This is a genomic window from Promicromonospora sp. NPDC050249 (assembly GCF_040656015.1).
Classification (GTDB): domain Bacteria; phylum Actinomycetota; class Actinomycetes; order Actinomycetales; family Cellulomonadaceae; genus Promicromonospora.
Map to the genome: position 1 here is coordinate 55,024 of NZ_JBFAKY010000020.1, position 56,700 is coordinate 111,723.

At 72.6% G+C, this 56,700-nt stretch carries 50 protein-coding genes (2 of these 50 cut by a window edge); 34 read left to right on the forward strand and 16 right to left on the reverse strand.

Annotated elements, in window-relative coordinates:
* A protein-coding gene (locus AB0I32_RS17220) for a QsdR family transcriptional regulator (protein WP_357508108.1) crosses the window boundary here: on the reverse strand, window positions 1-162 show its 5' end (the start). The gene continues 462 nt to the left of window position 1, outside the view; only the first 162 of its 624 coding nucleotides appear in the window; the start codon lies at window positions 160-162; its stop codon lies off the left edge, out of view.
* A gap of 151 nt (window positions 163-313) precedes the next feature.
* Here AB0I32_RS17220 and AB0I32_RS17225 point away from each other — a divergent pair, with 151 nt between their 5' ends.
* From AB0I32_RS17225 to AB0I32_RS17280, 12 genes are all read left to right on the forward strand, one after another.
* Window positions 314-1,108, forward strand: a complete 795-nt coding sequence (locus AB0I32_RS17225) for an SDR family oxidoreductase (RefSeq protein WP_357508110.1) — start codon at window positions 314-316, stop codon at window positions 1,106-1,108.
* Window positions 1,109-1,149: 41 nt separating this feature from the next.
* Entirely contained in the window at window positions 1,150-1,749 is a 600-nt protein-coding gene (locus AB0I32_RS17230) for a TetR/AcrR family transcriptional regulator (RefSeq protein ID WP_357508112.1), read from the forward strand.
* Window positions 1,750-1,752: 3 nt separating this feature from the next.
* Window positions 1,753-2,772: an NADPH:quinone oxidoreductase family protein gene (locus tag AB0I32_RS17235; protein ID WP_357508114.1), complete on the forward strand. Its 1,020-nt coding sequence runs from the start codon at window positions 1,753-1,755 to the stop codon at window positions 2,770-2,772.
* On the forward strand, window positions 2,769-3,527 hold the full coding sequence (locus AB0I32_RS17240) for a glucose 1-dehydrogenase (protein WP_357508116.1): 759 nt from the start codon (window positions 2,769-2,771) through the stop codon (window positions 3,525-3,527). The genes AB0I32_RS17235 and AB0I32_RS17240 overlap by 4 nt, the downstream gene beginning before the upstream one ends.
* A 105-nt stretch (window positions 3,528-3,632) precedes the next feature.
* Window positions 3,633-4,457: an ABC transporter ATP-binding protein gene (locus tag AB0I32_RS17245; RefSeq protein WP_357508118.1), complete on the forward strand. Its 825-nt coding sequence runs from the start codon at window positions 3,633-3,635 to the stop codon at window positions 4,455-4,457.
* On the forward strand, window positions 4,454-5,170 hold the full coding sequence (locus AB0I32_RS17250) for an ABC transporter ATP-binding protein (protein ID WP_357508120.1): 717 nt from the start codon (window positions 4,454-4,456) through the stop codon (window positions 5,168-5,170). The genes AB0I32_RS17245 and AB0I32_RS17250 overlap by 4 nt, the downstream gene beginning before the upstream one ends.
* A 9-nt stretch (window positions 5,171-5,179) precedes the next feature.
* Window positions 5,180-6,079 carry a branched-chain amino acid ABC transporter permease gene (locus AB0I32_RS17255; protein ID WP_357508122.1) on the forward strand — a complete coding sequence of 300 codons (900 nt, stop codon included), beginning with the start codon at window positions 5,180-5,182 and terminating at the stop codon, window positions 6,077-6,079.
* Window positions 6,076-7,143 carry a branched-chain amino acid ABC transporter permease gene (locus AB0I32_RS17260; RefSeq protein WP_357508124.1) on the forward strand — a complete coding sequence of 356 codons (1,068 nt, stop codon included), beginning with the start codon at window positions 6,076-6,078 and terminating at the stop codon, window positions 7,141-7,143. The genes AB0I32_RS17255 and AB0I32_RS17260 overlap by 4 nt, the downstream gene beginning before the upstream one ends.
* A 5-nt stretch (window positions 7,144-7,148) precedes the next feature.
* Window positions 7,149-8,423 (forward strand): ABC transporter substrate-binding protein, encoded by a 1,275-nt coding sequence (locus tag AB0I32_RS17265; RefSeq protein WP_357508126.1) that lies wholly within the window; start codon window positions 7,149-7,151, stop codon window positions 8,421-8,423.
* A gap of 64 nt (window positions 8,424-8,487) precedes the next feature.
* The gene (locus AB0I32_RS17270) at window positions 8,488-9,585 is read left to right on the forward strand and encodes a phosphotransferase family protein (protein WP_357508128.1); all 1,098 of its coding nucleotides are present in this window, start codon (window positions 8,488-8,490) and stop codon (window positions 9,583-9,585) included.
* A complete protein-coding gene (locus AB0I32_RS17275; RefSeq protein ID WP_357508130.1) occupies window positions 9,585-10,859 on the forward strand; it encodes an acyl-CoA dehydrogenase family protein in 1,275 nt (424 codons plus the stop codon). Before AB0I32_RS17270 ends, AB0I32_RS17275 begins: the two co-directional genes overlap by 1 nt.
* A complete protein-coding gene (locus AB0I32_RS17280; RefSeq protein ID WP_357508132.1) occupies window positions 10,856-12,520 on the forward strand; it encodes an AMP-binding protein in 1,665 nt (554 codons plus the stop codon). Before AB0I32_RS17275 ends, AB0I32_RS17280 begins: the two co-directional genes overlap by 4 nt.
* 177 nt (window positions 12,521-12,697) lie before the next feature.
* Here AB0I32_RS17280 and AB0I32_RS17285 read toward each other — a convergent pair whose 3' ends face one another.
* A complete protein-coding gene (locus AB0I32_RS17285; RefSeq protein WP_357508134.1) occupies window positions 12,698-13,117 on the reverse strand; it encodes a thioesterase family protein in 420 nt (139 codons plus the stop codon).
* 121 nt (window positions 13,118-13,238) lie between these two features.
* On the opposite strand from AB0I32_RS17285, the gene AB0I32_RS17290 reads away from it, so the two are divergent.
* The 8 genes from AB0I32_RS17290 (at window position 13,239) to AB0I32_RS17325 (ending at window position 25,037) form a co-directional block, all read left to right on the forward strand.
* Window positions 13,239-14,438: an acyl-CoA dehydrogenase family protein gene (locus AB0I32_RS17290; protein WP_357508136.1), complete on the forward strand. Its 1,200-nt coding sequence runs from the start codon at window positions 13,239-13,241 to the stop codon at window positions 14,436-14,438.
* Between the two features lie 69 nt (window positions 14,439-14,507).
* Complete coding sequence (locus AB0I32_RS17295; RefSeq protein ID WP_357508138.1) at window positions 14,508-15,731, forward strand: acetyl-CoA C-acetyltransferase; 1,224 nt, start codon at window positions 14,508-14,510, stop codon at window positions 15,729-15,731.
* Window positions 15,731-16,858, forward strand: coding sequence for a zinc-binding dehydrogenase (locus tag AB0I32_RS17300; RefSeq protein WP_357508140.1), 1,128 nt, complete (start codon window positions 15,731-15,733; stop codon window positions 16,856-16,858). The genes AB0I32_RS17295 and AB0I32_RS17300 overlap by 1 nt, the downstream gene beginning before the upstream one ends.
* Window positions 16,859-16,947: 89 nt before the next feature.
* Window positions 16,948-17,697 carry a 3-oxoacyl-ACP reductase FabG gene (gene fabG / locus AB0I32_RS17305; RefSeq protein WP_357508142.1) on the forward strand — a complete coding sequence of 250 codons (750 nt, stop codon included), beginning with the start codon at window positions 16,948-16,950 and terminating at the stop codon, window positions 17,695-17,697.
* Complete coding sequence (locus AB0I32_RS17310) at window positions 17,694-18,170, forward strand: MaoC family dehydratase (RefSeq protein ID WP_357508144.1); 477 nt, start codon at window positions 17,694-17,696, stop codon at window positions 18,168-18,170. Before fabG ends, AB0I32_RS17310 begins: the two co-directional genes overlap by 4 nt.
* A 456-nt stretch (window positions 18,171-18,626) precedes the next feature.
* Window positions 18,627-19,763, forward strand: a complete 1,137-nt coding sequence (locus AB0I32_RS17315; protein WP_357508146.1) for a hypothetical protein — start codon at window positions 18,627-18,629, stop codon at window positions 19,761-19,763.
* A complete protein-coding gene (locus AB0I32_RS17320; RefSeq protein WP_357508148.1) occupies window positions 19,760-21,412 on the forward strand; it encodes a DNA polymerase Y family protein in 1,653 nt (550 codons plus the stop codon). Before AB0I32_RS17315 ends, AB0I32_RS17320 begins: the two co-directional genes overlap by 4 nt.
* Window positions 21,405-25,037, forward strand: coding sequence for an error-prone DNA polymerase (locus tag AB0I32_RS17325; RefSeq protein WP_357508150.1), 3,633 nt, complete (start codon window positions 21,405-21,407; stop codon window positions 25,035-25,037). The genes AB0I32_RS17320 and AB0I32_RS17325 overlap by 8 nt, the downstream gene beginning before the upstream one ends.
* A gap of 62 nt (window positions 25,038-25,099) precedes the next feature.
* Here AB0I32_RS17325 and AB0I32_RS17330 read toward each other — a convergent pair whose 3' ends face one another.
* Entirely contained in the window at window positions 25,100-26,992 is a 1,893-nt protein-coding gene (locus AB0I32_RS17330) for an RICIN domain-containing protein (RefSeq protein ID WP_357508152.1), read from the reverse strand.
* Between the two features lie 142 nt (window positions 26,993-27,134).
* Here AB0I32_RS17330 and AB0I32_RS17335 point away from each other — a divergent pair, with 142 nt between their 5' ends.
* Window positions 27,135-27,758 carry a TetR/AcrR family transcriptional regulator gene (locus tag AB0I32_RS17335; RefSeq protein WP_357508154.1) on the forward strand — a complete coding sequence of 208 codons (624 nt, stop codon included), beginning with the start codon at window positions 27,135-27,137 and terminating at the stop codon, window positions 27,756-27,758.
* 723 nt (window positions 27,759-28,481) lie between these two features.
* Here the strand turns inward: AB0I32_RS17335 and AB0I32_RS17340 are convergent.
* Entirely contained in the window at window positions 28,482-28,937 is a 456-nt protein-coding gene (locus AB0I32_RS17340; protein ID WP_357508156.1) for a hypothetical protein, read from the reverse strand.
* 248 nt (window positions 28,938-29,185) lie between these two features.
* On the opposite strand from AB0I32_RS17340, the gene AB0I32_RS17345 reads away from it, so the two are divergent.
* The 5 genes from AB0I32_RS17345 (at window position 29,186) to AB0I32_RS17365 (ending at window position 37,038) form a co-directional block, all read left to right on the forward strand.
* A complete protein-coding gene (locus AB0I32_RS17345) occupies window positions 29,186-29,689 on the forward strand; it encodes a hypothetical protein (RefSeq protein ID WP_357508158.1) in 504 nt (167 codons plus the stop codon).
* A gap of 700 nt (window positions 29,690-30,389) precedes the next feature.
* Window positions 30,390-32,936 carry a malto-oligosyltrehalose synthase gene (gene treY, locus AB0I32_RS17350; protein WP_357508160.1) on the forward strand — a complete coding sequence of 849 codons (2,547 nt, stop codon included), beginning with the start codon at window positions 30,390-30,392 and terminating at the stop codon, window positions 32,934-32,936.
* Complete coding sequence (gene treZ, locus AB0I32_RS17355) at window positions 32,933-34,753, forward strand: malto-oligosyltrehalose trehalohydrolase (protein WP_357508162.1); 1,821 nt, start codon at window positions 32,933-32,935, stop codon at window positions 34,751-34,753. Before treY ends, treZ begins: the two co-directional genes overlap by 4 nt.
* A gap of 12 nt (window positions 34,754-34,765) precedes the next feature.
* The gene (locus AB0I32_RS17360; protein ID WP_357508163.1) at window positions 34,766-35,149 is read left to right on the forward strand and encodes a hypothetical protein; all 384 of its coding nucleotides are present in this window, start codon (window positions 34,766-34,768) and stop codon (window positions 35,147-35,149) included.
* 119 nt (window positions 35,150-35,268) lie between these two features.
* Entirely contained in the window at window positions 35,269-37,038 is a 1,770-nt protein-coding gene (locus AB0I32_RS17365) for a thiamine pyrophosphate-requiring protein (protein ID WP_357508165.1), read from the forward strand.
* Window positions 37,039-37,091: 53 nt separating this feature from the next.
* Here the strand turns inward: AB0I32_RS17365 and AB0I32_RS17370 are convergent, their stop codons facing one another.
* On the reverse strand, window positions 37,092-38,537 hold the full coding sequence (locus tag AB0I32_RS17370; RefSeq protein ID WP_357508167.1) for an NAD(P)/FAD-dependent oxidoreductase: 1,446 nt from the start codon (window positions 38,535-38,537) through the stop codon (window positions 37,092-37,094).
* Between the two features lies 1 nt (window position 38,538).
* Window positions 38,539-39,096: a hypothetical protein gene (locus AB0I32_RS17375; protein WP_357508169.1), complete on the reverse strand. Its 558-nt coding sequence runs from the start codon at window positions 39,094-39,096 to the stop codon at window positions 38,539-38,541.
* Between the two features lie 151 nt (window positions 39,097-39,247).
* On the opposite strand from AB0I32_RS17375, the gene AB0I32_RS17380 reads away from it, so the two are divergent.
* Together AB0I32_RS17380 and AB0I32_RS17385 are read left to right on the forward strand one after the other, a co-directional pair.
* On the forward strand, window positions 39,248-39,835 hold the full coding sequence (locus AB0I32_RS17380) for a TetR/AcrR family transcriptional regulator (protein WP_357508171.1): 588 nt from the start codon (window positions 39,248-39,250) through the stop codon (window positions 39,833-39,835).
* A gap of 50 nt (window positions 39,836-39,885) precedes the next feature.
* Window positions 39,886-41,289 carry a threonine/serine exporter family protein gene (locus tag AB0I32_RS17385; protein WP_357508173.1) on the forward strand — a complete coding sequence of 468 codons (1,404 nt, stop codon included), beginning with the start codon at window positions 39,886-39,888 and terminating at the stop codon, window positions 41,287-41,289.
* Between the two features lie 43 nt (window positions 41,290-41,332).
* Here AB0I32_RS17385 and AB0I32_RS17390 read toward each other — a convergent pair whose 3' ends face one another.
* Both AB0I32_RS17390 and AB0I32_RS17395 read right to left on the reverse strand, forming a co-directional pair.
* Window positions 41,333-43,684, reverse strand: a complete 2,352-nt coding sequence (locus AB0I32_RS17390) for a protein kinase (RefSeq protein WP_357508175.1) — start codon at window positions 43,682-43,684, stop codon at window positions 41,333-41,335.
* Between the two features lie 163 nt (window positions 43,685-43,847).
* Window positions 43,848-44,378, reverse strand: a complete 531-nt coding sequence (locus tag AB0I32_RS17395) for a hypothetical protein (RefSeq protein WP_357508177.1) — start codon at window positions 44,376-44,378, stop codon at window positions 43,848-43,850.
* 206 nt (window positions 44,379-44,584) lie between these two features.
* Between AB0I32_RS17395 and AB0I32_RS17400 the strand changes: the two genes are divergently transcribed.
* Window positions 44,585-45,670: a C2 family cysteine protease gene (locus tag AB0I32_RS17400; protein WP_357508179.1), complete on the forward strand. Its 1,086-nt coding sequence runs from the start codon at window positions 44,585-44,587 to the stop codon at window positions 45,668-45,670.
* Between the two features lie 10 nt (window positions 45,671-45,680).
* Entirely contained in the window at window positions 45,681-45,947 is a 267-nt protein-coding gene (locus AB0I32_RS17405) for a hypothetical protein (RefSeq protein WP_357508181.1), read from the forward strand.
* A gap of 46 nt (window positions 45,948-45,993) precedes the next feature.
* Here the strand turns inward: AB0I32_RS17405 and AB0I32_RS17410 are convergent, their stop codons facing one another.
* A complete protein-coding gene (locus AB0I32_RS17410) occupies window positions 45,994-46,353 on the reverse strand; it encodes a MerR family transcriptional regulator (protein WP_357508183.1) in 360 nt (119 codons plus the stop codon).
* A gap of 52 nt (window positions 46,354-46,405) precedes the next feature.
* Here AB0I32_RS17410 and AB0I32_RS17415 point away from each other — a divergent pair, with 52 nt between their 5' ends.
* Complete coding sequence (locus AB0I32_RS17415) at window positions 46,406-47,407, forward strand: aldo/keto reductase (protein ID WP_357508185.1); 1,002 nt, start codon at window positions 46,406-46,408, stop codon at window positions 47,405-47,407.
* Window positions 47,408-47,417: 10 nt separating this feature from the next.
* Here AB0I32_RS17415 and AB0I32_RS17420 read toward each other — a convergent pair whose 3' ends face one another.
* On the reverse strand, window positions 47,418-47,885 hold the full coding sequence (locus tag AB0I32_RS17420; RefSeq protein ID WP_357508187.1) for an HtaA domain-containing protein: 468 nt from the start codon (window positions 47,883-47,885) through the stop codon (window positions 47,418-47,420).
* A gap of 262 nt (window positions 47,886-48,147) precedes the next feature.
* On the opposite strand from AB0I32_RS17420, the gene AB0I32_RS17425 reads away from it, so the two are divergent.
* Window positions 48,148-49,212, forward strand: coding sequence for a glycerophosphodiester phosphodiesterase family protein (locus AB0I32_RS17425; protein ID WP_357508189.1), 1,065 nt, complete (start codon window positions 48,148-48,150; stop codon window positions 49,210-49,212).
* Window positions 49,213-49,298: 86 nt separating this feature from the next.
* Here the strand turns inward: AB0I32_RS17425 and AB0I32_RS17430 are convergent, their stop codons facing one another.
* On the reverse strand, window positions 49,299-49,817 hold the full coding sequence (locus AB0I32_RS17430; RefSeq protein ID WP_357508191.1) for a metalloregulator ArsR/SmtB family transcription factor: 519 nt from the start codon (window positions 49,815-49,817) through the stop codon (window positions 49,299-49,301).
* Window positions 49,818-50,474: an SRPBCC family protein gene (locus AB0I32_RS17435; RefSeq protein ID WP_357508193.1), complete on the reverse strand. Its 657-nt coding sequence runs from the start codon at window positions 50,472-50,474 to the stop codon at window positions 49,818-49,820. It lies immediately after the preceding gene.
* A gap of 156 nt (window positions 50,475-50,630) precedes the next feature.
* Here AB0I32_RS17435 and AB0I32_RS17440 point away from each other — a divergent pair, with 156 nt between their 5' ends.
* Complete coding sequence (locus AB0I32_RS17440) at window positions 50,631-51,290, forward strand: GNAT family N-acetyltransferase (RefSeq protein ID WP_357508195.1); 660 nt, start codon at window positions 50,631-50,633, stop codon at window positions 51,288-51,290.
* 56 nt (window positions 51,291-51,346) lie between these two features.
* Here AB0I32_RS17440 and AB0I32_RS17445 read toward each other — a convergent pair whose 3' ends face one another.
* Complete coding sequence (locus AB0I32_RS17445) at window positions 51,347-51,742, reverse strand: hypothetical protein (protein WP_357508197.1); 396 nt, start codon at window positions 51,740-51,742, stop codon at window positions 51,347-51,349.
* A gap of 81 nt (window positions 51,743-51,823) precedes the next feature.
* Complete coding sequence (locus AB0I32_RS17450) at window positions 51,824-52,981, reverse strand: aminotransferase class I/II-fold pyridoxal phosphate-dependent enzyme (protein WP_357508199.1); 1,158 nt, start codon at window positions 52,979-52,981, stop codon at window positions 51,824-51,826.
* Window positions 52,982-53,040: 59 nt separating this feature from the next.
* Between AB0I32_RS17450 and AB0I32_RS17455 the strand changes: the two genes are divergently transcribed.
* A complete protein-coding gene (locus AB0I32_RS17455) occupies window positions 53,041-53,511 on the forward strand; it encodes an Lrp/AsnC family transcriptional regulator (RefSeq protein WP_357508201.1) in 471 nt (156 codons plus the stop codon).
* Window positions 53,512-53,530: 19 nt separating this feature from the next.
* Here AB0I32_RS17455 and AB0I32_RS17460 read toward each other — a convergent pair whose 3' ends face one another.
* Window positions 53,531-54,601, reverse strand: a complete 1,071-nt coding sequence (locus AB0I32_RS17460; RefSeq protein ID WP_357508203.1) for an RIO1 family regulatory kinase/ATPase — start codon at window positions 54,599-54,601, stop codon at window positions 53,531-53,533.
* Between the two features lie 291 nt (window positions 54,602-54,892).
* A protein-coding gene (locus AB0I32_RS17465) for a serine/threonine-protein kinase (RefSeq protein ID WP_357508205.1) crosses the window boundary here: on the reverse strand, window positions 54,893-56,700 show its 3' portion. It continues 448 nt past the right edge of the window; only the last 1,808 of its 2,256 coding nucleotides appear in the window; its start codon lies beyond the right edge, outside the window; it ends in the stop codon at window positions 54,893-54,895.

Below are 56,700 nucleotides of genomic sequence, written 5' to 3' on the forward strand. Positions count from 1 at the left end.
GAGCTGCGCGGCCAGCGGACCCATGTCGATGCGGTAGCCCTCGATGAAGGTGTCGCGCGCGAGGTCCAGCACCCGCTGCGCCTCGGGGCGCGTGGCCAGCCGAGCGGAGAGGGTGCTCGGCGCGGCTTCCAGTCCGACCGTCGCGATCGACGTCGTTGTCATGGCGGCTATCCAACCGCTACCGAGGTCCCATTGCAACAATATGCAGAATGATGCATACGGGACATTGGTGGAAAACACGCACTCTATCCCGCCGGAGCGAGGGCATGCTACGGTGCAGTTCGCAAACCGACCAGACGGTACGGAGGAATGTGTGGCTGACAACGTCGTCGCCGGTGGGGCCGGGAACGGCCCGGGGCAGAGGTTCGAGGGCAGGGTCGCCCTGGTCACGGGTGCGAGCCGGGGGATAGGCCTCGCCATCGCCCACCGCATCGTGGCCGAGGGCGGCCGGGTCGTGATCACCGGCCGCCGCGCCGAGACCCTCCAGGAGGCGGTCGCCGAGCTCGGTCCGGACCGCGCCCTGGGCGTCGCGGGCAAGGCGGACGACGCCGGGCACCGGGCGGACGCCATCGGGCAGACGATCGAACGCTTCGGGCGCCTCGACCATCTCGTGAACAACGCCGGGATCAACCCCGCCTACGGCCCGCTCGCGGAGCTCGACACGGGCGTGGCCCGCAAGATCCTCGAGGTGAACGTGATCGCGGCCCTGGAGTGGACACGGGAGACGGTCGCCGCTGTACCTGCCGGCAGCCCGCTCCGCTCGATAGTGAACATGGCGTCGGTAGCAGGCACGGCGTCGGGCCCGAACATCGCCTTCTACGGCGTCTCCAAGGCGGCCCTCATCAACCTGACGGTCCAGCTTGCCGACGAGCTCGCCCCGACCACCCGCGTCAACACGCTCGCGCCCGCCGTGGTCAAGACGCGGCTCGCCCGTGCCCTGTACGAGGGCCGCGAGGAGGAGGCGGCAGCCGCCTACCCGCTGCGCCGGCTCGGCATCCCGGACGACGTCGCCGGCCCGGCCGCCTTCCTCCTGTCCGACGATGCCGCCTGGATCACCGGCCAGACGCTCCTGGTCGACGGCGGCGCGAGCGTGCGGACCGCCCTGTGAGCCGGCCGGTGAATGTGGTGGCTACGGTGAAGGATGAGCCCATGCGCACCATGAACGTCCAGGACCAGGTCCTGCGGGCAGCCCTCGACCTCTTCTCCACGCGGGGCTACGCGACCACCAGCGTCCAGGAGATCGTCGCGGCGGCCGGCGTCACCAAGGGGGCGATGTACCACTACTTCGCCTCCAAGGACGACCTGCTGTTCGCGATCTACGACCGGCTGCTGTCGCTGCAGAAGGCGCACCTCGACGAGATCGTCGCGGCGGGCGCCGAGCGCGGCGACGGTGTCGAGGACGTGCTGCGGGCGGTCTGCGTGGACGTGATCTCGACGTCCATCGAGTTCCTGCCCGAGGGCACCGTCTTCACGCGCAGCCAGCACATGCTCATGCCGGACCGCCAGGCGGAGGTCAAGCGGCGCCGTCGCGAGTACCACGAGGAGTTCGAGGCGCTGCTCCTGCGCGGCATCCAGGAGGGGGTGTTCCGCGACGACGTGCCCACGGCCATGCTCATCGCGCACTTCTTCTCCGACGTGCACTACCTCTCCCAGTGGTACTCGCCCGCGGGGCCGCTGACGGCGGGCCAGGTGGCGGAGCAGCTCACCGAGCTGTTCCTGCGCGGCATCAGAGCGACAGGAAAGGACTGACACGTGAGCGTACCCACGGCGATGAAGGCGTGGCGGGTGGTCTCCCACGGGGAGCCCGAGCAGGTCATGGAGCTGCACGACGTCCCGGTCCCCGAGCCCGGGCCGGGCGAGGTGCTGCTGCGCGTGCGGGCCGTCGCGGTGAACTTCCCCGACGTCCTGCTGGCGCGCGGCGAGTACCAGGAGCGGCCGGAGCTGCCGTTCGTGCCGGGGATCGAGCTGTGTGGCGACGTCGTCGCGCTCGGTGAGGGTGTGACCGAGGGCGAGCGCGTGCGGGTCGGCGACCGCGTCGTCGGCTCGAAGATCGGGGTGCTCGCGCAGTACGCGGCGGTGCCCGTCCAGGCGGTCCACCCGGCGCCGTCGGCCCTGGACGACGCGCAGGCCGCCGCGCTGACCATCGCCTACCAGACCGCGTGGTTCGGGCTGCACCAGCGGGGCGGGCTGCAGGCCGGCCAGACGCTGCTCGTGCACGCCGCCGCGGGCGGCGTCGGCACCGCCGCGTGCCAGCTCGGCAAGGCGGCCGGCGCGCGCGTGGTCGGCGTGGTGGGCAGCGAGGCCAAGGTCGCGGCGGCCCGCGCCGCGGGCGCGGACCAGGTGTTCCTGCGCGACGACGACTGGGTCGCCGAGCTGCGCAAGCCCGGCGTCGACGTGGTGTTCGACCCCGTGGGCGGCGACTCGTTCGAGCGCTCGACCCGCTGCATCGCGTTCGAGGGCCGGATCGTCGTGGTCGGGTTCGCGAGCGGGCAGACGCCGAAGGTCCGGGCCGACCTCGCGCTCGTGAAGAACTACGGCGTGCTCGGCCTGCACTGGGCGCTGTACCAGCAGCGCCAACCCGACCTCGTGGACGCCGCGCACGCCGAGCTGGACAAGCTCGCCGCCTCTGGCGTGGTGCGCCCGGTGCTCAGCGACGTCGTCGGGTTCGACCAGGCGCCCGCAGCGGTGGCGCGGCTGGCCGGCGGCGCGACGACGGGCCGGCTCGTGGTCCGGGTCGCGGACGACGCGCTGATCGGTGAGGTGGCCGCATGACCGGGCCGAGCGTCGCAGCGCTGCACGACCTGACCGGGCGGGTGGCGCTCGTGACGGGCGGCGCTCGCGGTATCGGCGAGGCGTACGTGCGCATCCTGCACGACGCCGGGGCGAGCGTCGTGGTGACCGACGTCCTCGACGCCGAGGGCCAGGCCCTGGCCGATGGTCTGGGGGAGCGGGCGCGGTTCGAGCACCTGGACGTGACCGACGAGGACGCGTGGGACCGGGTGGTCGGCCAGGTGGTCGACGAGCTCGGCGGCGTGGACGTGCTGGTCAACAATGCGGGCATCGCGAACGCCGCGCCGATCGAGCACTTCACGCTCGCCAAGTGGAACGCCGTGATGGCGGTCAACGCGACCGGCGTGTTCCTGGGCTGCCGGGCAGTGGTACCCACGATGAAGGCGGCCGGGAGCGGCTCGATCATCAACATCTCCTCGGTCGAGGGGCTGCGCGGGAGCTGGAGCCTGCACGGGTACACCGCCTCCAAGTTCGCGGTGCGCGGGCTGACCAAGTCGCTCGCCGTCGAGCTCGGCAAGGACGGGATACGCGTGAACTCGGTGCATCCCGGCCTGATCCTCACCGAGATGAGCGTGAAGATCGACCCCGACGCCCTGGTGATCCCGCTCGGCCGCCCGGGCGTGCCCGACGACCTCGCCGGGACGATCCTGTTCCTCGCCAGCGACGCGTCGGCGTGGATCTCGGGCCAGGAGATCGTGGTGGACGGCGGTATGACGAGCGGGATCCCGCACCGATGACGGGCGGATGAGCGGCGGCTAGGCAGGGGCCGTGGGCCCGGTTGATCCGCACCGGTGACAAACCGGCCGGTCGGTTTATCTGCATGACGAGACGAGGAGGTGCCGATGACAACGACGTCGAGCAGCACAGGGCCGGACGACGCAGTGCCCGACGACGCGGAAGACAGCCCACCCCGGCTGGAGGTCGCGGGGCTCACCGTGACGTTCGGCGGCCTCACCGCGCTGGACGACGTGTCCTTCACCGTCGCCGACGGCGAGACCGTCGCCCTGATCGGCCCCAACGGCGCCGGCAAGACCACCGTGTTCAACGCGGTGTGCGGCCTGGTGCGCACCCGGCGGGGCAGGATCCGCGTGGGTGGTGCGCCCGCGCCGTCGTCGGCGACCGGGCTGCTGGGGGCCGGGGTCTCCCGGACCCTGCAGGGCCTTGGGCTGTTCGGCCACCTCACCGTGCTGGAGAACGTGCTCGTGCCGCTCACGAGCGTCCGGCCGGACAGCGGCACGAGCGCGGACGCCGTCCAGGAGGTGCTCGGCGCCCTCGGCCTGAGCGGCTTGGCCGCCGCCCCCGCCGGCACGCTGCCCTACCCCGAGCGCAAACGTGTGGCCCTGGCCCGCGCGATGGTCACCCGGCCGCGGCTCCTGCTGCTGGACGAGCCGGCGGGCGGGCTCGGGGCCGCCGACATCGACCAGCTCGCGCGGACCGTGCGCACCGTGTCGGACGGCGGGTGCGCCGTGCTGCTCGTGGAGCATCACGTCGACTTCGTGATGGACGTGGCCGACCGCGTGGTGGTGCTCGACTTCGGGCACGTCATCGCGTGCGGGACGCCGGGCGAGGTGCGGCGGGATCCGGCCGTCGAGGAGGCGTACCTGGGGGTGCCGGTGGGCAGCGCGCGGGTCGAGCCCGTCGAGACCGGACGGGAGCAGAGCGCGTGAGCACCCTGACGATCGAGAAGCTCACCGTCGGCTACGGCGACGGCGCCCCCGTGCTGGACGGCCTGGAGCTGGAGGTGCCCGACGGCGGCGTCGTCGCGCTGCTCGGGGCCAACGGCGCCGGCAAGACGACGCTGCTGCGTTCCCTGCTGGGCCTCGTGCCCGCGCGCAGCGGACGCGTGCTGCTCGACGGCGTCGACCTGACGCGCCTGAGCACCGAGGACCGGGTGCGGCGCGGCCTGGCCCTGGTCCCCGAGGGGCGCAGCGTGGTGGTCGAGCTGACCGTCGCGGAGAACCTCCGGCTCGGCGCCCTCTGGAAGCATCGAGGCCCGGCGCGCGACGTCGCCGTCGGGCAGATGTATGAGCTGTTCGAGCCGCTGGCCCGACGCCGCGACGCCGCCGGCCACACCCTGTCCGGCGGCGAGCGGCAGATGCTCGCGCTCGCGCGGGCCCTTGTCGGCGAGCCGGACGTGCTCCTGCTCGACGAACCGTCGCTCGGGCTGGCACCGCTCGTGGTCGCCCAGCTGCTCGGCGTGCTCCGCGACCAGGCGGAGGCCACCGGTCTCACCGTGCTCCTGGCCGAGCAGAACGTCACGGGCGCGCTGTCGGTCGCCGACCGCGGCGTCGTCCTGTCCCTCGGGGAGGTCGTCGCCGACCGCCCGGCCGCCGAGCTGGCCGCCGACCCCGCCCTCCGCCACGCCTACCTGGGTTTCTGAGGTGGCGACATGACCGAGATGGATCCCGCCGTGGAAAGACTCGTGTTCCTGATGTCGACCGGGCTGGCGCGCGGCGCCGTCCTCGCGCTCTTCGCGCTGTCGCTCGTGATCGTCTACCGGGCCGCCCGGGCGGTGAACTTCGCCCAGGCCGCGATGGCGATCGTTCCCGTGTACGTGGCGTTCGCCGTGACGTCGGCGAGCGGCTCCTACTGGCTGGGCCTTGCCGCCGCGCTGGTCGTCGGCGCGCTGCTCGGCGCCGTCGTCGAACGCTGGCTCCTGCGCCTGGTGCCGCAGGACAACCCGCTGCCCGGCATCATCGTGGCCATCGGCCTGGTCATGGTGCTCCAGGCCGGGCTCGCCATCGCCTTCGGACCCGACCACCGGCCCGTGCACGCGCCCTTCTCGCAGCGGCCCTTCGACGTCGGCGGGGTCAGCGTGCTCAGCCCCTACGACCTGTTCGTGCTGATCGTGGCCGCCGTCGTCATGGGCGGGTTCGCGATCCTGTTCAACCGCACCTCCATCGGCCTCCAGCTGCGCGCCGCGGCCTTCGCCCCCGAGACCTCCCGGCTGCTCGGCGTCCGCGTGCCCCGCATGGTGACCCTCGGCTGGATGCTCTCCATCGCCACCGCGGCGCTCGCGGCCCTCCTGCTGGTGCCCACCGGGCTCGGCCTCGACCCGCACGCGGCCGACGTGCTGTTCGTCAACGCCTTCGCCGCCGCCGTCATCGGCGGCCTGGACTCGCCGGTCGGGGCGCTGGTCGCGGGCCTGGTCGTCGGCGTGCTCGCGAGCCTCGTGACCGGGTACGCGTCGGCCGCGACGGCGCCGCTGGCGGTGCTCGCCCTGCTCACGGTCGTGCTGCTCGTGCGACCGCACGGACTCTTCGCCGCGAGGGAGGCACGGACCGCATGAAGCTCCTGCTGCGAGCCGGCCTGCTCACCCTGCTGGCCCTTGGCGCTACCTTCCTGCTCGACCCCTACCGCAACTACCAGCTCGCGACCTCCGCCGGGGTGTTCGCCGCCGTCGCCGGTCTGACCCTGCTGGTCGGCCTCACCGGACAGCTCTCCCTCGGGCACGCGGTGCTGATGGCCGCCGGCGGGTACGGGTACGCCCTGACCGCGACCTGGGTGGCGGGCGCGCTGGCCGGGGCCGGGGGAGAGGCGGCCGACGGCGTCGTCGGCTGGCTGCTGCCCCTGCTCGCCGGGGTGGCCGGGGCGCTCGTCGCCTCGGGTGCGCTCGGCCTGCTGCTCGGGCTCGCGGCGGCCCGGCTGCGCGGCCCCTACCTCGCGGGCCTGACGCTCGCCCTGGTGATCGCGCTGCCGTCGGCGGCGAGCACCATCCCCGGGCTGGCGGGGGCGCAGGGCATCAGCGCCCCGTTCGTCCCCGTGCCCGACGCGCTCGCCGCCCTCGTCGCGGTCGAGCAGTGGCACGCCTGGCTCGCCATCCTGGTGACCGCCTGCGTCGTCACGCCCCTGGTCGCCCTGCGCGCGGGGCGCGCCGGCCTGCGCATGCGCGCGGTGCACGACGACGAGACGGCGGCCCGGCTCGCCGGCGTCGACCCCGGCCGGGTCAAGGCCGGGGCGTTCGTGATCAGCTCGCTCGCCGCGGGCCTGGGCGGCGTGGTGCTCGCGATCGTCACGCAGCAGGTCAGCCCGGGGGCGTACGGCCTCGGGTTCTCGCTGCTGCTCGTGGTCGCCGCCGTGGTCGGCGGGCTCGGCTCGCTCGGGGGCGCCGCCATCGGGGCGGTGCTCGTGACGCTGCTGCCCTGGGTGGTCGACCAGGCCACCGCACCGCTGCCCGCCGACCTCGGGCACCGACTGCAGGGAAACCTCGAGATCGTCCTGTTCGGCGTGGTGGTCGTCGTCGTCACCGTGCTCTGGCCGGGCGGGCTCTCGCGACTTCTCCGGACCAGAAGGCCTTCCAGGAACACGCAGCTTTCCCAGAACACGCAGCTCTTCCAGAACACAGAGAGGTGATCGGAATGCGCACCACACGATCCACTGCACGGTCCACCGCCATCGCAGCCACCATGGGACTGGCCGCCGCCACCGCCCTGTCGGCCTGCTCCACCCCCGCGGCCGCCGAGGTTCCGGGTGTCACCGACGACAAGGTGGTCATCGGCACGCACCAGCCGCTCACGGGACCGGCAGCGGCCGGCTTCGCGTCGATCTCGGCGGCCACCGCCGCGTACTTCGAGTACGTCAACGCCAACGGCGGCATCCACGGCCGCGAGATCGAGTACCTCGTCAAGGACGACGGCTACAACCCGGCCAACACCCAGACGGTCGTGCGCGAGCTGGTCCAGGAGGACCAGGTCTTCGCGATCGTCAACGGCCTGGGCACCCCCACGCACTCCAGCGTGCTCGACTACCTGGACCAGAACGGCGTGCCCGACCTGTTCGTCGCCTCCGGCTCCCTGACCTGGAACCAGCCGGACGAGTACCCGAACACGTTCGGCTTCAACGCCGACTACGTGACCGAGGGCGCGGCGCTCGCGCAGCACGCGCTCGACACCGACCCGGACGCCGTCGTCTGCGTGCTGGGGCAGGACGACGACTTCGGCGCGGGGATCCTCCAGGGCGTCGAGCTGGCGCTGGGCGACGGCGAGGTCGCGACCAACCAGACCTACTCCACGGCCGACCAGGACGTCACGGCGCAGCTCGGCGCCATGAAGGAGGCCGGCTGCACGCACAACGTGCTCGGCACCATCAACGGCTTCACGGCGCTCGCCGTCGGCACGGCCGCGCAGATGGAGTGGTTCCCGAAGTGGCACGTCTCCTCCTCGGGCGCCGACTACCCGACGCTCGCCGAGTACCTCGGCGAGGAGGGCACACCGGCGCTGGAGGGCCTGGTCTCGGTGAACTACCTGCCCAACAGCCCGTCGTCCGAGTGGTACGAGCTCTTCTCGCAGATCAACGAGGAGTACAACGACGGCGCGCCCTACACGGGCAACACCACCTACGGCATGAGTGTGGGTTACCAGTTCGCCGAGGCGCTGGCCGCGGCCGGCGAGAACCCGACGAGGGAGTCGATAGTGGCGGCGGTGGAGTCCGGTGATCTGGGGGGCAACGGCATCGCGCCGCTGACCTACTCCGCGGACGACCACTTCGGTCACCGCACCGTCCGGATCGCCGTGGTGGCCGACGGCGCGCAGGACTTCACCGACAGCGCCTACGAGGTGTCCGACGCGGGCGCCACCGCCGTCGAGCCGGAGCAGACGCCGCTCGAGAACGAGGGCATCCCGGCCACTGAATGACCCCCCCGGCAGGGGGCACCGGAGACATCGCGCACGACGACCTCGGGCGCACGAGAGGGGAACCATGACGCACGAACTACCCGGCCTGGACGTCGCGGGCCTGGCCGCCTGGCTGGCCCGCGAGCACCCGGAGCTGGCGGATCCCGCCGGCCCGGGCCTGACCGCGAGCCTCATCACCGGCGGGCGCAGCAACCTCACCTACCGGGTGGACGGAGCCGCGCTGCCGCTCGTGGTGCGGCGCCCGCCGCTGGGGCACGTGCTGTCCAGCGCGCACGACATGCGGCGCGAGCACCGGGTCATCACCGCCCTGGCGGGGACGATCCCGGTGCCGCGCACCGTCGCGGTGGTGGACGACACGGAGCGGGCCGAGGTCACGGGCACGGTGTTCTTCGTCATGGAGCACGTGGCGGGCATGGTGCTGGCCCGCCCGGAGCACAACGCGGCCTGGACCCGCGAGGGGCTCGGCCGGCTCGGTGTCGAGCTGGCCGAGGTCCTCGCGGACCTCCATGCCACCGATCCGGCGGCGGTGGGGCTCGCCGACTTCGGCCGGCCCGCCGGGTACCTCGGGCGTCAGATGAAAACCTGGCGGCGCCAGTACGACGCCTCGCGGTCGCGGCCCCAGCCGCTCCTGGACACGCTCCAGGAGCGGCTGGAGACGGCGGTGCCCGACGACGTCGGACGCACCGCCATCGTGCACGGCGACTACCGGCTCGACAACGCGCTGGTGGCCGGCCCGCCCGACGCACCGCGGATCGCGGCGGTGCTCGACTGGGAGATGGCGACCCTCGGGGACCCGCTCGTGGACCTCGGCATGCTCGGCATGTACTGGCGCATCCGGGAGCTGACCACCTCCGCCGGGATCGACGTCGTGCCGGGGGCGATCGTGCCCGGAGCCGGCTACCCGGACTTCGGCGAGGTTATCGACGCCTATGCCGCCCGCGCCCGGATCGCCGTGCCGGACCTCTCCTGGTACCGCGCGTTCGCCTGCTACAAGCTCGCGGTCATCCTCGAGGGCATCCACTACCGGTTCACCGGCGGGCAGACCGTCGGCGACGGGTTCGACCGGATCGGGGAGCTGGTGGAACCGCTGGCCGCCGAGGGGCTGGACCGGCTCGCCGACACCCCGCCCAGGACCGCCACCACGACAGCAGGAGGAGCCTGATGGACTTCGCCCCCGACACCACCACCCGCGAGATCACCCGGCGGGTCAGGGAATTCGTCACGGACGAGGTGCTGCCCGCCGAGCCCGTGCTCGCCGGCCAGCTCGCCGCCACCCCCGGCGACTGGTCCTTCCGGCCGGTGGTGCGCCACCTGCAGGCCACCGCGCGCGAACGAGGGCTGTGGAACCTGTTCCTGCCCCCGGGCGGGCCGGCCGGCGCACGCGGTGGCGGCCTGACCAACCTGCAGTACGCGCCCGTCGCCGAGCTCACCGGGTACAGCCCCAAGCTCGCGCCCGTCGCCATGAACTGCGCCGCTCCCGACACCGGCAACATGGAGCTGCTCGCGCACTTCGCCACCCCCGAGCAGCGCGAACGGTGGCTCGACCCGCTGCTGGACGGCGCGCAGCGCTCCGCCTTCTGCATGACCGAGCCCGCCGTCGCGTCGTCGGACGCCACGAACATCGCGACGAGCATCGTGCGCGACGGCGACGAGTACGTGATCACCGGCCGCAAGTGGTTCGCCACCGGCGCCATGAACCCCGACTGCGGCCTGCTGATCGTGATGGGCAAGACGGATCCCGACGCGCCCCGGCACCGCCAGCAGTCCATGGTGCTCGTGCCCCGCGACACCCCCGGCGTCACCGTCGTGCGCGGCCTGACCGTGCTGGGCTACGACGACCGCGACCACGGCGGCCACGCCGAGATCGTCTTCGACGACGTCCGTGTCCCGGCTACGAACCTGCTCGGCGGCGAGGGCGAAGGGTTCGCGATGGCGCAGGCCCGCCTCGGCCCCGGCCGCATCCACCACTGCATGCGCGCGCTCGGCATCGCCGAACGCGCGCTGGACCTGGTGCGTGAGCGGGCCACCGGGCGGGTCGCGTTCGGCGCGCCGCTGGCCGACCAGGGCGTCGTGCGCGAATGGCTCGCCCTCTCGCGCATCGAGATCGAGTCCCTGCGCCTGCTCGTGCTCAAGACCGCCTGGCTCATGGACACCGTGGGCAACAAGGCCGCCATGACCGAGATCCAGGCCATCAAGATCGCCGTACCCCGCGCCGTCGGGCAGATCCTGGACCGCGCCGTCCAGGTCTTCGGCGCCGCAGGGGTCTCCGGCGACCACCCCCTGGCCGAGCTGTTCGCGGGCGTCCGCACCCTGCGCCTGGCCGACGGCCCCGACGAGGTGCATCTCGCCTCCCTCGGCCGGGCCGAGCTCCGCCGTCGCGCACCGTTCCTGACCCAGCCAGCTCCCCACCCCTCCCCGGAAGGAGACCCGACATGACGCACACCCCAGGCGTCCTGCCCGAACCCGTCGCAAGCCGCGCCGTCGACAGAGCCGTCGACGGCCCCGGCTACGGCACCCTCTCGATAGCGAGCATCCTCGCCGAGACCGCCGGCCGGTTCCCCGAACGCACCGCGCTGTACTTCATGGGTCAGGCCACCACCTACGGCGACCTCTGGGGCCAGACCCGCGCGTACGCGGGGGCGCTCGCGGCCCGCGGGATCGGTCCGGGCTCGCGCGTGGCGATGATCGTGCCGAACGTCCCCGACTTCGCGCGCGTCTACTACGCGACGCTCGCGCTCGGGGCCGTCGTGATCCCCGTGCACCTGCTGTTCCGCAGCGACGAGATCGAGTTCGTCCTGAAGGACGCGGGGGCCGACGTCGTCGTGGTCGCCGCGCCGATGCTGGCGGAGGCCGCACCCGCCGCCGCGCGGGCCGGAGTGCCGCTGGTGACCGTCCTGATACCGGAGGTGACTGCCCGGCAGCTCGCCGAGCAGGGCACCGTGGTGGCGCGCCTCGAGGACGAGGCGGCGGTCGCGACCCCGATCGAGCGGCACGTGGGCACGAACCCGCTGGCCGCGGCCACGATCCTGTACACGAGCGGCACCACGGGCACCCCGAAGGGCGCTGTGGGGTCGCACCTGGCGATGGTCGAGCAGGTGCACTGCTCCCTGATCGACTCGTTCGACCTGCGGCCCGACGACGTCGTCTACGGCGGCCTGCCGTTCTTCCACTCGTTCGGCCAGATGGCGGTGCTGAACATGGCCTTCCGGCGGGCGGCGTCCATCATCCTGCTGCCCAAGTTCGACCCCGACGAGGCCCTCGAGCTGCTCGTGGCCCACGGCGCCACGGTGTTCACGGCGGTGCCGACCAACTTCGCGGGCATGGTCGAGGCGGCCCGGCGCTCGGCGGCACGGCCCCCACTGCGGTACGCCGTGTCCGGCGGTGCTGCCCTGCCGGTGGCGCTGCTCGAGGCGTTCGAGGAGGCGTACGGCGCGCAGGTGCACGAGGGGTACGGGCTGACGGAGACGTCGCCGTCGTGCACCTTCAACGTGACGTCCGAGCCGATCCGGCCTGGGACGGTGGGCCGCTCGATGTGGGGCGTCGACGTCGCGGTGGCAGTCGCAGAGGTGGAGGACCGGGTGGAGCTGCTGCCGGCGCCGCCCGCCGGTTCGGGGGAGACGAGCGAACTGGGCGAGATCGTGGTGCGCGGGCACAACCTGATGAAGGGGTACCTGGGCCGGCCGGACGCCTCGGCGGCGGCCGTCGTGGACGGCTGGTTCCGCACCGGTGACCTCGGGACCGTCGACGCGGACGGCATCGTGACGATCGTGGACCGCAAGAAGGACATGATCATCCGCAACGGCTACAACGTGTATCCCACGGAGGTCGAGGCGGTGCTGGCGCGCTACCCGGGCGTCGCCATGGCGGCGGTGTTCGGTGTGCCCGACGAGGTGCGCGGGCAGGAGGTGCACGCCGCCGTCGTGCCGTCCTACGGGGCCGACGTCGACCCGGACGCCGTGGTGGCGTACATGAAGGAGCACGTGGCGGCGTACAAGTACCCGCGGGTGGTGCACGTGTCCGCAGACCTGCCGCTGGGCCCGAGCGGCAAGGTGCTCAAGCGCGAGCTGACGGCCCGGCACTCGGCCCCCGCGGTGTGATGGTGCGGCCGTGCGGTGGTGCTGCCGGGGCCGGAGTCGAGCCCGGGGGAGAACCTACGCACTGGAGGTGTGTTGCTGAGCGTAGACATTGTCTACGCACAGCAACACACTCCGGAGCACAACACTTTCCCCCGCGCCTCGCCCCCGCCTCCGCTGGTCGAGCCTGTCGAGACCCGGTCACCCCTCAGGCAGCCCCAGGTGCTGCTCGACCGCCGCACGCACCCGGTCCGGGACCGGCACCGGGCGACGGGCCGTCTGGTCGACGAACACGTGCGTGAAGCTGCCCGTCGCGTACGGCTCGCCGCGGTCGGGCGCGCCCGCGCGGAGGATCGCCAGGTCCCACGTGAGCGACGTCCGCCCGAGGCGCCCGACGGCGACGTCGACCTCGATCTCGTCCGGGAACGACACCGGTGCCAGGAACTCGCACGACGAGGCCCGGGCGAGCCCGATCACGTCGCCCGCGGGGTCCATGCCGGCGTGCCGGATGAGCCACGTGTTCACCGCCGTGTCCATGGCCACGTAGTAGACGGCGTTGTTCATGTGCCCGTACTGGTCGTTGTCGTTCCAGCGCAGGGGGAAGGGGTGTCGATAGCCCATATCGGCAGGGTAGCCCGGTTCGCGAGGATGGGTGCAACATATTCGAGATTGATGCATACTGGACACCGACCGGTCGGTCTGTACGGATCGACCAACCAGATCAACGACGATCGGAGGACCGATGACGCTCGTACCCGAGTCGCCCCGCACCGACATCCTGGAGGCCGACTTCTACTCGTTCCAGGACCTGCTCACCCCGGCCGAGCAGAAGAAGGCGCTGGCGGTCCGCGAGTTCATGGAGCGCGAGGTGCGCCCCATCGCCGACGACTACTGGGAGCGCGCCGAGTGCCCCGTGCACCTGTTCAAGCCCTACGCGCAGCTCGGCACCATCGGCTCGGGCTGGGCCGAGACGCAGGGCGAGGAGACCTCAGCGGTGTTCCGCGGCTGGGTCGGCATGGAGACGGCGCGCGTGGACTCGTCGTTCTGCACCTTCATCGGCGTGTCCGGTGGCCTGGCGATGACGTCGATCGGCGTCGGCGGCTCCGCGGAGCAGCGTGAGAAGTGGCTCCCGCCCATGGCGAGCGGCGACGTCATCGGCGCGTTCGGGCTGACCGAGCCGCTGGCCGGTTCCGACACCGCCAAGGGTCTGCGCACCACCGCCACCCGCACGGGCGACACCTGGGTCCTGAACGGCGCCAAGCGCTGGATCGGCAACGCCACGTTCGCCGACGTCGTCGTGGTCTGGGCCAAGGACACCGCCGACGACCAGGTCAAGGGTTTCCTGGTGCGCAAGGGCACGCCCGGCTTCACGGCGACCAAGATCGAGCGCAAGCAGTCGCTGCGGATCGTGCAGAACGCGGACATCGTGCTCGACGGCGTCGAGGTGCACGAGGCCGACCGCCTGGCGCACATCAACAGCTTTCGCGACCTGGCCAAGGTGCTGCGGATCACCCGCGACGGCGTCTCCTGGCAGGCGCTCGGCACCATGGTCGGCGCCTACGAGGCCGCCGTGGCGTACACCAAGCAGCGCGAGCAGTTCGGCAACCCGATCGCCAGCTACCAGCTGATCCAGGACAAGCTCGCCACCGCGTACGCGAACGTGACCGCCGGCTTCGCCCTGTGCGTGCGCGTGGCCCAGCTCCAGGACAACGGCACCCAGACCGACGCCCACGCCGCGATGGCCAAGGCGTTCGTCACCACCCGCATGCGGGAGACCGTCGCGCTGTGCCGCGAGGCGTGCGGCGGCAACGGCATCACGCTCGACCACGGCGTGGCCCGGTTCTTCGCCGACGCCGAGGCCGTGTACACGTTCGAGGGCACCAAGGACATGAACCAGCTCATCGTGGGCCGGGCGATCACCGGCCACGCGGCGTTCGTCTGAGCCGGGCTGTTCTATCGTCGCAGCAAGGCGCCGTCGCAGTACCGTCGCAGCACAGCTCAAGGAGGAGTTATGAACGAGGCCTACATCGTCGCGACCGCCCGCTCGCCCATCGGGCGCGCGCACAAGGGGTCGCTGAAGGACGTCCGCCCCGACGACCTCGCCGCCAGGATGGTCGCCGCCGCCGTCGAACAGGTGCCGGGCCTGGACCCGGCCCGGATCGACGACCTGCTGCTCGGCTGCGGGCTGCCCGGCGGCAAGCAGGGTATGAACATGGCCCGGATCGTCGCGGTGCTGTGCGGCTGGGACACGGTGCCGGGCGCGACCGTCACGCGCTACTGCAGCTCCAGCCTGCAGACCACCCGCATGGCGTTCCACGCCATCAAGGCGGGCGAGGGTGACGTCTTCGTGTCCGCGGGCGTGGAGTCGGTGAGCTCGTTCGCGACCGGGTCGAGCGACTACATCCCGGGCGTGGACCTGCACAACCCCGTGTTCGCCGACGCGCTGGCCCGTACCGAGAAGCGCGCCGGGGCCGGGACAGGGCCGTGGACCGACCCGCGCCTGGAGGGCGTGCTGCCCGACGCCTACATCAGCATGGGCCAGACCGCGGAGAACGTCGCCGCCCTGCGCGGCGTCACGCGCGCGGACCAGGACGAGTTCGCCGCCCGCAGCCAGCAGCGCGCGCAGGCGGCGATCGCGGCGGGCTTCTGGGAGCGCGACATCACGCCGGTCACCCTCGCCGACGGCACGGTGGTCTCCGCCGACGACGGCCCGCGCGCCGGCACCACCGTGGAGACGCTCACCACGCTGGAGCCCGTGTTCCGCCCCGACGGCACCGTCACCGCGGGCAACGCCTGCCCCCTGAACGACGGCGCCGCGGCGCTCGTGATCGTCTCGGACCGGATCGTCGACGAGCTGGGCCTGCGGCCGCTGGCCCGCATCGTGTCCACGGGGGTCAGCGGGCTGTCGCCCGAGATCATGGGCCTCGGCCCCGTCGACGCCAGCCGGCAGGCGCTGGCCCGTGCGGGGCTCACCGTCGACGACATGGACCGCGTCGAGATCAACGAGGCGTTCGCCGCCCAGGTGATCCCCTCGGCGCGCGAGCTCGGCGTCTCCGACGAGCGGCTGAACGTCAACGGCGGCGCGATCGCCGTCGGGCACCCGTTCGGGATGACCGGGGCGCGCATCACGTCCACCCTGATCAACGCGCTCGCGGACGCCGGAGGCCGGTACGGTCTGGAGACGATGTGCGTGGGCGGCGGCCAGGGCATGGCGATGGTGCTGGAGAAGCTTTGATGCGGATCACCGGTGCGGTGCTGGAGCGCTGCGGCGCCCCCGCGCCCTATGCGGAGTCCCGGCCGGTGACGGTCGGGCCGCTGGAGCTCGATCCGCCGCAGGACGGTGAGGTGCTGGTGCGGATCGAGGTGGCCGGGCTGTGCCACTCCGACCTGTCGGTCGTGGACGGCAACCGCGTGCGGCCGGTGCCGATGCTGCTCGGCCACGAGGCGGCAGGCATCGTCGAGGCCACCGGCCCGGGTGCACGGCTCGCGGTCGGGCAGCGGGTGGTGATGACGTTCCTGCCGCGCTGCGGTACGTGCGCCGAGTGCGCCACCGACGGTCGCCTGCCCTGTTCGGTGGGGTCGGCGGCCAACGGCGCCGGCACGCTCGTGGGCGGCGGACGGCGGCTGACCCGTCCCGTTCCGGCCGGCGGGGTCCAGGCCGGGGGAGTCCAGGAGGTGCACCACCACCTCGGGGTGAGCGCGTTCGCGAGCCACGCCGTGGTGTCGGAGACCTCGGTGGTCCCCGTGGACGACGACGTCCCGCCCGACGTCGCGGCCCTGCTCGGCTGCGCGGTCCTGACCGGCGGGGGCGCCGTCGTGAACGCCGGGCGGCCCGCGCCGGGCGACCGCGTGGCCGTCGTGGGCCTGGGCGGCGTCGGCATGGCGGCGCTCCTGGTGGCCGTCGCGCTGGGGCACGAGGTGATCGGCGTCGACGCCGTGCCCGCCAAGCTGGACCTGGCGCGCGAGCTGGGTGCGGCGACCGCCGTCGGGCCGCAGGAGGCCGCCGAGCAAGGGCTGCGTGCGCCGGTCGTGATCGAGGCCGCGGGTTCGGCCCGGGCCTTCGAGACCGCATACGCGCTCACCGCTCCGGGCGGCACCACGGTCACCGTCGGGCTGCCGCACCCCGACGCCCGGGCGAGCATCTCGCCGCTCAGCCTCACCGCCGAGGCCCGCACCGTCGTGGGCTCCTACCTCGGCTCGGCGGTGCCGAGCCGCGACATCCCGCGCTACGTCGAGCTGTGGCGGGCCGGCCGGCTGCCCCTGGACCGGCTCGTCTCCGACCGCATCACCCTGGACGACCTACCCGCCGCACTCGACCGCCTCGCCTCCGGTGTGGCGCTGCGGCAGCTCGTGACCTTCTGACCTGACCTGCTCACCTGACCTGCTCACCTGACCTGCTCACTCGTAATGAGAAGGTCGTAACGATCATCCGTACCGAGAGGAAACCCTTCATGACTCGTACCGCCATCGTCACCGGAGCAGCCCGCGGCATCGGCGCCGCCACTGCCCGCCGGCTCGCCAAGGACGGCTACGCCGTCGCCGTCCTGGACCTGCTGGAGGACCAGGCCAAGGCCACGGCGGAGGCCATCGTGGCCGACGGCGGACGCGCGCTCGCCGTGGGCGTCGACGTCGCCGACGAGCAGTCGGTGGCCGACGCCGTCGCACGCGTCACCGCCGAGCTCGGCGCGCCCACCGTGCTGGTGAACAACGCCGGCATCCTGCGCGACAACCTGCTGTTCAAGATGTCCGTGAGCGACTGGGACTCCGTGCTCGGGGTGCACCTGCGGGGCGCGTTCCTCATGACCCGGGCCGTGCAGGCGCACATGGTGGAGGCCAAGTTCGGCCGCATCGTGAACCTCTCCTCGACCTCGGCGCTCGGCAACCGCGGCCAGGCCAACTACTCGGCCGCCAAGGCGGGCATGCAGGGCTTCACCAAGACCCTGGCGATCGAGCTCGGCAAGTTCGGCGTCACCGCGAACGCCGTGGCCCCCGGCGTGATCGAGACCGACATGATCCGGGAGACCGCCGAACGCATCGGCGTGCCGCTGGCCGACTATCTGGGCGTGGCGGCCAAGGACGTGCCGGTGGGCCGTGTGGGTCAGCCCGAGGACATCGCCAACGCCGTGTCGTTCTTCTGCGCGGAGCAGTCCGGGTTCGTGTCGGGGCAGGTGCTGTACGTGGCGGGCGGGCCGAAGGCGTGAGCATCGAAGGGGGCGACATCATCACCGTCGACTCGCCGGCGGCTCTCGCGGACGCCGTGGGGCGGACGGCCTCCGGTGACTGGTTCGAGATCACCCAGGAGCGGATCAGCGCGTTCGCCGACGCCACAGAGGACCACCAGTGGATCCACCTCGACGCCGAGCGGGCGGCCGCCGGGCCGTTCGGTTCCACCGTCGCGCACGGGTACCTCACCCTGTCGCTGCTGTCGCACCTGGCGGCGCCGCTCATCTCGGTCGACGGCGCCGCGATGGTGATGAACTACGGCCTGGACCGGCTGCGGTTCCTCGCCCCGGTGCCGGCCGGCTCGCGCGTGCGGGCCCACACCGAGATCCTCTCCGCCGATCCGGGGCCCACCGGCGTACGCCTCGCCGCGAAGGTCACCGTGGAGATCGAGGGGTCCGAGAAGCCGGCGCTGGTGGCGCACACGCTGTCGCTCTACGTGCCGGAGGGCTGAGCGCCGCTGCCGGACTGAAGCTGCCGGGGCGGTGCTGGTGTGCCAGGGCGGGCCTGCGAGTTCGGTCGGTTGTCGTGAGCTCGGGTCCTGACTTCGGTCCCTTGCCGTGCTGGACCTCTGACTTCGGTCCCTTGCCTTGAGATCGGTCAATCGAACGACCGATCTCAAGGCAAGGGACCGAAGTCGGTTCTGCGCTGGTGCAAGGGACCGATGTCAGGGGCCGGTGACGGGACCCGAAGCGCCGGTCCGGTGCAGGTCGATCCCGACACCCAGATGGTGCTCTCGCAGGTCGGCGACCTGCGACGGTGGAGGGCCCTGGAGGTCCCGCAGTGTTGCGAGGTCGATGGTTTGACAGGCGCGCCCCGCGAGAGGTGTACTGGTGTTCTATCGAACAGGCGTTCGATGGGGTGCTCGACCGATCCGGTCACCACCGGCAGACACCATCGCTGGAGGGTCATGACCGTTGTCACCGCGTCCTCGGAGGCGATCGCCCTCGACGCCGACGATACCGACGACACCGCCGCTACCCGGCACGCCCGGGCGCTCGCAGCCCTGCGGTCCGCCGAGGTGCGCACCGGCGTACGGAAGCAGGCCACGGCCGCACGGACCATCCAGGCGATCCGCCCCGAGCCCCTCGCCGACGGCCCCTCCGGCCGACCGGCAGACCGCACCCCGGGCCGGCTCGCTGACCATCCCGCTGACCGCCGTGCTGACCATCCCGCTGACCGTCCCGTGGACCGCCGCGCTGACCGCCCTGATGACCGTCTCGCTGGTGAGGGCGCTCGCGTCCTGCCGGTGGACCCGCGCCTCGCGTCCCTCCTGCCCGACGGCGGCCTGCGCACCGGCACCACGGTCGTGGTCCAGGGTTCGACGTCGCTCCTGCTCACGCTGCTCGCCGAGGCGTCACGCGACGGTGCCTGGACGGTGCTGGTCGGCTACCCGGCCGCCGGGATGGCCGCAGCGGCCGACGCCGGGTGCGACCTGGCGCGCACCCTCGTGGTGCCGCTGCCGGCCGGGTCGGGCGTCGACGCGCCCGCGGTGCTCGCCGCGCTGATCGACGGCATGGACATCGTGGTGATCGGGCCGGAGGTCGCGCTGCTGGAGCAGGACTACCGTCGGCTGACCACCCGGGCCCGCGACCGCGGAACGGTCCTGGTGGCTGCCCTCCCCACTCCCGCGTCGAGCGCCGGTTCGTTGAGTGCGGGATATCCGCCCCTCCACCGGCCGTCAACGGGGCGAAAGTCCAGCACTCAACGAGCGGCGGGGGGTGCCGGCTGGGCCGGGGCGCACGTGGTGCTCGAGGCGACCGAGGGGGACTGGGCGGGGGTCGATCACGGGGCGGGCTGGCTGCGGCGCCGGACCCTGCGGGTGCGGCGCACCGGGCGGGGGAACGCATCGCGGCCCCTGCACCTGGACGTCGAGGTACCGGTGTTCCGGACGGCCGGCGGAGGTACGGTCGGAGGAACAGCCGGCGGGGGAGCGATCGGCGGAGGAGTGCCTGGCGTCGTCGAGCCTTTCGGTGCCCGGGGCTCCGTGCCGGGGTCGCCGGGCGAGGGCTCCGAGCGCAGTCCACGGCTGGAGCTCGTCGGATGACCGACCGCTCCGGCCCCACGACGGCGGGAGCGGTCACCCGCACCGCCTGCCTCTGGGTGCCCGACTGGCCCGTCGTCGCGGCCCTGGTCGTCGCAGGCCTGGGCCCCGAGACGCCCGCGGCGGTGACGGGCGGTCCCGGCGGGCGGATCGTCGCGGTGTCCGCGCCGGCCCGCAGCGCCGGGGTGCGCCGCGGCATGCGCCGTCGTGAGGCCCAGGGCCGCTGTCCTGACCTGCAGCTCTGGACCGCCGACGACGCCCGCGACGCCCGCGAGTTCGAGCCGGTCGCGGTGGCCGCCGAGACGGTGGTCTCCGGGCTGGAGATCGCTCGCCCCGGCCTGCTCCTGCTGCCGTCGGGCGGCGCGGCGCGGTACCACGGCTCGGAGCGCGACCTGGCCCGCGAGCTGACCGAGCAGGTCGCCGTCCGCACGGGTCACGAGTGCCAGGTCGGGGTCGCCGACGGGTTCCTTGCGGCGGTGCTCGCGGCCCGCGAGGACGACGTCGTGCCGCCGGGTGGCTCGCGGGACTACCTCGCGCCGCGGCCGGCGGCCGTGCTCGTGCACGCCCGGCCAGGCGACCGTGCCCTGACCGAGCTCGTCGACCTGTGGCGCCGCCTCGGCATCCGCACCCTGGCCGAGCTGGCCGCCCTGCCTGACGCCGCCGTCGCCGCCCGCTTCGGCGACCTCGGCGTCTGGGCGCAGCGTCTCGCCAGGGGGCAGGACGTGCGGCCGCCGGCCCGGCGTCGGCTCGAGGAGGACCTGACCGTCACCGAGGAGCTGGACCCGCCGGCGCACCGGGTCGACGTCGCCACGTTCGCGGCCCGCCGCCTGGCCGAACACCTGCACGACGACCTGAGCCGGAGCGGCCTCGCCTGCGGGCGGCTGCGGATCACGGCGCGCGCCGTCGACCCGGTCACGGGCGAGGCCCGCACCCTGGAACGGCTGTGGCGCACCGACGACACGCTCGGCGGGCTGTCGGCGGCCCGGATCACGGACCGGGTGCGGTGGCAGCTCGAGGGCTGGCTCACGGCGTCGTCCCTGGGGAAGGGCGAGGCGCCCGCCCCGATCGCCGGCCTGACCCTGGCCGCCGAGGAGGTGGCGCCCGCCGGGGCGCTGCAGCCGCGCCTGTGGGGGCCGGGGGCGGGCGAGGACCTGCGCGCCCGCCGCGCCGTCGAGCGGGTGCAGGCACTGGCCGGCGGCGACGCCGTGCTCACCGTCCGGCTCCAGGGCGGGCGCGATCCCCGGGCCCGGGTCCAGCTCGTCCCGTTCGGCGAGCAGGTCCCGCCGGAGCGTGACCTCGACCGGCCCTGGCCCGGCGCGCTACCGCCTCCCGCGCCGTCCGTCGTGCTGCCGGAGCCGGTCCCCGCGCACGTGCTCGACGACGCCGGGCGCCCCGTCGTCGTCGACGTGCGGCTCGCGGTCAGCGGGGACCCGGCGCGCGTCGTCGTGCCTGGTGAGGGGGCGTGGGGCGGGATCGACGCCGCCGTCGTCGACTGGGCGGGACCGTGGCCGGTCGCCGAGCGTTGGTGGACGCCGCAGGGCAGGCGTCGCGTGTTCCTCCAGGTGGTGGCGGACGGCGTGGAGGCTCCGACGCTGGGCCTCCTGCTGTCGTCGTCGGCGGGGGAATGGTCCCTGGAGGCGATCTATGACTGACCTCGCCGTGCCGTACGCCGAACTGCACGCGCACTCCGCGTTCAGCTTCCTGGACGGCGCCTCCCACCCCGAGGAGCTCGCGGCCGAGGGCGCACGGCTCGGGCTGACGTCGCTCGCGATCACCGACCACGACGGGCTGTACGGGGTGGTGCGGTTCTCGCAGGCGGCGAAGAAGGTCGGGCTGAAGACCTCGTTCGGGGCGGAGCTGCACCTTCCGGCCCCCGTGGGCGCGAACGGTGCGCCGGTGCTCGACCCGCCCACCGGGACCCCCGACCCGCGCGCCACGCATCTGCTCGTGCTCGCGCGCGGCGATCAGGGCTACCGCAACCTGTCGAGCGCGATCGGCACCGCGCACCTGGACGCGGGCGTCAAGGGCGCGGCCACCTACACGCTGGAGACCTTGGGCGAGGCGTCGAAGGGTGAGTGGCTGGTCCTGACGGGCTGCCGCAAGGGCGCCGTCCGCCAGGCCCTGACGGCCCCGTTGAGTGCTGGATATCTGCGCTCCCAAGACGTTTCGACCCCACAAATACCCAACACTCGACGGTTTGGGGGGAACCGGGTCGACCGGTTGGCTGCAGCCCGGTACGAGCTCGGGCGGCTTGTTGATGTCTTTGGGCGGGAGAATGTCGCCGTCGAGATCACCGCTACTGGCGACCCGCGCGACGCCGACCTGCACGACGCGCTCGCCCTGCTGGCCGAAGAGGCACGCCTGCCGCTGGTCGCCACCACCGCCGCGCACTACGCGCGTCCCCGGGACGCCGACCTTGCCGGGGCGCTCGCCGCCGTCCGGGCCCGCTCCTCCCTGGACGACCTGGACGGCTGGCTGCCCGGCGCGCCCACCGCCCACCTGCGCAGCGGCGCGGAGATGGCGCGCCTGCACCACAGGCACCCGCAGGCCGTGCCGACGGCGGCGGCGCTGGGCGAGGAGTGCGCGTTCGACCTGGACCTCATCGCGCCGAACCTGCCGCCCTACGACGTGCCGCTTGGATACGACGAGGCGTCCTGGTTGCGGGAGCTCGCCCACCGAGGCGCGGAGGGTCGGTACGGCCCCCGGACGGGCAACAAGAAGGCCTGGAAGCAGATCGATTACGAGCTGGAGATCATCATCCGGCTGGGTTTCCCTGGTTACTTCCTCGTGGTCTACGACATCGTGGAGTTCTGCCGTACCCACGGGATCCTCGCGCAAGGGCGGGGCAGCGCCGCGAACTCGGCGGTCTGCTTCGCCCTGGGGATCACCGCGGTGGACGCCGTGAAGTACGGCCTGCTGTTCGAGCGGTTCCTCGCCGAGGCGCGCAACGGGCCGCCGGACATCGACGTCGACATCGAGTCGGTGCGCCGCGAGGAGGTGATCCAGCACGTCTACGAGAAGTTCGGGCGCAGGCACGCGGCACAGGTCGCGAACGTCATCTCCTACCGGCCGCGCTCCGCGGTGCGCGACGCCGCCCGCGCGCTCGGCTACGACATCGGGCAGCAGGACGCCTGGTCCAAGTCGATCGAGCGCTGGGGGTCGCTGAAGCCCCCGGCGCCGTCGGCCGGACCGCCGAACAAGACCGCCGCCAAGGATGCCCGGATGACTGCGCTGTGGGGTCCGCGGGAACCGCGCCCGCACGTCGGGCACCTGGACGGCGGACGGCCCGGTCCCGGGCGCACGAACGCGGGCGGCCCCGGGATCTTCGTCGACGTGCTCGCCGAGGAGCCGCGCGCCCCCGGCGACCCCCGGCCGGCCCGCGCCGACGACTCCCACGACGTCGTGCCGTTCCGCACGCCGCCGTCGGCCGCGGAGGAGGGGGAGATCCCCGACGACGTGCTCGATCTCGCCGACCGGATGCTCCGCCTGCCCCGGCACCTGGGCATCCACTCGGGCGGCATGGTCATGTGCGACCGTCCGGTGATCGAGGTGGTCCCCGTGGAGTGGGCCCGCATGGAGGGGCGCACGGTGCTGCAGTGGGACAAGGAGGACTGCGCCGACGTGAACCTGGTGAAGTTCGACCTGCTGGGCCTGGGCATGCTGACCGCCATCCGGTACGCGTTCGAGTTCGTCGAGGAGCACACGGGGGAGGTGCTCACGCTGCACGGGCTGCCACAGGACGACAAGGCCGTCTACGACCTGCTGTGCGCCGCCGACACCGTCGGCGTGTTCCAGGTGGAGTCCCGCGCCCAGATGGCGACGCTGCCGCGCCTGCAGCCGCGGAAGTTCTACGACATCGTCGTGGAGGTCGCGCTCATCCGGCCCGGGCCCATCCAGGGCGGGTCGGTGCACCCGTACATCGAGCGGGCCCGTCAGCGCGAGAAGGTGACCTACCCGCACCCGCTGGTCGAACCCGTGCTGAAGCGCACCCTCGGGGTGCCGCTGTTCCAGGAGCAGCTCATGCAGATGGCGATCGAGATCGCCGGGTTCACGCCCACGGAGTCCGACCAGCTCCGCCGCGCGATGGGTTCCAAGCGGTCGCAGGAGCGCATGGAGGAACTGCGCGAGCGGTTCTACGCGGGGATGGCGGCCAACAAGGTCGAGCCCGACAAGCAGGACGAGATCTTCGAGAAGCTCAAGGCTTTCGCCGACTTCGGCTTCCCCGAGTCGCACGCCTACTCCTTCGCGCACCTCGTGTACGTGAGCTCGTGGCTCAAGGTGCACCATCCGGCCGCGTTCTACGCGGGGCTGCTCGCGGCCCAGCCCATGGGGTTCTACTCGCCGCAGTCCCTGGCCGCCGACGCCCGCCGGCACGGGGTGCGTGTGCTGCGCCCGTCGGTGACGCAGTCGCGAGTGCTGGCCAGCGTGGAGCGGGTGGATCCCGCTTCGCTGGTCGAGCCTGTCGAGGCCCCCGTAGCCCACCTCGTCCGGGCCGACCCGGCGCTCGCGGTCCGCATGGGCCTGGAGTCCGTACGTGGCATCGGCAAGGACAAGGCGGAGGAGATCGTGGCGGCGCGGGTCTCGACAGGCGCGACCAGCGAAGCGGGAGTCTCGACGGGCTCGACCAACGGTGACGGCTCGACCACCGAAGACCTGCCCACCGGTTTCCGGGACCTGCGGGACCTCGTCCGGAGGGTCGAGCTGTCGACGGCGCAGCTCGAGGCGCTCGCCACGGCAGGCGCGCTGGAACCGCTCGGCATCGACCGTCGGGAAGGTCTGTGGGCGGCGGGCGCGCTCGGCCAGGAAGGGCCGACGACGCTGCCCGGCGTCAGCGTCGGCGTCGACGCCCCGATGCTGCCAGGGATGAGCGAGATCGAGCTGTCCCAGGCCGACGCGTGGGCCACCGGCGTCACACCCGACTCCTATCCGACGCAGCACGTGCGCCCAGGACTGGAGGCGGCGGGGGTGCTCACCGTGGCGCAGGCGATCGCCACCGAGCAGGGGCGCCGGATCGCCGTCGGCGGGGTGGTGACGCACCGGCAGCGGCCGGGCACGGCCGGGGGAGTGACCTTCCTGTCCCTGGAGGACGAGACAGGGCTGCTCAACGTGATCTGCAGCGTCGGGCTGTGGCAGCGGTTCCGGAAGGTCGCGCGGTCGGCGCAGGCCATGGTGGTGCGCGGCCGGATCGAGGCGGCCGACGGCGCCGTGAACCTGGTGGCGGAGCACCTGGCGACGCTGACGCTGACCGTCCCGGCGCGGTCGCGGGACTTCCAGTAGGCGGCGCACGATCGTCCTCCGTGCGGGAGTCAGGCCGGGCTCCCGCACGGAGGACGGTACGGCTAGCCGACCTTGACGAGCCGGAAGACCTGGGTGGCCGCACCCGTACAGGGCTGCTGGGTCAGTCGTGTGCCGTCGGTCCCGGTCGCGGAGCCGAGCGTCAGGCACGAGCCGCTGTGCCGGGCGGTGAAGCTGAGGCCGCCACCGGTCGCCGTCGGCCGCCACTGCTGGTTGGTGCCGCCCACGTAGGACCACAGGTGCACCGCGGCCCCGTTGGCGACGGCCCCCGGGCCGCCGTCGACGTCCCAGACCTTGCCGGCGTGCTGGTTGGTCACCTGGTAGTAGCCGCCGGTGGTGGGCGTGAAGCGCCAGCGCTGGTTCGCCTGCGCGGCGTCGCCGCAGGCCCACTGCTGCAGAGCGGTGCCGTCGGTGGTGCCCCAGCCGGCGGCGTCGAGGCACTTGCCGCTCGCCGACGACGCGACCTGGTACCAGGACGCGGGGTCCGGGTCGGTCGGGGTGGTGGTCGACCGCGGGTCCCACGTGTACGTGGCGACCGACCGGCCGGGCAGGGTGTGGGTCAGCGAACGGCCCTCGTCGGTGATCGAGAAGGTGCGGCTTCCTGAGGAGGCGTTCACGACGTAGGCGACGCGGGTGCCGTCCGGGTTCTGGTAGACGACGTTCTGGAGCCCGCCGGAGCCCTCGCTGGTCGAGCCGATGCGGCGGGCGCCGGAGTCGATGAACTTGCTGAGGTGGCCCAGCACGTAGAACTCGCCGTTGCGCGTGACATTCCCGCCTGCGATCTCGACGACGCCGTTGCAGCGGGTGGTGCAGTGGCCCTGGTGCGGGCCGCCGCTCTGGTTGAGCGCGAGGTTCCAGCTGATGGTCGTCTCGCCGCCGTTGCGCATGTTGCGCACCACGAGGTTCTCCGCGTGCCAGATGAGCGTGTCGCCGAACGTGTTCGCGGCGTTGTCGCTGTCCGTGCCCGAGCACTCGGTGAAGTAGACGCGCTTGCCGGCCGCCACGACCTGGGCCTGGGCCTCGGGGGAGCCGCCGTAGCAGTGGAAGGCGGCGCCGACGACGCGCGAGATGCCCTGGGTGCCGTTGAACACCTCCAGCGGGTAGTCGGGCCGGTCCCAGTTGTGGTCGTAGGCGAAGAGCTGCGTGCCCAGGCCGGCGCTGGTCAGCCGGGCGTCGAGCACCCGGAAGAACTGGGCCTGCTCGGCGGCCGACATGCTCATCGACGGGTAGCTCGTGGCGAAGAGCGGCTCGTTCGCCACCGTGAGGTCGCTGAGCGTCACGCCCTGCTGCGCGTACGCCTGGATCGCCCGCACCAGGTAGTCGGCGTACTCGTCGTAGTTCTCGGCGCGCAGGCTGCCGCCGTTCAGCGAGCCGCCGGTCTTCATCCAGGCGGGCGGCGACCACGGGCTGCCCATGAACCGGATGCCGGGGTTGATCGACAGCGCCTGGCGCAGCACCGGCAGGATCTGCTGCTGGTCGCGGGCGATGCTGAACTGCCCGGGCGTGTCCTCGTACGTGTAGAAGCCGCCGGAGTTGAAGTCCGTGCTGCCGAGCGGCTGGCGCAGGTAGTTCAGGCCGATGCCGTCGCCCGCGCGGGAGAACAGCGACCGCATCAGGCTGTCGCGGGTGCTCGCGGGCAGGTTGCTGATCAGCGAGGCGGAGGCCTCGGTGACCGAGGCCCCGGCGCCGGTGAAACGCTGGGCGACCTGGCCAGGGTTCACTCGGATGTCGAGCGCCTGCGGGCCGGTGTCGAAGTTGAGCGTGCCGCCGTCGGCGAGCTTGCGGCTGCCGTCGGCGGTCGTGACCCAGACGTGTGCGGTGGTCGGTGCGGCGGCCGCCGGGGCTGCCGCTGGGCCGATGCCGGCGGCGCCGACGGCCAGGAGGCCGAGTGTGGCGAGCGCCGTCCGGACGGACCCGGTGCGGGTGGTGCGCGTCATTGCGACTCCCTCGATGGGTGGATTGTGCGGTGAGCCTACTCCTACCTACCGAGTGTTCGGTAGGTAGTGGATTCCCGTAATCGGTGCCGCCGGCCCGGAGGGTCGTGCCGGCCGGTCCGGGCTGGTCCGTAGACTCGCTCGGATGACACGAGAAGGCGGGCGAACCAGGGTGCGGCGTCCTCCCGTGGAGCGCCGGGCGGAGATCCTGCGCATCGCCATGGAGACGTTTGCGGAGCGCGGCTACCAGAGCGCCTCGCTGGCCGAGATCGCCGACCGGGTGGGCCTGACCCAGGCCGGCGTGCTGCACTACTTCTCGTCGAAGGCCGGCCTGCTCACCGGGGTGCTGGACCTGCGCGACTCGACCGACATCGAGGAGCTCGGCGACGAGCGCCCCCGTGGCCTCGCGTTCCTGCGGCACCTGGTCGAGACCACGCGGCGCAACGCCGAGCGGGAGGGGATCGTGCGGCTGTACACCGTGCTCGCCGCGGAGAGCGTGACCGCGCGGCACCCCGCACAGGAGTGGTTCCGGGACCGGTACCAGGGGCTGCACGCCCTGGTCGTCGAGGCGCTCGACGAGGCGCAGAAGCTGGGTGAGGTGGGAGCCGACGTCGACACCGGGACGACGGCCCGGGTGATCGTCGCGACCATGGACGGCCTGCAGCTCCAGTGGCTCCTCGAACCCGGTTCGGTCGACATGGCCGAGGCCACCGAGGTGGCGATCACCCGGCTCATCGGCACGGGCCTGCCGCCGGCTGAGCAGCACTGACCGGGGCCAGCGCCGCCCAAGGTGGCGGAGATCGTCGCGGCGCGGGTCTCGACAGACTCGACCGCCGAAGGCTGGTCCGGACGGCGGATCGGCCGGCACGCTGGAGTCGCTCGGCATCGGCCGGCGGGAAGGCTTGTGAGCGGCGGGTGGGCTGGGCCAGGAGGGGGTGCGTGGCCGGATCGAGGCGGCCGACGGTGCGGTGAACGTGATGGCGGAGCGCCTGGCGACGCTGACGCGGAAAGTCCCGGCACGGTCGCGGGACTTCCAGTGGGCGGGGTGTGATGACGGCGTAATCCCGCTCATGAGCGGGCAGTATGCGATCCAGAATCCGCAACTTCGCACCTGGAGGGATGGGTCCATGCTCGTGAACGGGTTCGGTCCCGACGGTGGGGTCACGCGCTGAGAACGACCGACGAGACCGTGGGTGTGCTCTTCCTTGACGAGGCGCGAGAAATCGCTCTTGCACCCTGTGGCCCGGGACGCCTGTCGAGCGGATCGCCGACACGGCCGCCGCCGTGCGGTGTCTCGTGCCGTTCCCAACCTCTGATCTTGATGCTGGTGCCGGGCTGGCTCATCACAGCGACGGGCTTGCATGACGCCGCCGTTCACTACACACAGCGCCTCGCCGAGGCTGGCGCGGTCGCCTCGGTCAGGCTCCACCGGAGACGCTCAGTTCCGAATCTCCACTGAACCCGTCACGAGGTACTGCTCGCCACGCACACGCTATCGGTTTCGGGGCCACATGAGCGCAGATCTCTGCTGCAGTACCTCGGCGACCGACTCGGTGACGTCATCCGCCTGGATCCAGCGCAGTATGCCTGGCAGCGTCTCACGCCAGCTGACGCCGTCCGGAAGCTGCTTCGGCAGGGGCGCGCCCGCCGGACGGGTACCGACCCACGGGAACCGTCGCTCATAGTCCTGGTTGCTCTGCGCCGCGAGCAGCAGGTCGTATTGCCAGAGCACCGTCGCGGGCGCTACGGCGACGTCGAGCGACCACTGCGAGCGGTCGACGATGATCTGCACCACGGAATCGCCCTCGAAGACGAACACGGCCCCAAACGTGTTCGTGCCCTCTTGTGAGACGAGGACGTAGCCGCTCGACGACAGCCAAGCAAGGGTGTGCTGGACATCGGTGGGCGCGTGCGTTCGGAAGAACTGGTCGACCTGCTGCTGGCTCATCGGCATGTCGGGGTCACGCTCCAACGGTCGGGGGCACTTTGCCCGCGCAGGCCCTGCCGACGATGCTACTGGTGACGATGAGAAGCGAAGCGCTACATAGATGACTGCAGCGCCGAGCAGCATCAAGTCAGCCCAGGGCGCGCGAGGTCGTGGACCGAGGAACCAGCCGGGCAAACCAGCACAGATGCGACTCGACGCATGTCGTGCCATTGTGTTCGGACTGCCATATCCGTACTGAGGAGGACAGCGTGAACCGCACCCCCATCGCGAGCCGGCAGCACGTCCCCGTCGCCCGCCGTCTGGCTTCCCTTGCCCTTGCCACCGGCCTCACCCTTGGCCTGGGTGGCACGCTCGCCGCGTGCTCGGACCAGGACATCGATGACACCGCCGACCAGGTGAAGGACGTCTCGGACGAGGCGCGGGGCGTCGTCGACCAGGCGAGGCAGTCGATCGAGGACGCTCACGCGACGTTCGAGAACCTCGATGCCGAGGCGAAGGCCGAGGCCGAGGCGGCCGTGGCCGAGGCCGACCAGGCGATCGACGACGCGCAAGCCGCATTGGAGGAGGCGGAGCGGGACGCGTCCGCGGAGGGCCAGCAGGCCGTTGCCGACGCGGAGCAGCAGGTGGACCAGGCCGCGGCGCAGCTTGAGCGGGCCGAGGAGGCGGTGAGCGGTGACGCCGCAGACGCCCTCGACGACATCGGACAGAACCTCTCGGTGCTCGGCGCCGACCTGCGCGACGCCCAGGACTGACTCCCTTCTGTCTAGGCGGTTGGCTGGCTTGAGCGTTCGCCCAGGGTGGCGTCATCGTGGCACGGCTGGGGCCTGTCTTCAGGCGTATCGGCGGCCGAGGCGGCTGCTACGGCGTGACCGCGTCCGCGGGCATCTCGGGCTACCAGGACGCCCACGTCTGCTGCGATGCCGTCGAAGGGCGTCAGATCTGCCGCGGCAACCGGTCGGTTCTGGGTGTCGTCCAGTAGCCAAGAGTGTTCGACGTCGTCACCTGCGAACCCGCTCTCTTCCCACTCGTCGGCTGATATCCGAGAGGCGAGCGCAGCTCGCACCTCGGCCGACGATGCCGGATAGGCCGATCCAGCGGCCTGTAGCTGCTCGTGCGAGCCGGCAGATGAGTGGACGCTCGGGCCGAGCACCTTCCAGCCAGGTAACTGCTCAGCCCACCAGTCCGGGCTCATCACGGTGTTCGGGCTCAATGGCCGGCGAGGTGTTCACCGTGTGCGACGGCGCGGACTTCTCCAACTTTGCTGGCCGGTCGCGCCGAAGGTCCGCTCCCAGAACTGATCGATGCGTACCCGAGCCGTAAAGTGCACGGTGCGAGTACAGCACGCCCGAGCTCAACGGCGACCGGCACCGAGCCTTCGCGCTCCGTGCGAGGCGAGTGTCGGTCTCCCCGCCTACGGTGAAGCCCGAGAGACCACGAGCGACGGAGGCACAGTTGCATTCCCATCTCCCCGGACCAGGCCGCCGCACCCCGGTCAGCACCTACCGCCTGCAGCTCGGCCCCGACCTGACGTTCGCCGAGGCCGAGAAAGCACTGCCCTACCTCGACACCCTGGGGATCACCGACCTCTACCTCTCGCCCGTCCTGCAGGCCGCGCCGGGTTCGACGCACGGGTACGACGTCGTCGACCACACCCGGATCAGCGACACGATCGGTGGCCGGGAAGGGCTCGAACGGCTCGCCGCCGCGGCGCATGCGCGTGGGATGGGCGTCGTCGTGGACGTCGTGCCGAACCACATGGCGGTGCCCACCCCGGCCTGGCACAACCGCGCCCTGTGGTCCGTGCTGAAGTACGGGCCCGAGTCCCCGTACGCGAAGTGGTTCGACGTCGATCTCGCCGAGGGCGAAGGGCTGCTCATGCCGGTGCTGGGCGCACGGATCGGAACGGTGCTCGCCGCCGACGAGCTCGTGCTCGACCACACCGTCGTGCCGGGGGACGGCGGCGCAGGAACCGATGAGGAACAGCCGGTCCTGCGCTACTTCGACCACCTGTTCCCCGTCCGGCCGGAGACGGAGCACCTGCCGCTCGCGGAGCTGGTGGGCCGCCAGCACTACCGGCTCGCGTACTGGCGTGTGGCCGACGAGGAGCTCAACTACCGCCGCTTCTTCGACGTCGGCACCCTCGCGGGCATCCGCGTGGAGGACCCAGGCGTCTTCGACGCCACGCACGCGCTGCTGCTCGAGCTCTTCGAGGCGGGCGTCATCGACGGCTTCCGGATCGACCATCCCGACGGCCTGGCCGATCCCCGCGGGTATCTGCGCAGGCTGAGCGAGGCGACCGGCGGCGCGTGGATAGCGGCGGAGAAGATCCTCGAGGAGGACGAGGAGCTGCCCGACGACTGGCCGGTCGCCGGCGCCACCGGCTACGACACGGCGTGGCGGCTGCACGCCCTGCAGGTCGACCCCGACGGCGCCGCCCCGCTCGCCGGCCTCCTGCACGAGGTGACGGGTGAGCACACCACCCTCGACGACCTCATCGAGGAGGCGAAACGGCAGATCGTCGAGACCTCGCTGTACGCGGAGACCCATCTCCTGACCACCATGCTCGCCGACATCTGCCGCGAGGACGTGCGGTTGCGCGACCATACGTTCCGGTCCCTCCAGGACTGCGTCACCGAGCTCATCGTCGCGTTCGGCCGGTACCGCGCCTACGTGGTGCCGGGGGAGGTGGCGCCGCCCATGGCGGAGCGGGTGGTGCGCGAGGCGGCCGACGTCGCCCGGTCGCGGCTCGACCCGGACCGGCACGACACTCTGGACGTCGTCGTCGACCTGGTGCTCGGGCGGGAGGTCGGCTCAGCGGGCCGCCAGAACGAGGAGCGGCGGGCGGAGCTCGTCGTCCGGTTCCCCCAGGTGTGCGGCGCCGTCATGGCCAAGGGCGTGGAGGACACCGCGTACTACCGGTGGACGCACCTGGTGAGCCTGTGCGAGGTGGGCGGGGCGCCGGACCGGTTCGGCGTCGGGCCGGACGAGCTCCATGCGCTCGCTCGGCGCACGTCCGAGTCGTGGCCCGCGACGATGACCGCTGGCTCGACGCACGACACCAAGCGCGGCGAGGACGTGCGCTCGCGCATCGGGGCGATCGCCGCGCACGCGAACGCCTGGACGGCGCTCGTGCGGCGCCTGCGCGAGGCGACGGCGGACCTGCGCCCCGCCGACCTCGACGGCCGCACCGAGAACCTGCTGTGGCAGACGCTCGCGGGCACCTGGACCCCGGCGGGACCGATCGAGGCCGACCGCCTCACCGCGTACCTCGTCAAGGCATCGCGCGAGCAGAAGGCGTGGACCACCTGGACCGCGCCCGACGAGGCTCGCGAGGAGGGCCTGGTGCGGTACGCGACGGACCTGCTCGCCCACCCCGAGGTCGTGACCGGGTTTACCGGCTGGGTCGAGCGGGTGACGCCGACCGTCCGGCGCTCGGTGCTCGCGACCAAGCTGCTCCAGCTCACCGTGCCCGGCGTCGCCGACGTCTACCAAGGCACCGAGGTCACGGGGACCTCGCTCGTCGACCCCGACAACCGCCGACCCGTCGACCTGGAGGCGCTCGCGAGCACGCTCGCCGCGCTCGACACGGGTCGGACGCCGTCGGACCTCGCGGAGGAGAAGCTCGCGGTGACGGCCGCGGCACTGCGCCTCCGGCGGGCGCAGCCCGATGCGTTCGTCGGGGAGGACGCCGGCTACGAGCCGCTGCCGGTGACGACGGGCCGCGCTGTGGCGTTCGCCCGGCGCGACGCTTCCGGGCCCCGGGTGGTCGTGGTCGCGACACGGCTCGGCGACGCGCCCGGCCAGGTGGAGGCGACGGTCGTGCTGCCCGAACCGAACCCGGGCGAGGCGTGGCGGTCGCTGCTCACGGACTCGACCTCCGGCGACGGCGCCGTGCAGCTCGGCGACCTCCTCGGCGCCTGGCCTGTTGCTCTGCTCGTGGCGGAGCCCGTTGGCGGCACCGGGTCTGCGGACGCGACGACGGACGGGGCGACGGCATGACCGCGCCCTTGCGCGTCTGGGCGCCGCGCGCGTCCCGCGTCGACCTCGTCCTGCCGATGTCGGGCAGCACGGAGCCCATGACTGCCGACGACGGCGGCTGGTGGCGCACCGCACGTCCCCTTCTGCCCGGGACCGACTACGCGTTCTCGCTCGACGGCGGCCCGCCACGCCCCGATCCGCGCAGCCCCTGGCAGCCCGCCGGCGTGCACGGCCCGTCACGCACGTTCGACGAAGCCGCGCACCAGTGGTCCGACGCCGCCTGGCCCGGCCGCGACGTGCTCGGCGCCGTCACCTACGAGCTGCACGTCGGCACGTTCACGCCCGAGGGCACGCTCGACGCCGCCGTCGAACGACTCAACCACCTCGTCGACCTGGGCGTCGACGTCGTCGAGCTCATGCCGGTGGCCGCATTCGGCGGACACCACGGCTGGGGATACGACGGCGTCGCCCTGTGGGCGGTGCACGAGCCGTACGGCGGCCCGGCCGCGCTGCAGCGCTTCGTGGACGCCGCACACGCGCGCAGCCTCGCCGTCTGCCTCGACGTCGTCGACAACCACCTGGGCCCGTCGGGCAACTACCTCGCCGAGTTCGGCCCCTACTTCACCGACCGGCACCAGACGCCCTGGGGCGCGGCCGTGAACCTCGACGGCGCCGGTTCCACCGAGGTGCGAGCGTTCGTCGTCGAGAAGGCGCTGCGCTGGTTCCGCGACTTCCACGTCGACGCGCTGCGCCTCGACGCCGTCCACGCCCTGGTCGACGACTCGCCCCGGCACCTGCTGGCCGAGCTGTCCGACGCCGTCGCGACGCTGGCCAAGGAGATCGGGCGGCCGCTCTCGCTGGTGGCCGAGTCCGACGCCAACGACCCCCGCACCGTCACGCCCACGGGCGAGGCGTTCGAGGGCCGCCCCGGGTACGGCATGACCGCCCAGTGGGCCGACGACGTCCACCACGCCCTGCACGCCCTCCTCACCGGCGAGCGGCAGGGCTACTACGACGACTTCGGCGCGCCCGAGACGCTCGCCAAGGCCCTCACCGGCGCCTTCGTGCACGACGGCGGCTGGTCCACCTTCCGCGGCAAGCCCTGGGGCGCGCCGGTGCCGCCCGAGACGGACGGGCGCCGCTTCGTCGTCTGCTCCCAGAACCACGACCAGGTGGGCAACCGGGCGCTCGGCGACCGGCCCTCCCGAGTGCTGGCACCCGGGGCGCTCGCGGTGAGCGCGGCCGTCGTGCTGCTCGGGCCCTTCACACCGATGCTGTTCATGGGGGAGGAGTGGGGCGCGACCACGCCGTTCCAGTACTTCTCGGACCACGAGGAGCCGGAGCTCGCGGAGGCGATCTCACGCGGGCGTGCGCGGGAGTTCGGCGGGCACGGCTGGGCCGAGCTGTACGGGGCCGACGTCGTGGTGCCCGACCCGCAGGCACGCGAGACGTTCGAGGCCTCCCGGCTCGATTGGGCGGAACCCCGCTCCGACGGCGGACGCCGGATGCTCGATCTGTACTGCGCGCTGGTCCGGCTCCGGCACACCGAGCCCGCGATCGCGTCGGGGGATCGGCGGGCCACGACGGTCCGGGTCGAGGAGGGCGCGATCGTGCTGACGCGCGGCGCGGTCGAGGGCGGCGGCCGCGTCGACGTGGTGCTGGCACTGGAGGAGCGGCCGGTGTTGGTGGCGGTCGAGCACGACGGCGAGCCACCGTCGGTTGCGCTCGACTCCGCGGCCGTGCTCGGGACCGACCCGGCGACGGTGGAGAGCCGACCCGGCACGACGACCGTGACGGTGCGTGGGCCGGGCGTCGTCGTCCTGCGGCAGAACGGTTAAGTGCCTCGCGGCATGCATCCGCACACCAGTTTCGGGAACCCTCCCGCTCTGTCCCACGACGTGGTTGCCGAGACGTTGGAGCGGGCGATCGGAGACCGGGCCCATGAACCCGAGGCCGCGGAAACCCTGGTGGGTACCGCGTTGAACGACGACGACCAGGCGTTCGTCGAGCACTGGTGCGTGCAGGTAGGTACGCGGGCCGTATCTGGAAGCCCGTTGCTCGGGCTCGCTGGCCTGTGCCTTGGGCATACTGCTCGTCGGTTCGGGCATCTTGGCGACGGGGCCGTCGCACTGGCGCACTCCTTGGCGGCGCGTGCCGAGGCAGATCCGGCGGACGTGGATGGTCGTGCGCTCGACGGCCTCGACGATGTCAGGAGCTTTCTGCACCTGCGGTGAGCCAGCCGCCGTCCGACCCCGCCCCTGCGAGCACAGCCCCACCCGTCCAGACTGAGACGAGGGCGCCCCCGGTGGAGCCGACGCCGGCGCTGGTGCCCGCCGAGTACGGGGGAGAACGAATGAGCTCCACCACCGTGGCAGACGGCGTCGTCGACCGGCTGGTCGACTGGGGCGTCGAGCGAGTCTTCGGGTACGCGGGCGACGGGATCGACCCGATCCTCGCGGCTCTGCACAGGCAGGAGGTCCGGATCGAGCTGGTCACGGCGCGCCACGAGGAGATGGCGGCCTTCATGGCGACCGGCCACGCGAAGTACGGCGGCGGGGTCGGCGTCTGCCTCGCGACACAGGGGCCGGGCGCGGTCCACCTGCTCAACGGGCTGTACGACGCCAAGCTGGACCGCAGACCAGTGGTGGCGATCGTGGGGCAGGTGGTCACGAGCGCGCTCGGGTCCGGCTACCAGCAGGAGGTCGACCTGCACACCCTCTTCAAGGACGTGTGCGCGCAGTACCTGCAGGTCGTGGCGTCGCCGCAGGCGCTGCCACACGTCCTGGACGACGCGTTCCGCACGGCCCTGGCCACGTCCAGCCCCGTGTGCGTCATCGTGCCGCACGACGTCCAGCAGGCCGAGGCCCCCGCCCAGGACGAGCAGGGGCACGGGATCGTGCGGTCCTCGACGGCCTACGCCCACCCCCGGACAGTGCCCCACGACGACCAGCTGCGCGCCGCCGCCGACCTGCTCGGTGCCGGCGAACGCGTCGCCGTCCTCGTCGGACAGGGCGCGGCGGGCGCCGAGCGGCAGGTGCGCGACGTCGTCGAACGCCTCGGCGCCGGACTGACCACCTCGCTGCTCGGCAAACCGCTCCTGGACGAGTCGCTGCCCTACCACTGCGGCGTCATGGGCCACCTCGGCACCACGGCCTCGGCCGACCTCATGTCGGGCTGCGACACCCTGCTCATCGTCGGCAGCAACGACCCCTGGACCGAGTACTACCCGGCGCCGGGCCAGGCCCGCGCCGTGCAGATCGACGTGACGGCCCGCAACATCGGCACCAAGTTCCCCGTCGAGGCGGCCCTGCCCGGCGACGCCGCCTCCACCCTGGACGCGCTCCTGCCCCTGCTCCCCGAGCGCGACGGCTGGCGGAAGGACGTCGAGGGCTTCGTCGCCACCTGGCACGACGTCGCCGAGCGGCGCGTCGCCCAGCGGACCGGCCGGCTCAACCCGCAGCTCGTCCTGAGCGAGCTGTCCGCGCAGCTCCCGCCCGACGCCCAGGTGGCTGTCGACGTGGGCTCCGTGACCTACTGGTACGCGCGGTTCCTCCGGCTGCCGTCCGGCGTTCCGGCGCACCTGTCGAGCACGCTCGCCTCCATGGGTTCCGCCCTGCCGTACGGGATCGCGGCGAAGCTGCTCCGTCCCGACCGTCCGGTGGTGGCGCTCGCGGGGGACGGCGCGATGCAGATGAACGGCCTGTCCGAGCTCATCACGGTCGCCCACCGCTGGCACGAGTGGGCCGACCCGCGGTTCGTCGTCCTCGTGCTGAACAACGGCGACCTCGCGGAGGTCAGCTGGGAGCAGCGCGAGATGGAGGGTGATCCCCGGTTCCCGACGTCGCAGACGGTGCCCTCGTTCCCGTACGCCGACTACGCGAGGCTGCTCGGGCTCGAGGGCGTGCGTGTCGAGCAGCCCGGCCAGGTCCGCGAGGCCTGGACGACGGCGCTCCTGGCCGACCGGCCGGTGGTCGTCGAGGCGGTCGTCGACCGCGACACGCCGCTCCTCCCGCCGCGCCAGCCGGACGAGAAGGTCGAGCAGACCCTTGAGGCCATCGGGCACGAGCGGAACGGCGACCAGGCGGGCGACCTGCTGCGCGAGCAGCACGACGACGAGCGGTGAGACCGGCCGCCGGCCGCGCGTGCGGTCGGCGGCCGGTGGGCCACCCGCACGATCTACGCGGACCGGCCGTAGGTCTCCAGCAGCCGGAGCCAGATCTCGCTGATCGTGGGGTACGCGGGGACGGCGTGCCACAGCCGGTCGATCGGCACCTCCGCGGTGATGGCGATCGTCGCGGCGTGGAGCAGCTCGGCGACGTCGGGGCCGACGACGGTGAAGCCGACCAGCACCTTGCGGTCCTCGTCCACGACCATGCCCGCGCGACCGGTGTACCCGTCGGCGTGCAGCCCGGCGCCGGCCACGGCCCCGAGGTCGTACTCCACGGCGCGGACGCGCAGCCCGGCCGCCGCGGCGGAGGCGGCGGTGTGGCCGACGGACGCGATCTCCGGGTCGGTGAAGATCACCTGGGGGACGGCGCGGTCGTCGGCGGTGGCCGCGTGCCGACCCCAGGGCTCGAGGTCGACGGGCTTGCCGCCGGCGCGGGCGACGAGGGTCTCGCCCAGCGCCCTGGCCTGGTACTTGCCCTGGTGCGTGAGCAGCACGCGATGGTTGACGTCGCCCGCGGCGTACAGCCAGCCGTCGTCGACGGGCGTGCCGTCGCTGCCGAGCACCCGCAGGGACTCGTCCACGCGCAGCCAGTCGCCGGGGGTCAGCCCCACGTGCTCCAGGCCGATGGCGGCCGTGTTCGGCGTGCGGCCCGTGGCGACCAGCACCTCGTCGGCGTCGAACGTCGTGCCGTCGACCAGGCGGACATGCACCGTCCCGGCCTCGTCGCGGTGGACGCTCTCGGGCTCGGTGCGCAGGTGCAGGGTCACGCCGTGCGCCTTGAGCGTCTCGGCCACGAGGTCGCTCGCGAACGACTCCACGGTGGGCAGCAGCCCGTCGCGGGCGATCATCGTGACCTGCGAGCCGAGGGCCGCGTAGGCGGTGGCCATCTCTGCGCCCACCACGCCGCCGCCGATGACCGCCAGCCGGCCAGGGACCGCCTGGGCGGACGCGGCCTCGCGGCTCGTCCACGGCGCGGCATCGGCCAGGCCGGGGACGTGCGGGATCCGCGCGCCGCTGCCGGTCGCGACGACCACGGCGTGCCGGGCGGTCAGGACCGTGGTGCTGCCCTCGGCGCCGGTGACCTCGACGGTGCGGGGCGCACTGATCTTGCCGACGCCGCGCACGAGCTCGATGCCGGCGCTGTCCAGCCAGGCGACCTGGCCGTCGTCGTGCCAGTGGGCGGCGAAGGCGTCACGGCGGGCGAGCACCGCGGTGGGGTCGAGCTCACCGGTCACTGCCGCGTTCGCACCGGGAAGGTGACGGACCGCGCGCAGCGCGGCGGCGTCGCGCAGGAGCGCCTTGGTGGGCATGCAGGCCCAGTAGGAGCACTCCCCGCCGACCAGCTCGCTCTCCACGATCGCGACGCTCAGGCCGCCCTTGACGGCGCCGTCGGCGACGTTCTCGCCGACCGGGCCCGCGCCGATGACCACGACATCGAAGGTGCTCTCGGTCATGTCAGCTCTCCTTCTTGGCGACGCGGTGCAGGCGCAGCGCGGAGGCGAGGAAGAAGATGCCGCCCAGCGTGGCGTACCCGGCCAGCGAGGTCAGCATGGCGTTCGGCCCACCGGCCATGAGGAAGAAGCCCGTGCCGGCGAACACGGAGATGCCGCCGCTGAGGATCATCGCCCACTGGCCGCCGAGCCGGTAGCGACGGACGGCGACGACGAGCTGCACGATGCCGGCGGTGATCGCCCACACGCCCCAGACGCGCAGGACGGCGGGGATGCCCGACGTCACGGCGACGGCCAGGCCGATGGCGGTGAGCAGGCTCAGGGCCATGTTGAGGTACAGGCCCACGGTGGGTCGCGCGGTCTTCGAGGACCGGAAGTCGACGACGGCGGCGGCGACGTCGAACAGCGGGTAGAGCACCAGGAGGCCGATCGCGACCGGGCCAAGGCTCTTGCCGGCGGCGAACAGCAGCACCGCCCAGACGATGGCGAAGCCGAACCGTACGAAGTACAGGTTCCGCAGCGAGGCGGCGGTGGCAGTGGGCGAATCCGTAGCGGTTGTCATGAGGTTCCTTGTGATCGAGGCCGCGGTCGGGGAGCGGGTGCGCCCTTCCCAGCGGCGATATGTCTAGGTAGAATGACTAGTAACTCCACCTGTCTGGACAGTACACATCCATCAGCGCCGGGCGCAAGGGGAGCGAGGAGAGAGGCCACGTATGATCGCGACCGTGCAAGGGTCCATGCGAGAACGCCTGATCGAGGCGGCCAACGAGCTGTTCTACGCGCAGGGGCTGCGCGCCGTGAGCGTCGACAAGGTCATCGAGCGCGCGGGCACCACGAAGGTGACGTTCTACCGGCACTTCCAGAGCAAGGACGACCTGATCGTCGCGTACCTGGAGTCCCGTGCGGAGCTCGAGCGCAACGGCGTCGACGCGGCGATCGCGCACGGGGCCGGCGACGTGGACGTGTCGCTGGGTCTCATGGCCGACCACACCGGGGCGGCGGCGTGCAGCCCCGGCTTCCGCGGGTGCCCCTTCATCAACGCGGCCGCCGAGTACCCGGACCCGGAGAGCGCCGTCCGCAAGCTGGTCGACGCGCACCGCGACTGGTGGACGAGTGCGTTCGAGCGGCTCGTCGCACCGCTCGGGCTGGCCGATCCGACCGCGATCGCCGACGACCTGATGCTGCTGCGCGACGGCATCATGGTCGCCGGCTACCTCGGGGAACCCACCAAGGTCGCGGCCTCGTTCCTGCGCAGCTGCCAGGCCGTCATCCGGTGCGCGCCCCGCGCGTCCGCCCGGTAGGAACTTCCTGGCGCGTGCCGGTGGCGGCGTCCCTCCGCACAATGGGGTGCATGCCCCAGCCAGCTCGTCGAAGCCTGTACTCGTCGGTGCGCAGAGCCCTGCGCACCGACCCGTCGGACACTCCCGCCACCGAGGTGCATCCCGCCGTCGACGACACGATGGTCATCCGGTCACTCGACCTGGCGATGCGCATCGGCGAGTCGATGTTCGCCGTCGGGGCGTCCGCCCACGAGGTGACGCTCGCGATCACCCGCGTGGCCGACGCGTACGGGCTCCGGGGCGTGCACGCGGACGTCACGTACACGTCGATCGTCCTGTCGTACCAGGCCAACGGCGAGGGCTGGCCGCACACGCTGCTCCGGGTGGTGCGCGTCGCGGCGCCGGACCACATGAAGCTGCAGCGGCTCCAGGCCCTGCTGGTCGACATCGACGAGGGCCTGGACCTCGACGAGGCGCGGACCGCGTTCCGGGCGATCCGCCGCGTGCCGTTCCGGTACCGGCAGCCTGTCGTCGTGACCGCGCGGGCGCTGCTCGCCGTCGGCGCGAGCATCCTCTCCGGGGGATCACCGGTGGTCGTGGCGCTCACCTTCGTCGCGGCGCTCGGGGCCGCCGCGACACAGTCCGGGCTCGCCCGGCTCCGCGTGCCGTCGTTCTTCAGCCAGATCGCGGGCGCGTTCGTCACCACAGCGGTCGCGGTGGTCGTATCCGCCCTCGCGGCTGCTGACGTCGAGCCGTTCGCCGGGGTGCAGCCCTCGATCATCGTGGCGTCCGGCATCGTCCTCATGCTCTCGGGCCTCACCGTGGTGGGCGCGGCGCAGGACGCCATCGACGGCTTCGCGCTGACGGCGGCCGGGCGCATCCTCGACCTCACGCTGCAGACGCTCGGGCTGGTCGTGGGGATCCTGGCCGGGCTGGAGCTCGGCAGCATGCTCGGGTTCCGGATGGCCCTGCCGGACGGCCCGCCACCGCTGGGCCCGCTGCCGGACCAGCTCTGCGGAGCGGTGATCATCGCGGTAGCCGTGGCGCTGTTCAACGGCGCGGGCCTGCGGATCATCGCCGTCAGCGGGGTGCTGGGCGCGGTCGCGGCGCTCGGTTACGCGGTCGCGCAGACGGCGGGCCTGCACCCGGCGGCCGCCAGCGGCATCGCGGCACTGCTGGCCAGCTTCGTCGGCGTCCTGATCGCCCACAACCTGCACGTCCCGTCCGTCGCGGTGACGACGGCGGCCATCGTGCCGCTCGTGCCCGGCGGCGCGGTGTTCTACGGGCTGCTCGGCATGGTCCACGCTGACCCGACGTCGGCGCTGGCAGCCGACAGCGGGGCCGGCTCCCTGGTGCTCGCGGCCTCGGTGGGGATCGGGCTGGCCGCGGGCGCGTCGCTGGGGATCTATCTCGGGACGCCGGTACGGGCCACGCTCGCCGGCGTCGCACGCTCCCGCGCCCGCGTGCGCCGCTGACGGCGCAGCTTCGTCAGTGCGGCCCGTCAGCGCGGGCGCTTCGTCAGATCCTCAGGTCCAGCAGTGTGGAGCTGGTCGCCCACAGCAGCGCCGAACCCACTCCCACGAGCAGCACGGAGACCACGTAGAACCAGATCCGCATGGGCTGCCCGAGGATGCGCAGCAGAGCCGCCAGGCCGAGCGCGGCGATCGCGAACGCCGGCGCGGCAAGGAAGGGGTCGCCCACCTGCGGGTCCTGCGTGACCAGCAGGTACACGGCCCCCAGGAGCAGCAGCCGCGGGACCCAGCGCAGCAGGGCGCCGAGCAGGCGCAGCGGCCACGGCCTCTTCTTGCGCGGCGGTGCGGCGGCCTGAGCCGCAGGCCTCTGCTTCGCGGCCGGTTGCACCCTCTGCTGGGCACCGGGCCGGGCACCCTGCTGAACACCTGGCCGGGCGCTCTGCTGGACAGCCGGCTGGACACCCGGACGGACGCCCGGCTGCATGCTCGGCGGACGCGCCGCGGGCTGCTGGCGGGCGGGCGCCTGCGTGACGGGCATCGGGCGCGTGGCGTGCGTGACCGGCTTCACCGGTGGCTGCTTCGGGGCCGGGCCGAGGTGCTTGACGGGGCTCTTGCGCGGCTCGAACGACTGCGGCGGCGCGGCCAGCTTGCGCACGACCTGGGTCGCCGCGGCCGGCGAGGGCGCGACCGATCCGGGCAGGACGGACGGGGGAGCGGACCCCCGCCTGCCGCTGGTCGGGGCCTGCTCGACCTCCCGGACGGGTTCGGGGCTGCGGAACGCGCGCCAGCCGCGGAGCGTGTCGGCGTGTCCGTCGGGCGGGGTCGCGCTCCGCCAGCGCATCGCCTGCCAGATCCAGTCCTTGATCTCGGCGGGGGTGCGGCCTTCGGCGACGTGCGCGCCGATCTCCGCGACGTGGTCGGCGACGACCTGCTCCGCGGCGCCGTCGAAACCGTCCGCATGCACCTCGGTCAGGACGCTCATCAGTGCGCGGTCGTACACGAGGGCGTGCCAGGGTTCTGTGACGCGCGAGGAGGGCGTGGCGGCGTCGGACAGGGCGCGGCCCGGCTGGAACAGCTTGGTGTGGCCGCGCCCGGTCAGCACGTCGGTCGCCGGGACGGCGGCCGCCTCGGCCGCCGTCACGCCGGCGCTGAGGACCTGCGAGGTGAGCATCAGCGTCGGGTCGGGTGTCGTGCTCGCGAGGCGGGCGCGCACCACCCCCGCGATGTTCTCCAGCGGCGGCCGGTGGTCCGGCTGGTACCGGGTCATGGCGAGCACCAGCGACCGCACGTGCCGGTCGATGACGGGCGGTGCGGGCAGGGGCTCCTCGTCGGGGACGACGCCGGCCGGCTCCTCGTCCACGAGGTCGGTCGCCACCAGGTCGCGGCCCAGGAAGTTCAGGTCCAGCGGCAGCGTGCCCGTGCTCGCGTACAGGAGCAGCAGGCCGAGGCTGTACACGTCCGACCGCGGGTGCACCCGGCGCCCGAACAGCTCCGGCGCCATGTAGGAGACGGTTCCGGCCGGCTGGGTCGACGTCGCGGCGTCGAACACCTTGGCGATGCCCAGGTCGATGAGCACCGCGCGGTCGCCGTCGACCATGATGTTCGCGGGCTTGAGGTCACGGTGCAGGGCGCGCTGCTCCTGGAGCACGAGCAGCGCGTCGACCAGCTGCATGGCCAGGCCCAGCGCCTCGCGTCCGGACAGCGGGCCTTCCTCGCGCACGCGGTCCCGCAGCGTGGTGCCGGGTACGAGCTCCATCGCGAACCAGGGCTGGTCCGCGTCCAGTCCGGACTCCACGAAGCGCGGGAAGCCTCGGCCGTCCAGGCGTTCCAGGAGGTGTGCCTCCTGCGCGAAGCGGTCCCTGGCGTCGTCGTGCAGGCCGGTGAGGACCTTGAGGGCCACGTCGGAGCCGTCGTCGGCCACCGCGCGGTACACGTGCGCGAAACCGCCGTGGCCGAGCGCCTCGGCGAGCGTGAACCGGCCCATGCGTTCGCCGCTCGCGGGGATGCGCCGGACCGGGCGCACGGGGAGCGCTCCGGCGAGCGGGGTGCGCCGGACCGGTGCCACGCCGGGTGCGGGCTCGGGTGCGAGGACCGGGACGAAGTCGGACGGCGGCGCAGGCACCTGGGGTTCGTCGGGAGCCGGGGCCGGGTCGGACGGCGGTTCCGGGTCGGGTGCCGGGGCCTCGTCGACGGCCGGGTCCGGGTCCGGGTCGGACGGTGAGGCCGGCGAGGGCTCCGCTGCCGAAGCCAGGTCGGTCGCTGGGGCCCGAACCGGCTCGGGGTCCAGGACGGAGGTCGGTGCGGCTGCGGCCGGGAGCTCAGGATCGGGCAACGGGACCGGACCGGGGCCGACGGCCGCTGGCGCGACCTCGCCGACGCCTGGCGCTGGTGACGTCATGCGGGCAACCTACCAGCGCCTTCGCGCCGGTCCCAGAAAAGTCCCAGCCTGTCGCCGACGGAAATTCCTGTCGGCGGAGGCTCGTTGTCGGCTCGGCGGTGGTCGGCCAACCTTCAACCAGGAGTTGAACTTCAACCTCGACCTGAGGTTGAAGCTTCCGGTGTCATGACCCTTCGAGGATGCTCTCGTCGCACTCGCGGGTCGCGACCGGACCCGAGATCCCGACGGTCGGCGGGTAGGCGGTGACCTCGAGCTCCCAGCCGGCCGGGTCCGTGGTCGTCACGTACACGTCGCCGCCGTTCTCCGGATAGGTCACCTCGGACAGCTGGCCGAAGCCGTGCTCGTCCAGGACCGGGTCGAGTGCGGCGGACAGGTCGGCGAGACCGTCGCTGGGCTCGTACAGGTCGCCCTCGCCCAGGCTCTCGGCGAGGAAGAGCTGGCACCGGCCGTCGGGTTGCTCGGTGACGGCCGGGAAGTGATCCTTGGCGGTCCACTCCACCTCCGGGACGGACCGCTCGAGTACCTCGACGACGTCGGCGTATGTGGCCGTGTAGTCCGCCATCGCGGAATCGAGTCCGGGCGGCGGTTCGGCCGGCTCGTCGTCGGGGCTCGTCGAGCAGGACGCCAGCACGCCGACGGCGAGCAGCGCCGCGCCGATCCATCGCACCTGGCGTAGCTGGAGTGCTTGGAACATGGACCGCAGCTGCTCCTTGGTCGTGGTCACCGGCCGCCGGGCCTGGACATGTCCAGGCTCTCAGGCCCGGGACGCTACCAGGGCCGGCACATCCTTGTCGTGATTCGCGCGGTACGCGCGACGGGGACTTCTCACCATCGTGCGTGCCGGACGCATCCGATATCGTGCTGCTCACCCGAGCCTGGGTACATGGAGGGGGACGCGGCGTGAGCGGCAACATGTACGGCGCAGATGTCGAGGCGCTTCGTCAGCTCGGGCAGATCTTCGACGAGGCCGCGGCGCAGCTCAGCGCGGCGCGACGCCTCGTGGAGTCCGGCGTCGACGCCGCCGACTGGTGGGGACCGAGCGGCGAGATGTTCCGCGGCGAGTGGTCCGACCAGCACGCCCCGGGCCTGACCGCCGTGGAGACGGATCTAGCGCGCGTGGGCGACGTCCTGCGCCGCAACGCGGACGCCCAGGAGCGGACCAGCGAGAGCCTGGACGGCGGTGGTGCGGCCGGCGGCTCCGGCCTGCCGGGCAGCAGCTCCGGCGGCGGAGGCGACTACTCCGGTGAGGACCGGCCGGGCAACCCCGAGCTGGGGGACCACGGTCCCTACAAGCCGGCCACCAACATCCCGATGGACGACAACGCGATCGACCCCGACCAGCTCAACCAGCAGGGGCTCGGCGACTGCTGGCTGCTCGCCGCGATGGGCTCCATCGCCCAGAACGACCCCGAGTTCTTCCGCGAGCACATGGTCCAGAACTCGGACGGGACCTGGACGGTCACCATGTACAAGGACGGCGAGCCGGTCGAGATCACCGTCGAGCCCGAGGTCGCCAGCGGCGGCGTCATGGACCCGAAGGGCAACCCGAGCTGGGCGTCGATCTACGAGAAGGCGGCCGCCGAGTACTGGGGCGGGGAGTACGAGGACCTGGACGGCGGGTACTCGGACGAGGCGTTCGAGGCGATCACGGGCAAGGAGTCGAACAGCTCCGACGAGGGCAGCCTCGAGGACGTCCGGGAGGCGCTCAAGAACGGCCCGGTAACAGGCGGCACCGAGGACGACGGCTCGTTCCTCTGGTGGGACGGCGAGATGGACGACAACCGGGTCGTGCCCAACCACGCCTACGTGGTCGACGAGGTGCGGGAGAACGCGAACGGCGAGCTGGAGGTCCACGTCATCAACCCGTGGGGCCCGGGCGACCACAAGCAGAGCGACGGCTCCAACAAGGTGGGCGACATGTGGCTGACCCAGCAGCAGTGGGAAGAGAACTTCGACACCCTGTACACCACGCCGTCCACCAAGTGAGGGGAGTGACATGAACTGCACGATCACGGCCTCGCAGGGGGCGCAGCCGCTCTTCGCCGACGTCAAGGTGGGCATCATGCGCGTGGGCGTACGCGGTGAGGAGGCGAAGGTGCAGCTGTTGGTGCGCTCGCCGCGCCAGGACGAGGTCGTGGTGGTGGCTCGCGGTGGCTCGCTCGACCTGACCGGTGCCGGGACGCTCCGCATCGACGCGATCGAAGGCAGGCCGGGAACGGTCCAGGGCAAGGTGACGTTCACCTTCACCCCGTCGGAGGACTAGGGTCCGTCCCGTCCTGCGGTCCGGCGCACAGCGGCTACCCGCTACGTCACACCCCCTGCGACCGGTACCACGCGATCTTCTCCCGCAGCTTCTCCTGCTGGCCGCGCAAGGCGTCTATCGACTCCTGCACCCGCCGGTCGTGGTCCTCGAGCAGCGCCACCCGCGCCGCCAGCGTCGCCTCGTCGAGCGACAGCTCGGCGTACCGCTTGAGGTCGGCGATCGGCATGCCCGTGTCGCGCAGGCAGTGGACCAGGTCGAGCCAGCCGAGGTCGTCGTCGGTGTAGGTGCGGTGCCCGCTCGACGTACGCGCGATGGGACGCAGGATGCCCTCGCGCTCGTAGTAGCGCAGCGTGTCGATGCTGAAGCCGGAGACCTCGGCGGCCTGCGCGGGCGAATAGGTGGTCATGTTCAGATCTTGCCCTTGACCTGGAGCGCGCTCCAGGGTTTTCGCTCATCCCATGACCACATCACTGCAGAGCAACACGGAACCCGCCACCTCCCACGACACCCCGCCCGCCGAACGCCTCGTGCTCGGCGCCATGATGTTCGGCACCGCGGTCGACGAGGCGACGTCGTTCGCGGTCCTCGACCGGTTCGTCGAGGCCGGCGGCCGGTGGATCGACACCGCCGACTGCTACGCCTTCTGGGCGAGCGAGTCCGGCTACGGCGGGCAGAGCGAGGAATTGCTCGGCCGCTGGTTCGCGGCGCGCCCCGGCGTCCGTGACCGCATCCTGCTCGCCACGAAGTTCGGGGCCGAGCCGCGTGACGCGGCAAACTGGCCCGCTTCCCGTACCGGCCTGTCCGCGGCGGCGATCCGCGAGCAGATCACCGGCAGCCTGCGCCGTCTCGGCACCGATCACGTCGACCTCGCCTGGGGGCACATGGAGGACCGCTCGGTCCCGGTCGAGGAGACCGCTGACGCCTGCGCGGCCCTCGTGTCGGACGGCGTAGCGGCCCGCATCGGCCTCTCCAACCACCCGGCGTGGCGGGTAGAGCGGGCCCGGCAGCACGCCGTCGCGCAGGGGGTCGAGCCGTTCACCGTGCTCCAGCACGCCTACAGCTACCTCCAGCCCCGCCCCGGGACGCTCACGGGGAACCACCGGTTCGGCTGGCTGAACGACGAGCTGGCCGACCTGGCCGCCGTCGAGGGCCTGGACGTGTGGGCCTACACGCCGCTGCTGTCCGGGGCGTACGACAACCCGGCGAAGCCCATCCCCGAGATCTTCGACCACCCGGGCAGCACGCAGCGCCTCGCGGTGCTCGACGAGGTAGCAGCCGAGGTCGGGGCATCACGCGGTCAGGTGGTCCTCGCCTGGCTCGTGGCGCGCGGGATCCGGCCGATGCTGGGTGGCAGCAAGGTGCACCAGCTGGACGCGGCGGTCGAGGCCGTAGCCCTGGAGCTCCCCCAGGAGCTCACGGAGCGACTGGACGAGGTGGACGTCACCCCACCCTCCGCCTGACCGGTGAGCGTTACCGGGTGAGGTCGATCGTCAGGGGCTCGAACGGGGTGGCTGGGGGATAGCTGCCGCCCCAGAGCTTTGCGCCCGCCTCGGTTAGCACTACCTGCTGCCACGTGAGCCGCGTGCCGTCGTCGGACCGCTCGGGCGCTCCCGCGAGCCGGAACGCGTCCGTGCGCACGTCCGCGTCGCGGTCCCGGATGGACATGGTCCAGTCGGGGCCGCCGTCGGCGGGGGCGGTGACCTCGATGTCGGCGACCTCGCCGACGAACGAGCCGAAGTGCCCGATGAAGACGACGGACCCCGTGAACGCGAACAGGCCGGTGTCGGCAGTCGGGTCCGGGCTGCGTTCCGGGTCGAGCGGGAAGTGGAACGAGGCGCCGCTGCCGCCGACGGCGTCGTCCTGCACGATGCGGCCGCCGGGCGCCCCCATCACGTACATCAGCAGACTTGCCTTGATCTCCCAGTCCAGATGAGCCACGCGAGAACGGTACTCCCACGTGCGGGTTCATGGCGCTCGGCGCCGGGGAGCGGTCACCGGGCGGCCGGGGAAAGTGGTACCGGGGCAGGTGTGTTGCTCTGCGTAGACAATGTCTACACAGAGCAACACATCCCGCCCGCGTAGGTTCTCCCCGTCGACTCGGATGCTGCGCTGCTCCGTGTCGCCGCGCGTTCACGCGGGAGTCGCCCGGGCGACGGCGTGGGGTCACGCCTCGGCCACGGCGGATGATCAGGATCGAGCCATGAGAACTACCCGGCAACGCCGCATCACCACAGCTCTGGCCGTCACCGTAGCGGGCACGCTCGCCCTGGGCGCCGCGCCGGCGTCAGCCCACCCCCGCAGCTTCGATCTCCAGGCTCACCGGGGCGGCATCGCGCTCACCGTCGAGAACACGCTCCCGGCCTTCGACAACGCGCTCGCGCTCGGCGTGAGCACGCTCGAGCTCGACGTGCAGATCACGCAGGACGGGTACGCCGTCGTCACGCACGACCGCGACCCGAGCCCCGCCAAGTGCGTCGACACGGCGCCCGCGTTCCCGGGCGACCCCGAGTTCCCCTACGTGCCGAACAAGACGTACATCAAGGACCTCACGCTCGCGCAGGTCCGGACCCTGGACTGCGGTTCGCTGCGGCAGCCCCAGTTCCCCGGGCAGGAGCTGCACCCGGGCGAGCGCATGCCGCTGCTGTCCGAGGTGCTGCGGCTGGTCAACCGCCACCGCGCCCACCAGGTCACGCTCAACATCGAGACCAAGGTCGAGGCCGGCGCCCCCGAGCAGACGGCGCCGCGCGAGCAGTTCATCCAGGTCGTCGCGCGCGAGGTGCGCAAGGCACACCTCGTGGACCAGGTCACGATCCAGAGCTTCGACTGGGGCTCGCTGATGCGGATGAGCGAGGTCGAGCCCCGGTTCCCGCTGGTCGCGCTGACCAACGGCCAGCAGTTCCTCCAGGTCGGCGCCCCGGGCGCGTCGCCGTGGCTCGGCGGGCTCGACATCGACGACTTCCCGGGTTCGATCCAGGAGAAGTTCGTCGCGGCCGCCGCCTCGTTCGGGGCCGACGCCGTCTCGCCCGTGCACGGCGACCCCCAGGGTGGCGGCGTGAACGACCCGGGCTACGTCCCCTTCACCACGCCCGAGCTCGTCGACGCCGCCCACGACGCTGGCATGGACGTCGTCCCGTGGACCATCGACGACCGCGCCACCATCGAGTCCCTGATGGACATCGGCGTCGACGGCATCATCACCGACCGCCCCGACCTGCTGCGCACGATCATGGCGGAGCGCCACCTGAAGCTCCCCAAGCGCTACTGACCGGCCGTACGGTCCGCCAGCCCAGTGATCTGGCCCAGAACGCGCACGGGTTCTGGGCCAGATCACTGGGCTGGCGGGGTGAGGGCTCAGCCAGCTGCCTCGCCCGCACTGTTCCCGCTGCCTGCTGCGCTCGGCGGCGCTGCCCGACGGCGTTCCCGGCGTCCGCGGGCCAGCTCCGTCGCCAGGGCGTCGAGCGGCTGGGCGAACGTGTCCTCGAACCGGGCGAGCCAGGCGCGGGCCGCAGCGGTCCCGGCGTCGTCCACGGCGTAGAGGCGACGTGTGCCCTCGGCGCGCACCTGGACCAGGCCTGCCTCGCGCAGCACCCTGAGGTGCTGCGAGACCGCCGGCTGCGTGATGCGCACGCGGGCCTGCAGGGCGGTGACCAGGGCTCCGGCCGGCTGCTCGCCGGGGATCAGGAGCTCCAGCAGCCGACGTCGCACCGGGTCGCCGAGCGCCTCGAACACGCCTGCCCGCGCCGAGTCGGGGACGCCGCCGTCGCCGCCGGCCCTCCCGCTGCCATCAGCGACGCCGTCGCTGCCGGGAGCGCGGCTGTTCTGTTCCCGACCTTCCCGTTCGCCACGACGCGGCCGAGGGGCCGCCGGCACTCAGGCCTCCGGCTCGGCGGCGGGCGGCACCGTGTAGAAGGCCAGGGTGCGCTGTCCTGCGGCGCGTGCCTGGTCGGCGTCCTCCCCGGAGGCGATGGCGGCCTCGGCCCAGTCGGTGCTCGCGAGCCGCACGAACTCCACCCCGACGGGGGAGAGGGTCCACGCCTCGAACTCGGTCGCGTCGTTGTCGGAGCCGGTGGCCAGGTGTAGGCCCAGGCCCACCAGGGCGAGGTCCCAGCCGACGCCGACGGCGCCCGGCCCGTACTGCGTCCAGAAGTCGGGGTCCACGGGGGCCTCGTGCACCAGCTCCAGCGTGGTGCCGCCGTCGGCGGGGGAGAGGGAGACCGTCACCCACGAGACCTGGCCGCCGAACTCCCAGGTGATGTCGAAGCTCTCCGGGGCGTCGCACCGCTCGACCTGGCCGCCGGCCTGGCCCACGAACTGGTAGCGGCCGCCCACCGAGAGCTCGCCGTCGATCGGGAGGAACCACCGGGGCAGGCGCTCGGCAGAGGTCAGCGCGTTCCACAGGTCGTCGCGGTCGGAGGCATAGGTGCGGCGCGCGACGGCGATCTTGGTCGGGACGCCGTCCCGGCTGCCGTCGCGGACCTCACGGGTCATGAGACCGGCGGTGGCGACGGGATCGATGGTGGTGGTCATGATCGCTCCTTCTATAAGCAGTCACTTATGTTGTCCCACGAGACTGCCACGAGTGCGAGTGCCGGCGCAAGTGCAGGGGTTGGTGGCCATCGGTGTTAAAAAGTGTGCCAAGCGCACCGATCCACGAGTGTCGGTGAGGCGGAGTAGGTTCCGAACATGGCCCAGATCGCCGTGGTTCCCGCGACTGCCGACCGGTTCGGCGACATCGCCCGCGTCATCAACCCCACCGGTCGTGAGCAGGCGTGCTGGTGCATGCACTGGCGGGCGCCGGCCAAGGAGGACGTCACGACGCGTGGGGCCCGGCTGCGCGAGCTGACCGAACGGGAGCCGGCGCCGGGAATGCTCGCGTACCTCGGGGACTTCGGTAGAGCGGGTGCAGGCACGGGGAAGTCGGGTGCGGGGGAGTCCGGCGTGGAGGTGGCGGGCTGGCTCGGGTTCTCGCGCCGGTCGGACGCCAGATCGCTGCAACGGTCCCGGGTGCTGCCCACGGGCGAGCCCGAGACCTGGCCCACCACCTGGGTGTTCATGTGCGTGACCGTGCGCGCCGGCTTCCGCAGGCAAGGAGTCGCCCAGGCCCTGCTCGACGCCGGGGTCGACTACGCTGCCGGCCACGGGGCGACGGCGCTCGACGCGTTCCCCGTCGAACCCGAGCCGGGTCGTCGGGTGCCCGTGAGTGCCGCCTTCGTCGGTACCGTCGGGATGTTCGAGCGTGCCGGGTTCGACCGGCTGGCGACCACGGATGCCACGAGCGGCCGACTGACCCGCTGGCACATGCGGCGGGAGCTCACGCCAGGGCGAGAGCGCACGCCGGGCTGACTACCGGACGCCTCAGCCGATCGCTGCACACCCGATCGCCGCACACCCGGCGGGCGCTACTCCTCGACCGGCACGACGACGCACAGCTCGAACGTCTCCCGGCCGCGGCGAAGGAGGTAGCGCACGCGCTCCGCCGTCGCCTCCGACGCGTTCTCGTCCTTGTAGCTCCAGCGCACGTCGACCCAGAGCAGCGCGTCGCCGACCTGCTCCACCGCGCGCACCTCCGGGACCGCGGCGACAAGCCCCTGCTCCCGGTAGGCGGTGAGCATGCCGCCGAGGGCGTCCCGCGCCGCCTCGGCGTCGGGCACGACGAGGGACCGTCCGGCCTCCACCACCACCGACGGGTAGGCGAGGCTCTCGGTCACGGTCTCCAGGTCGCCCGAGCCGAGCGCCACACCGTAGTCGACGAAGAACTTGACCAGGTCGTCCTGGTCGTACGGGGTACTGGTCATCCCCTCACGGTAAGGCCGACTCCCCGTCGAGTGCTGGGTATCTGCCCCCTCGGCACCGCCAAGGGGGCAGATACCCAGCACTCAACGTGCGGGGCGGTCGAGAGCCTCCGTCAGATCGACCCAGAGGTCTTCGACGTCCTCCAGGCCTACCGACAGGCGGACCAGGTCGGGGGAGATGCCCGCGTCCTTGCGGGCCACCTCGTCCATGATCCGGTGCGTCAGGGAGGCGGGGTGCTGGATCAGGCTGTCGACGCTGCCGAGGCTCACGGCCGGCGTGATCAGCCGGACCGCGGAGACGAGCGCCACGGGGTCGACGGACGTCTCGAACGAGACCATCGCCCCGCCCACGCGCGGGTAGTGCACCCGCGTCACCCGGGGATGCTCCGCCAGCCGGCGCGCCAGCTCCGCCGCGGTGGTGGACGCCGCCCGCACCCGCACCGGGAGGGTCGCGAGCCCGCGCAGGAGCTCGTAGCCCGCCATCGGGTGCAGCACGCCGCCGGTCATGAACCGGACCTGCCGCAGTGACCGGGCGAACTCCTCGCCGCAGGCGATGACACCGCCCATCACGTCGCCGTGCCCGCCCAGGAACTTGGTGGCGCTGTGCAGGACCAGGCTCGCGCCGAGCGCCAGCGGTCGCTGCAGCACCGGCGTGGCGAACGTGTTGTCCACCAGGAGCGGCGCGGCGCCGCAGGCGTCGGCCAGCGCCCGCAGGTCCACCTCGGTGAGGGTGGGGTTGGCGGGGCTCTCGACGACCACCAGCCCCGTCCTGTCGGTGACGGCCGACGCCACCTCGTCCGGCGTCACCCACCGCACGGAGTTGCCGAGCAGACCGGACTCGAGCAGGTGGTCCGTGGTGCCGTACATGGGCCGGACACCGACCACCTCAGGCTTGCCCGCCGCGACCTGGGCCAGCAGGCAGGCCGACAGCGCGGCCATCCCGCTCGCGAACGCGACGGCGGCCTGTGCGCCCTCGAGCTCGGCGAGCGCGTTCTCGAAGCGGCGCACCGTCGGGTTGGCGACGCGGCCGTACACGGGCGGGCCGCCGTCGTCGTGCCCCGCGGCGAACTCGTCCAGGCGCTCGGCCTCGCCGACGACGTCGTACGACGGGTAGGTGGTGGACAGGTCGATGGGAGGGACGTGCAGGCCCAGCGCGGCCAGGTCGTCCTTGCCGGCGTGGACGGCGCGCGTGTTCCAGGAGTGGGCGCTCCCTGCGAGCGGGGTCTCCGCGTGCGTGGTCATGGAGGACTATCGACACCTGGGACCTCGCATACCGGTCAGGCATGCTAGAAATTCGGCCTATGGGCCAGAACGTGATCCTCGATTCGGTAGACCGTGCGCTGCTGGACGAGCTGCAGAAGGACGGCCGACTCTCGAACAAGACGCTCGCGCAGCGCGTGGGCGTCGCGCCGTCGACGTGCCTGGCCCGGACCCAGCGGCTGCAGAACGCCGGGGTGATCCGCGGCTACCGGGCCGAGATCGACCCGGCCGCCGTCGGGCGCGGGCTGCAGGCCATGCTGATGGTGCGGCTCACCACCCACTCCCGACCCCTGCTGGGCCCGTTCGTCGAGTGGATCCGGCGGCTCCCGCAGACCCGGGCCGTGCACCACGTCTCCGGTCCCGACGACTTCCTGATCCACGTCGCCTGCGCCGACACCGACGAGCTGCAGCGCCTGGTCCTCGACCTCACGGCCCGCGGCGAGGTGGGCCGCGTCCAGACCGACCTGGTGTTCTCGTCCTGGACCTGCGGCCCGGTCACCCCTGCTGGGTGACCGGGCCGGCCCGGGACCGTCAGAGGGCCTGGCCCAGCAGGTCGGCGAACAGCGCGTCCGCGTCGACGTCCAGGCCCCGGGCCGTGAACCAGGCGCACACCGTGCGGCAGTCCCGCAGCAGCACGTCGCTCGCGAACGGGTTCGCCACCAGGTCCACGACCTGCGGCAGGTCGATGATGACCAGCCGCTCGCCGTCGGCCAGGATGTTGTACGGCGACAGGTCGCCGTGCGCGAAGCCGAGCCTGGCCAGCACGGACATGCCGTGCGTCAGCTGCTCCCAGTACGACTCGAGCAGGTCGTCCGACGGGCGTTCCCTGGTCAGCCGCGGCGCGGCGACCGCCTGGACGCCGCCCGCGTCGTCGGTCACCTCGGTGCCCACGAACTCCATGAGCACCTCGGTGCCGTCGATCTGCACCGGATAGGGCACCGGCGCGCCCGCCGACCAGAGGCTGCGCAGGGCGACGAACTCGGCGTCGGCCCACTGGGTGGCCGAGACCGCGCGGCCCCACGCGGACTTGCGGTCCTCCATGGCGCGCTGGTCGCGGGTGCGGCGCGTCCGTCGCCCCTCGGTGTACTCGGTGCCGCGGTGGAACTGCCCGTGCTCCAGGCTGCGGTACCGCTTGGCCACCAGGAGGCAGCGTTCGGCGCCTCCGGATGATCCGCCGTCGGACGGCATGGTCGCCCCCGGCGGGACGGCGCGTTCGATCAGGAAGGCGTCCGCCTCCTTGCCGGTCTTGAGGATGCCGAGCTCGGTGTCGAACGCGGCGTCCCGGGTGACCAGCCAGTCGGGCAGTGGTTCGGGCCCACGCTGCCCCTTGGCGACGGACCGCCAGGTGGACCAGCGCTGGCCGGGTCCGGGCTGGTCGAGATGCTGGTCGGGGTCCCAGGTGGGATCGGCGTGCACGAGACCGGCGTCGGACGGGTCCGCCCCGAGCGTGCTCGGGTGCGGGCCCTCCAGCTCCTCGCGACCGACCTGGGCGCGCCGGGCGGCACGCAGCTCGTCAGCGGTCGGCCGGGTGCTGGGCTGGTTGTTGCTCCTGTTCGCGGCGTGGACCAGGAGGGACTTCGGTGCTTCGGGAAAACGGGACAAGACAGTGCTCCTTGATGCTGGAGCACTACCGGATCAGTCCCGGGTGCTCCTGGTGACAGTGGCGTCTGCTGCCGCGAAGGCAGCCGCGCGAACGACGTCGTCCATGACTGCCTCCTTCCTGTCCGCACTCCGCGAGTGCCTGTCCCCGAGCGCATCGAACGGGGGTCTTGTTACCTGTGCTGGCCGGTCATCAAGCCGCCTCGAAGTGCAGGCTCGGTGACCGTGCGCCGAGCATGTCACGACCGTGCCGCGGACCGCACCTGATTTATGCCGCAACTTTTCCGGAGCCGCTCAGCTCCACGGCAGGGCGTTCTCTATCGACTCCCACACCGAGTCGCGCACGTCCTGGGTGGTGTCCTGGACGCCCTGCTCGAGGTCGTCCTGGATCTGCTCCCGTTGCTGCTCGAACGAGTCGCGCGCGTTCTGCGTGACCTGCTGGGCGTAGCCGACCACACCCTGCACGGCGATCACGATCACCCACACCACGACGACGAGCCAGAACGGCCACGTACGACCGCCGCGTCGCGTCCGGACCGCCCGGAAGAGGTTCACGACGGCGGACGTCACGATGCCGAGCAGCGGGATCGACAGCTCCGCCATGCGCGGCAGCCACTCCGGGTCGAGGCTCAGGGCCGACACCGTGATGCCGCCGAGCGCCGTGAAGAGCGGCAGCCCGGCCGCACTGGGCATCGCGTCGAAGCCCGGGACGAGACGCACCAGCTGGTAGAGCGCGAGGGCCAGCAGCACGCGCGGGATCCAGCCGAGCAGAGCCGCCAGCACGCCCAGGCCACCGCCGGAGTCGCGCTTCGCATCGCGCTCCCTGCGGTCCCGGGCGTCCAGCGCGTCCTGCGCGCCCCGGTCGTCGCGCCGCGGCGGCGGGCCGGCCGGCTGGGCCGGGGGCTGGGCGGGCGCCTGCGGCGGGTAGTTCGGCTGGGTGCGGGCCGGGGCGGCGGGCGCCTGTGCCGGCGCGGGCGCCAGGCGGGTGTCGGACGCCGGAACCGGGCGGAACGCGGGCGCCACCTGCGTGGCCTGCTGGTTCGACACCGGTACCGGTACCGGCGCCGTCCGCTGGGGCGGGCGGGCGGACTGCCGCCGGAGCGGGGGAGCCGCCGTCGGGCTGCCGGGGAGCGGCAGACCGTGGCGCTGCCGGTAGGCGATCCAGCCGTCGAACGTGTCCGGGTATCCCTCGGGCGTGAAGGCCGGGGCCCAGCGCATGGCGGCCCACAGGTAGTCCTTGATCTCGGCGGGCGCGCGCCCGCCGGCCCGCTGTGGCCCGACGGCGGCCAGGTAGGTGGAGATGACCTCCTCCGCCGCGCCGTCGAACCCGTCACCGTGCACCTGGTGCAGGCGGCCCATGAGCTGCTGGTCGTAGACCAGGTTGGTGATGGGCTCGCCCTGCTGCACCGGGTTGCTCGCGAGCACGCTGGTCGGCGGGACGGCGGCCGAGGGTGCCCCGCTGCCCGTGAGCACCTCGGTGACGAGGCCTCGCTCGATGGTGGTGGCGCCCGCCGCGGCGAGCAGCGCGGGGTCGAGCGCCGCGCTGTCGTTGGCGAGCTGGGCCACGGTACCGATGAGGTTGTGCAGCGGCGGGCGGTCCTCAGGCTGGTGCCGGGTCATGGCCAGGACGAGCGGCAGCAGGCGCCGGTCGACCGGTCCGACGTCGGCCGCCGTCAGGTCGCGGCCCACGAAGTTGAGGTCGTTGGGCAGCTGGCCCGTGGCGAGGAAGATCAGCAGCAGGCCCAGGCTGTACACGTCGGAGCGGGCGTGCGGCTTGCGCACGAACAGCTCGGGCGCCATGTACGAGATGGTGCCGGCGGCGTGCGTCGACGTGCTGGTGCCGTGGCCCTTGGCGATGCCGAGGTCGATGAGCACGTACCGGTCGGGCGCGGCGATGATGTTGGCCGGCTTCACGTCCCGGTGCAGGTAGTGCTCCTCCTGGAGCACCGCGAGCGCGTCGAGGACGTCGTCGGCCACGCGCAGCACGTCCCGCGTCGGCAGCGGGCCCTCGGCAGAGACACGCTGGGACAGGGTCGGGCCTGGTACGAGCTCCATGGCGAACCACGGCGTGGGCGACTGCAGGTCGGCGGTGACGAGCCGCG

Excerpts from the sequence above, each read along its gene's own strand:
- AB0I32_RS17230 (WP_357508112.1), top strand. The coding sequence starts at position 1,150 with ATGCGCACCATGAACGTCCAGGACCAGGTCCTGCGGGCAGCCCTCGAC.
- AB0I32_RS17240 (WP_357508116.1), top strand. The coding sequence starts at position 2,769 with ATGACCGGGCCGAGCGTCGCAGCGCTGCACGACCTGACCGGGCGGGTG.
- AB0I32_RS17245 (WP_357508118.1), top strand. The coding sequence starts at position 3,633 with ATGACAACGACGTCGAGCAGCACAGGGCCGGACGACGCAGTGCCCGAC.
- AB0I32_RS17255 (WP_357508122.1), top strand. The coding sequence starts at position 5,180 with ATGACCGAGATGGATCCCGCCGTGGAAAGACTCGTGTTCCTGATGTCG.
- AB0I32_RS17260 (WP_357508124.1), top strand. The coding sequence starts at position 6,076 with ATGAAGCTCCTGCTGCGAGCCGGCCTGCTCACCCTGCTGGCCCTTGGC.
- AB0I32_RS17265 (WP_357508126.1), top strand. The coding sequence starts at position 7,149 with ATGCGCACCACACGATCCACTGCACGGTCCACCGCCATCGCAGCCACC.
- AB0I32_RS17270 (WP_357508128.1), top strand. The coding sequence starts at position 8,488 with ATGACGCACGAACTACCCGGCCTGGACGTCGCGGGCCTGGCCGCCTGG.
- AB0I32_RS17275 (WP_357508130.1), top strand. The coding sequence starts at position 9,585 with ATGGACTTCGCCCCCGACACCACCACCCGCGAGATCACCCGGCGGGTC.
- AB0I32_RS17280 (WP_357508132.1), top strand. The coding sequence starts at position 10,856 with ATGACGCACACCCCAGGCGTCCTGCCCGAACCCGTCGCAAGCCGCGCC.
- AB0I32_RS17285 (WP_357508134.1), bottom strand. The coding sequence starts at position 13,117 with ATGGGCTATCGACACCCCTTCCCCCTGCGCTGGAACGACAACGACCAG.
- AB0I32_RS17290 (WP_357508136.1), top strand. The coding sequence starts at position 13,239 with ATGACGCTCGTACCCGAGTCGCCCCGCACCGACATCCTGGAGGCCGAC.
- AB0I32_RS17295 (WP_357508138.1), top strand. The coding sequence starts at position 14,508 with ATGAACGAGGCCTACATCGTCGCGACCGCCCGCTCGCCCATCGGGCGC.
- AB0I32_RS17300 (WP_357508140.1), top strand. The coding sequence starts at position 15,731 with ATGCGGATCACCGGTGCGGTGCTGGAGCGCTGCGGCGCCCCCGCGCCC.
- fabG (WP_357508142.1), top strand. The coding sequence starts at position 16,948 with ATGACTCGTACCGCCATCGTCACCGGAGCAGCCCGCGGCATCGGCGCC.
- AB0I32_RS17315 (WP_357508146.1), top strand. The coding sequence starts at position 18,627 with ATGACCGTTGTCACCGCGTCCTCGGAGGCGATCGCCCTCGACGCCGAC.
- AB0I32_RS17320 (WP_357508148.1), top strand. The coding sequence starts at position 19,760 with ATGACCGACCGCTCCGGCCCCACGACGGCGGGAGCGGTCACCCGCACC.
- AB0I32_RS17325 (WP_357508150.1), top strand. The coding sequence starts at position 21,405 with ATGACTGACCTCGCCGTGCCGTACGCCGAACTGCACGCGCACTCCGCG.
- AB0I32_RS17330 (WP_357508152.1), bottom strand. The coding sequence starts at position 26,992 with ATGACGCGCACCACCCGCACCGGGTCCGTCCGGACGGCGCTCGCCACA.
- AB0I32_RS17335 (WP_357508154.1), top strand. The coding sequence starts at position 27,135 with ATGACACGAGAAGGCGGGCGAACCAGGGTGCGGCGTCCTCCCGTGGAG.
- AB0I32_RS17340 (WP_357508156.1), bottom strand. The coding sequence starts at position 28,937 with ATGAGCCAGCAGCAGGTCGACCAGTTCTTCCGAACGCACGCGCCCACC.
- treZ (WP_357508162.1), top strand. The coding sequence starts at position 32,933 with ATGACCGCGCCCTTGCGCGTCTGGGCGCCGCGCGCGTCCCGCGTCGAC.
- AB0I32_RS17360 (WP_357508163.1), top strand. The coding sequence starts at position 34,766 with ATGCATCCGCACACCAGTTTCGGGAACCCTCCCGCTCTGTCCCACGAC.
- AB0I32_RS17365 (WP_357508165.1), top strand. The coding sequence starts at position 35,269 with ATGAGCTCCACCACCGTGGCAGACGGCGTCGTCGACCGGCTGGTCGAC.
- AB0I32_RS17370 (WP_357508167.1), bottom strand. The coding sequence starts at position 38,537 with ATGACCGAGAGCACCTTCGATGTCGTGGTCATCGGCGCGGGCCCGGTC.
- AB0I32_RS17375 (WP_357508169.1), bottom strand. The coding sequence starts at position 39,096 with ATGACAACCGCTACGGATTCGCCCACTGCCACCGCCGCCTCGCTGCGG.
- AB0I32_RS17380 (WP_357508171.1), top strand. The coding sequence starts at position 39,248 with ATGATCGCGACCGTGCAAGGGTCCATGCGAGAACGCCTGATCGAGGCG.
- AB0I32_RS17385 (WP_357508173.1), top strand. The coding sequence starts at position 39,886 with ATGCCCCAGCCAGCTCGTCGAAGCCTGTACTCGTCGGTGCGCAGAGCC.
- AB0I32_RS17390 (WP_357508175.1), bottom strand. The coding sequence starts at position 43,684 with ATGACGTCACCAGCGCCAGGCGTCGGCGAGGTCGCGCCAGCGGCCGTC.
- AB0I32_RS17395 (WP_357508177.1), bottom strand. The coding sequence starts at position 44,378 with ATGTTCCAAGCACTCCAGCTACGCCAGGTGCGATGGATCGGCGCGGCG.
- AB0I32_RS17405 (WP_357508181.1), top strand. The coding sequence starts at position 45,681 with ATGAACTGCACGATCACGGCCTCGCAGGGGGCGCAGCCGCTCTTCGCC.
- AB0I32_RS17410 (WP_357508183.1), bottom strand. The coding sequence starts at position 46,353 with ATGACCACCTATTCGCCCGCGCAGGCCGCCGAGGTCTCCGGCTTCAGC.
- AB0I32_RS17415 (WP_357508185.1), top strand. The coding sequence starts at position 46,406 with ATGACCACATCACTGCAGAGCAACACGGAACCCGCCACCTCCCACGAC.
- AB0I32_RS17425 (WP_357508189.1), top strand. The coding sequence starts at position 48,148 with ATGAGAACTACCCGGCAACGCCGCATCACCACAGCTCTGGCCGTCACC.
- AB0I32_RS17435 (WP_357508193.1), bottom strand. The coding sequence starts at position 50,474 with ATGACCACCACCATCGATCCCGTCGCCACCGCCGGTCTCATGACCCGT.
- AB0I32_RS17440 (WP_357508195.1), top strand. The coding sequence starts at position 50,631 with ATGGCCCAGATCGCCGTGGTTCCCGCGACTGCCGACCGGTTCGGCGAC.
- AB0I32_RS17445 (WP_357508197.1), bottom strand. The coding sequence starts at position 51,742 with ATGACCAGTACCCCGTACGACCAGGACGACCTGGTCAAGTTCTTCGTC.
- AB0I32_RS17450 (WP_357508199.1), bottom strand. The coding sequence starts at position 52,981 with ATGACCACGCACGCGGAGACCCCGCTCGCAGGGAGCGCCCACTCCTGG.
- AB0I32_RS17455 (WP_357508201.1), top strand. The coding sequence starts at position 53,041 with ATGGGCCAGAACGTGATCCTCGATTCGGTAGACCGTGCGCTGCTGGAC.